The sequence below is a fragment of the Staphylococcus sp. HMSC063A07 genome (assembly GCF_001836955.1).
Classification (GTDB): Bacteria; Bacillota; Bacilli; order Staphylococcales; family Staphylococcaceae; genus Staphylococcus; species Staphylococcus lugdunensis.
Genome location: NZ_KV830929.1, coordinates 96,210 through 147,032, shown reverse-complemented (window position 1 = coordinate 147,032; position 50,823 = coordinate 96,210). Strand labels below are relative to the sequence as shown.

Annotated in this window: 45 protein-coding genes and 2 pseudogenes; 17 read left to right on the top strand and 30 right to left on the bottom strand. The window is 34.7% G+C overall.

Going from position 1 to position 50,823, the window contains the following annotated elements; all coding sequences use genetic code 11:
- From HMPREF2597_RS09065 to srtA, 3 genes and pseudogenes are all read right to left on the bottom strand, one after another.
- Positions 1–4,521, bottom strand: a 4,521-nt coding sequence (locus HMPREF2597_RS09065; protein WP_371106699.1) for a G5 domain-containing protein, incomplete at its 3' end; no start/stop codon positions are given.
- Positions 4,522–5,816: 1,295 nt separating this feature from the next.
- Positions 5,817–5,952, bottom strand: a pseudogene (locus tag HMPREF2597_RS13035) (YSIRK-type signal peptide-containing protein); the annotation flags it as partial.
- Between the two features lie 199 nt (positions 5,953–6,151).
- On the bottom strand, positions 6,152–6,757 hold the full coding sequence (srtA, locus tag HMPREF2597_RS09060; protein WP_002478617.1) for a class A sortase SrtA: 606 nt from the start codon (positions 6,755–6,757) through the stop codon (positions 6,152–6,154).
- Between the two features lie 150 nt (positions 6,758–6,907).
- Between srtA and HMPREF2597_RS09055 the strand changes: the two genes are divergently transcribed.
- A complete protein-coding gene (locus HMPREF2597_RS09055) occupies positions 6,908–7,402 on the top strand; it encodes a GNAT family N-acetyltransferase (protein WP_002478616.1) in 495 nt (164 codons plus the stop codon).
- Between the two features lie 130 nt (positions 7,403–7,532).
- Here HMPREF2597_RS09055 and HMPREF2597_RS12945 read toward each other — a convergent pair whose 3' ends face one another.
- The 10 genes from HMPREF2597_RS12945 to pgsB form a co-directional block, all read right to left on the bottom strand.
- Positions 7,533–7,709, bottom strand: coding sequence for a hypothetical protein (locus HMPREF2597_RS12945; protein ID WP_014533217.1), 177 nt, complete (start codon positions 7,707–7,709; stop codon positions 7,533–7,535).
- A gap of 195 nt (positions 7,710–7,904) precedes the next feature.
- The gene (gene sdaAA / locus HMPREF2597_RS09045; protein ID WP_002478615.1) at positions 7,905–8,801 is read right to left on the bottom strand and encodes an L-serine ammonia-lyase, iron-sulfur-dependent, subunit alpha; all 897 of its coding nucleotides are present in this window, start codon (positions 8,799–8,801) and stop codon (positions 7,905–7,907) included.
- 13 nt (positions 8,802–8,814) lie between these two features.
- Positions 8,815–9,495, bottom strand: coding sequence for an L-serine ammonia-lyase, iron-sulfur-dependent subunit beta (sdaAB, locus tag HMPREF2597_RS09040; protein WP_002460450.1), 681 nt, complete (start codon positions 9,493–9,495; stop codon positions 8,815–8,817).
- Positions 9,496–9,497: 2 nt separating this feature from the next.
- On the bottom strand, positions 9,498–10,541 hold the full coding sequence (locus HMPREF2597_RS09035; protein ID WP_002460451.1) for a PTS sugar transporter subunit IIC: 1,044 nt from the start codon (positions 10,539–10,541) through the stop codon (positions 9,498–9,500).
- Positions 10,542–11,026: 485 nt separating this feature from the next.
- Positions 11,027–12,514, bottom strand: coding sequence for a xylulokinase (gene xylB, locus HMPREF2597_RS09030; RefSeq protein ID WP_002478614.1), 1,488 nt, complete (start codon positions 12,512–12,514; stop codon positions 11,027–11,029).
- Positions 12,515–12,790: 276 nt separating this feature from the next.
- Positions 12,791–14,389, bottom strand: coding sequence for a gamma-glutamyltransferase (locus HMPREF2597_RS09025; RefSeq protein WP_002478613.1), 1,599 nt, complete (start codon positions 14,387–14,389; stop codon positions 12,791–12,793).
- Positions 14,390–14,391: 2 nt separating this feature from the next.
- Positions 14,392–14,553, bottom strand: a complete 162-nt coding sequence (locus tag HMPREF2597_RS12780; RefSeq protein ID WP_002478612.1) for a hypothetical protein — start codon at positions 14,551–14,553, stop codon at positions 14,392–14,394.
- Positions 14,546–15,610 carry a CapA family protein gene (locus HMPREF2597_RS09020; protein ID WP_002478611.1) on the bottom strand — a complete coding sequence of 355 codons (1,065 nt, stop codon included), beginning with the start codon at positions 15,608–15,610 and terminating at the stop codon, positions 14,546–14,548. The genes HMPREF2597_RS12780 and HMPREF2597_RS09020 overlap by 8 nt, the downstream gene beginning before the upstream one ends.
- A 23-nt stretch (positions 15,611–15,633) precedes the next feature.
- On the bottom strand, positions 15,634–16,086 hold the full coding sequence (gene pgsC / locus HMPREF2597_RS09015) for a poly-gamma-glutamate biosynthesis protein PgsC (protein ID WP_002460457.1): 453 nt from the start codon (positions 16,084–16,086) through the stop codon (positions 15,634–15,636).
- Between the two features lies 1 nt (position 16,087).
- Positions 16,088–17,245, bottom strand: a complete 1,158-nt coding sequence (pgsB, locus tag HMPREF2597_RS09010) for a poly-gamma-glutamate synthase PgsB (RefSeq protein WP_002478610.1) — start codon at positions 17,243–17,245, stop codon at positions 16,088–16,090.
- Positions 17,246–17,756: 511 nt separating this feature from the next.
- Between pgsB and HMPREF2597_RS09005 the strand changes: the two genes are divergently transcribed.
- Entirely contained in the window at positions 17,757–18,083 is a 327-nt protein-coding gene (locus HMPREF2597_RS09005; protein WP_002478608.1) for a hypothetical protein, read from the top strand.
- Positions 18,084–18,112: 29 nt separating this feature from the next.
- Here the strand turns inward: HMPREF2597_RS09005 and HMPREF2597_RS09000 are convergent, their stop codons facing one another.
- Complete coding sequence (locus HMPREF2597_RS09000) at positions 18,113–19,084, bottom strand: alpha/beta hydrolase fold domain-containing protein (RefSeq protein ID WP_070817276.1); 972 nt, start codon at positions 19,082–19,084, stop codon at positions 18,113–18,115.
- 298 nt (positions 19,085–19,382) lie between these two features.
- On the opposite strand from HMPREF2597_RS09000, the gene HMPREF2597_RS08995 reads away from it, so the two are divergent.
- Positions 19,383–20,348 carry an L-lactate dehydrogenase gene (locus HMPREF2597_RS08995; protein ID WP_002478606.1) on the top strand — a complete coding sequence of 322 codons (966 nt, stop codon included), beginning with the start codon at positions 19,383–19,385 and terminating at the stop codon, positions 20,346–20,348.
- 356 nt (positions 20,349–20,704) lie between these two features.
- Here HMPREF2597_RS08995 and HMPREF2597_RS08990 read toward each other — a convergent pair whose 3' ends face one another.
- Positions 20,705–21,037 (bottom strand): thioredoxin family protein, encoded by a 333-nt coding sequence (locus HMPREF2597_RS08990; RefSeq protein ID WP_002492415.1) that lies wholly within the window; start codon positions 21,035–21,037, stop codon positions 20,705–20,707.
- 35 nt (positions 21,038–21,072) lie between these two features.
- Positions 21,073–21,477, bottom strand: coding sequence for an acyl-CoA thioesterase (locus tag HMPREF2597_RS08985; protein WP_002478605.1), 405 nt, complete (start codon positions 21,475–21,477; stop codon positions 21,073–21,075).
- 212 nt (positions 21,478–21,689) lie between these two features.
- On the opposite strand from HMPREF2597_RS08985, the gene HMPREF2597_RS08980 reads away from it, so the two are divergent.
- On the top strand, positions 21,690–22,745 hold the full coding sequence (locus HMPREF2597_RS08980; protein ID WP_002478604.1) for a zinc-dependent alcohol dehydrogenase family protein: 1,056 nt from the start codon (positions 21,690–21,692) through the stop codon (positions 22,743–22,745).
- 178 nt (positions 22,746–22,923) lie between these two features.
- On the opposite strand, the gene HMPREF2597_RS08975 is transcribed toward HMPREF2597_RS08980, so the two are convergent.
- The 4 genes from HMPREF2597_RS08975 to HMPREF2597_RS08960 all read right to left on the bottom strand — a co-directional run bounded on the left by HMPREF2597_RS08975 (position 22,924) and on the right by HMPREF2597_RS08960 (position 26,889).
- Positions 22,924–24,663: a pyruvate oxidase gene (locus tag HMPREF2597_RS08975; RefSeq protein ID WP_002478603.1), complete on the bottom strand. Its 1,740-nt coding sequence runs from the start codon at positions 24,661–24,663 to the stop codon at positions 22,924–22,926.
- A 51-nt stretch (positions 24,664–24,714) separates the two neighbouring features.
- Positions 24,715–25,407 (bottom strand): LrgB family protein, encoded by a 693-nt coding sequence (locus HMPREF2597_RS08970; protein ID WP_002460467.1) that lies wholly within the window; start codon positions 25,405–25,407, stop codon positions 24,715–24,717.
- Complete coding sequence (locus HMPREF2597_RS08965; protein WP_002478601.1) at positions 25,404–25,793, bottom strand: CidA/LrgA family protein; 390 nt, start codon at positions 25,791–25,793, stop codon at positions 25,404–25,406. Before HMPREF2597_RS08965 ends, HMPREF2597_RS08970 begins: the two co-directional genes overlap by 4 nt.
- A gap of 217 nt (positions 25,794–26,010) precedes the next feature.
- Positions 26,011–26,889 carry a cidABC operon transcriptional activator CidR gene (locus tag HMPREF2597_RS08960; protein ID WP_002478600.1) on the bottom strand — a complete coding sequence of 293 codons (879 nt, stop codon included), beginning with the start codon at positions 26,887–26,889 and terminating at the stop codon, positions 26,011–26,013.
- A 171-nt stretch (positions 26,890–27,060) separates the two neighbouring features.
- Between HMPREF2597_RS08960 and HMPREF2597_RS08955 the strand changes: the two genes are divergently transcribed.
- Positions 27,061–27,276, top strand: a complete 216-nt coding sequence (locus HMPREF2597_RS08955) for a sterile alpha motif-like domain-containing protein (protein WP_002478599.1) — start codon at positions 27,061–27,063, stop codon at positions 27,274–27,276.
- Positions 27,277–27,586: 310 nt separating this feature from the next.
- The gene (locus tag HMPREF2597_RS08950) at positions 27,587–28,021 is read left to right on the top strand and encodes a CHAP domain-containing protein (protein ID WP_002460471.1); all 435 of its coding nucleotides are present in this window, start codon (positions 27,587–27,589) and stop codon (positions 28,019–28,021) included.
- Positions 28,022–28,152: 131 nt separating this feature from the next.
- Here HMPREF2597_RS08950 and HMPREF2597_RS08945 read toward each other — a convergent pair whose 3' ends face one another.
- Together HMPREF2597_RS08945 and HMPREF2597_RS08940 are read right to left on the bottom strand one after the other, a co-directional pair.
- Positions 28,153–29,442: a hydroxymethylglutaryl-CoA reductase, degradative gene (locus tag HMPREF2597_RS08945; protein ID WP_002478598.1), complete on the bottom strand. Its 1,290-nt coding sequence runs from the start codon at positions 29,440–29,442 to the stop codon at positions 28,153–28,155.
- Positions 29,443–29,444: 2 nt separating this feature from the next.
- Complete coding sequence (locus tag HMPREF2597_RS08940; protein ID WP_070817275.1) at positions 29,445–30,599, bottom strand: thiolase family protein; 1,155 nt, start codon at positions 30,597–30,599, stop codon at positions 29,445–29,447.
- Positions 30,600–30,719: 120 nt separating this feature from the next.
- Between HMPREF2597_RS08940 and HMPREF2597_RS08935 the strand changes: the two genes are divergently transcribed.
- Positions 30,720–31,889 carry a hydroxymethylglutaryl-CoA synthase gene (locus HMPREF2597_RS08935; RefSeq protein ID WP_002478597.1) on the top strand — a complete coding sequence of 390 codons (1,170 nt, stop codon included), beginning with the start codon at positions 30,720–30,722 and terminating at the stop codon, positions 31,887–31,889.
- A 206-nt stretch (positions 31,890–32,095) separates the two neighbouring features.
- Here the strand turns inward: HMPREF2597_RS08935 and HMPREF2597_RS08930 are convergent, their stop codons facing one another.
- The gene (locus tag HMPREF2597_RS08930; RefSeq protein ID WP_002460478.1) at positions 32,096–32,659 is read right to left on the bottom strand and encodes a TetR/AcrR family transcriptional regulator; all 564 of its coding nucleotides are present in this window, start codon (positions 32,657–32,659) and stop codon (positions 32,096–32,098) included.
- 140 nt (positions 32,660–32,799) lie between these two features.
- On the opposite strand from HMPREF2597_RS08930, the gene HMPREF2597_RS08925 reads away from it, so the two are divergent.
- The 5 genes from HMPREF2597_RS08925 to HMPREF2597_RS08905 all read left to right on the top strand — a co-directional run bounded on the left by HMPREF2597_RS08925 (position 32,800) and on the right by HMPREF2597_RS08905 (position 35,589).
- Positions 32,800–33,531, top strand: a complete 732-nt coding sequence (locus HMPREF2597_RS08925) for an ABC transporter ATP-binding protein (protein WP_002460479.1) — start codon at positions 32,800–32,802, stop codon at positions 33,529–33,531.
- Positions 33,528–34,613: an ABC transporter permease gene (locus HMPREF2597_RS08920; protein ID WP_002460481.1), complete on the top strand. Its 1,086-nt coding sequence runs from the start codon at positions 33,528–33,530 to the stop codon at positions 34,611–34,613. Before HMPREF2597_RS08925 ends, HMPREF2597_RS08920 begins: the two co-directional genes overlap by 4 nt.
- A 470-nt stretch (positions 34,614–35,083) precedes the next feature.
- Positions 35,084–35,215 (top strand): beta-class phenol-soluble modulin, encoded by a 132-nt coding sequence (locus HMPREF2597_RS08915; RefSeq protein WP_002460483.1) that lies wholly within the window; start codon positions 35,084–35,086, stop codon positions 35,213–35,215.
- Between the two features lie 49 nt (positions 35,216–35,264).
- Complete coding sequence (locus HMPREF2597_RS08910; protein ID WP_002478595.1) at positions 35,265–35,396, top strand: beta-class phenol-soluble modulin; 132 nt, start codon at positions 35,265–35,267, stop codon at positions 35,394–35,396.
- A gap of 61 nt (positions 35,397–35,457) precedes the next feature.
- Entirely contained in the window at positions 35,458–35,589 is a 132-nt protein-coding gene (locus HMPREF2597_RS08905) for a beta-class phenol-soluble modulin (protein ID WP_002460486.1), read from the top strand.
- Between the two features lie 79 nt (positions 35,590–35,668).
- Here HMPREF2597_RS08905 and HMPREF2597_RS08900 read toward each other — a convergent pair whose 3' ends face one another.
- From HMPREF2597_RS08900 to HMPREF2597_RS08885, 4 genes and pseudogenes are all read right to left on the bottom strand, one after another.
- Positions 35,669–36,190, bottom strand: coding sequence for a methylated-DNA--[protein]-cysteine S-methyltransferase (locus tag HMPREF2597_RS08900; protein WP_002478594.1), 522 nt, complete (start codon positions 36,188–36,190; stop codon positions 35,669–35,671).
- Positions 36,191–36,222: 32 nt separating this feature from the next.
- Positions 36,223–37,176, bottom strand: coding sequence for a CorA metal ion transporter family protein (locus tag HMPREF2597_RS08895; RefSeq protein ID WP_002478593.1), 954 nt, complete (start codon positions 37,174–37,176; stop codon positions 36,223–36,225).
- 29 nt (positions 37,177–37,205) lie between these two features.
- A complete protein-coding gene (locus HMPREF2597_RS08890) occupies positions 37,206–37,685 on the bottom strand; it encodes a hypothetical protein (protein WP_002478592.1) in 480 nt (159 codons plus the stop codon).
- A 478-nt stretch (positions 37,686–38,163) separates the two neighbouring features.
- Positions 38,164–40,318: pseudogene (locus tag HMPREF2597_RS08885) on the bottom strand (MMPL family transporter); the annotation flags it as partial.
- Between the two features lie 150 nt (positions 40,319–40,468).
- Between HMPREF2597_RS08885 and HMPREF2597_RS08880 the strand changes: the two are divergent.
- Positions 40,469–41,020 (top strand): TetR/AcrR family transcriptional regulator, encoded by a 552-nt coding sequence (locus HMPREF2597_RS08880; RefSeq protein ID WP_002478590.1) that lies wholly within the window; start codon positions 40,469–40,471, stop codon positions 41,018–41,020.
- A gap of 243 nt (positions 41,021–41,263) precedes the next feature.
- Here the strand turns inward: HMPREF2597_RS08880 and pruA are convergent, their stop codons facing one another.
- Complete coding sequence (pruA, locus tag HMPREF2597_RS08875; RefSeq protein WP_002460496.1) at positions 41,264–42,808, bottom strand: L-glutamate gamma-semialdehyde dehydrogenase; 1,545 nt, start codon at positions 42,806–42,808, stop codon at positions 41,264–41,266.
- A gap of 285 nt (positions 42,809–43,093) precedes the next feature.
- On the opposite strand from pruA, the gene HMPREF2597_RS08870 reads away from it, so the two are divergent.
- Complete coding sequence (locus tag HMPREF2597_RS08870) at positions 43,094–44,032, top strand: NAD-dependent epimerase/dehydratase family protein (RefSeq protein ID WP_002478589.1); 939 nt, start codon at positions 43,094–43,096, stop codon at positions 44,030–44,032.
- 46 nt (positions 44,033–44,078) lie between these two features.
- Here the strand turns inward: HMPREF2597_RS08870 and HMPREF2597_RS08865 are convergent, their stop codons facing one another.
- Together HMPREF2597_RS08865 and HMPREF2597_RS08860 are read right to left on the bottom strand one after the other, a co-directional pair.
- The gene (locus HMPREF2597_RS08865; RefSeq protein WP_002478588.1) at positions 44,079–46,586 is read right to left on the bottom strand and encodes a glycosyltransferase; all 2,508 of its coding nucleotides are present in this window, start codon (positions 46,584–46,586) and stop codon (positions 44,079–44,081) included.
- A gap of 269 nt (positions 46,587–46,855) precedes the next feature.
- The gene (locus tag HMPREF2597_RS08860) at positions 46,856–47,434 is read right to left on the bottom strand and encodes a sugar O-acetyltransferase (RefSeq protein WP_002478587.1); all 579 of its coding nucleotides are present in this window, start codon (positions 47,432–47,434) and stop codon (positions 46,856–46,858) included.
- 219 nt (positions 47,435–47,653) lie between these two features.
- Here HMPREF2597_RS08860 and HMPREF2597_RS08855 point away from each other — a divergent pair, with 219 nt between their 5' ends.
- The 3 genes from HMPREF2597_RS08855 (at position 47,654) to copZ (ending at position 50,729) form a co-directional block, all read left to right on the top strand.
- Positions 47,654–47,839 carry a hypothetical protein gene (locus tag HMPREF2597_RS08855; RefSeq protein ID WP_002460500.1) on the top strand — a complete coding sequence of 62 codons (186 nt, stop codon included), beginning with the start codon at positions 47,654–47,656 and terminating at the stop codon, positions 47,837–47,839.
- Positions 47,840–48,060: 221 nt separating this feature from the next.
- The gene (locus HMPREF2597_RS08850; protein ID WP_002478586.1) at positions 48,061–50,448 is read left to right on the top strand and encodes a heavy metal translocating P-type ATPase; all 2,388 of its coding nucleotides are present in this window, start codon (positions 48,061–48,063) and stop codon (positions 50,446–50,448) included.
- A gap of 74 nt (positions 50,449–50,522) precedes the next feature.
- Positions 50,523–50,729, top strand: coding sequence for a copper chaperone CopZ (gene copZ, locus HMPREF2597_RS08845; protein ID WP_002478585.1), 207 nt, complete (start codon positions 50,523–50,525; stop codon positions 50,727–50,729).
- The last annotated feature ends 94 nt before the right edge of the window (positions 50,730–50,823 follow it).

The following is a 50,823-nucleotide window of genomic DNA, read 5'->3' as shown; positions in this document are numbered from 1 at the left end:
TCGGTCACCTTTTTCGCCTTTTGGTATTGTAAGCACTTGGTTATCTGTAAAGGTTACAACTTTATCACCATTAGCTGATGTTGTAATTGATTTAATACCAATTGATGTGCCGTCTTGACCTTTTGGTACAGTTAATGTTTTACCATCACTAAAATGAACAACTTTGTTTCCTGTTGTATCAGTGTCAATAGACGTAATGCTAATTGATGTGCCATTTTCACCTTTATCACCTTTAACACCTTTTGGTATCACGACTGTTGTATTATCTGAGAATACAAGTTTACGATCTCCGTTTGGTTCTTCTGTATTACTTGTGATTGTGATTGAACGACCATCAGCACCTTTTGCACCTACGTCACCTTTATCGCCTTTAGCGCCTTTTGGTATCGTCATTGTTTTACCGTCTGTAAAGGTTACAACTGTATCTCCATTTGCTTGTGGTGTAATTGTACGGATACCTATTGACGTACCATTTTGACCTTTTGGTATTGTAACTGATTTGCCGTCACTAAAATGAACTACTGTATTTCCAGCTGTATCTGTTCCTGTAGATGTGATACTGATAGATGTTCCGTTTTGACCATTTTCTCCACGATCACCTTTGTCTCCTTTTGGTATCACAACTGTTGTGTTATCTGAGAAGACAAGTTTACGATTTCCATTTGGTTCTACTGTATTACTAGTGATTGTGATTGAATGACCATCGGCACCTTTTGCACCTACATCACCTTTATCACCTTTCGCACCTTTTGGAATGATGACAGTTGTATTATCTGAGAACACAAGCTTACGGTCACCGTTTGGTTCTTCTGTATTACTTGTGATTGTGATTGAGCGACCATCTGCACCTCGTGCACCTACGTCACCTTTATCACCCTTCGCACCTTTTGGTATCGTCATTGTTTTACCGTCTGTGAAGGTTACAACTGTATCTCCATTTGTTGCTGTGGTAATTGTTTTTACGCCAACTGATTGACCATCTTGACCTTTAGGTACTGTCATTGTTTTGCCATCTGTGAAGTGAACGACTTTATTGCCAACTGTATCAGTGTCAATTGTTGTAATTCCAATTGATGTACCATTATCACCTTTGTCGCCTTTATCCCCTTTTGCACCTTTTGGAATGATGACAGTAGTGTTATCTGAGAACACAAGTTTACGATCTCCATTTGGTTGTTCTGTATTACTTGTGATTGTGATTGAGCGACCATCTGCACCTCGTGCACCTACGTCACCTTTATCACCCTTCGCACCTTTTGGTATCGTCATTGTTTTACCATCTGTGAAGGTTACGACTATGTCACCATTTGCTTGTGGTGTAATTGTACGGATGCCTATTGATGTACCATTTTGACCTTTTGGTACTGTCATTGTTTTACCATCTGTAAAGTGAACAATATTATTACCTGCAGCATCTGTTTGAATATTTGTAATGCCTATTGATGTACCATCACGACCGTTATCACCTTTGTCGCCTTTAGCGCCTTTTGGTATCGTCATTGTTTTACCGTCTGTAAAGGTTACAACTGTGTCACCGTTTGTTTGTGGTGTAATTGTACGGATACCTATTGATGTACCATCTTGACCTTTAGGTATTGTCATTGTTTTGCCGTCTGTAAAGCGAACGACTTTATTTCCAGCTGAATCCGTGTCAATTGTTGTAATTCCAATTGATGTGCCATTTTCGCCTTTATCACCTTTTGGACCAGTCTCACCACGTTCGCCTCGGTCACCTTTTGGTCCTTTGATATTACCTTCATTAGTCCAGTTTCCACCTGATTTAACAAAGACATCACCTGTTACTGTATTGATGTATTTATCGCCATCTTTACCTTGACTTGATTGTGGATTAACTTTGCCATTCAGAATATCTTTTCCATCTCTACCGTTTTGACCATTATCGCCTTTGTCACCTTTTGCACCAGTCTCACCACGTTCACCTCGGTCACCTTTTGGCCCTTTGATGTTGCCTTCGTTAGTCCAGTTGTCACCTGATTTAACAAAGACATCACCTGTTACTGTATTGATGTATTTATCGCCATCTTTACCTTGACTAGGTTGTGGATTAACTTTGCCATTCAGAACATCTTTTCCATCTCTACCGTTTAAACCATTATCGCCTTTGTCACCTTTTGGTCCTTTGATATTGCCTTCGTTGGTCCAGTTGTCACCTGATTTAACAAAGACATCACCTGTTACTGTATTGATGTATTTATCGCCATCTTTACCTTGACTTGATTGTGGATCAACTTTGCCGTTCAGAACGTCTTTTCCATCTCTACCGTTTTGACTATTCTCACCTTTGTCACCTTTTGGTCCTTTGATATTTCCACTTGGAACCCATTTTCCGTTTTCTTTTTTATAAGTGTCGCCAGTGTTAGTGTCGATATACGTATCGCCATTTAGACCATCACTATCTGTAGGAGGTGTTATTCCACTTATTAATTCAGTACCTTGTCGTCCATTTCGACCATTTTGACCGTTTTTACCATCAGCAATGAAGCCAGATGAAATTTCTTCATCACCTTCATCAAAAATACCGTTGTTGTTATTGTCATAATAGAATTTGACTTCATGACCTTTATCAGGATTCGCGGTAGCTGTGGCAGTTCTAAATGTTGACACACCACGTAAAATTTTCTTAATATCTACCGTTGGGGTACGACCATCTTTGATAACAGCTGTGTCAACTACGATGTCTTTACTTGCATCAAAGGCTTGATCGCCATCTTGATCGTAATAGAAGGTCAATGTTGTTTCATGTTTTTGATTATCACGGCTACTTGATACTCGGATAGATTTTCCATCTACACCGTTAATGCCTTGCAGACCTCTCTCACCACGTTCACCATCAGCTACGAAAGTTTTAATTGGTGTACCACCATTTGCAGGGGTAATCGTGATTTCCACACCATCTTTTCCATCATGTTGCGTACGTGTAGCTGTCACGGTTGGACTCGCACCATCAGCACCTTTGTCGCCTTTATCACCTTTGTCACCTTTGTCACCTTTTGGAATTACCATGGTTCTATTATCAGTAAATGTTACTAATTTATCGCCATTTGCTTGTGGCGTAATAGACTTGATTCCAATTGATGTACCATCTTGACCTTTTGGTACTGTCATTGTTTTGCCATCTGTAAAATGAACGACTTTATTACCTGCTGCGTCTGTATCAATTTGGGTAATACCTATTGATGTACCATTGTCGCCTTTATCACCTTTGTCGCCTTTTGGAATTACTACGGTAGTGTGGTCTGAGAAAACAATTTTACGATCACCATTTGGTTCTACCGTATTGCTTGTAATTGTAATTGAATGACCATCGGCACCTTTTGGACCAGCTTCACCACGATCACCTTTGGCACCTTTTGGTATTGTCATTGTTTTACCATCTGTAAACGTTACAACTGTATCGCCATTTGCTTGTGGCGTAATTGTACGTATTCCTACTGAAGTACCATTACGTCCAGGCGTACCTGCTGGAATGATAATAGATGAATTATCACTAAATTGAACTGTTGTATTTCCTTGTGAATCTTTAGATATGTGTTTGACAGTAATAGATTTACCTGCTGGACCTTGGTCACCTTTATCACCTTTTGGTCCTTTAGGAATTTTAAGAGTTGTGTTATCACTAAATCTTACAATTGTATTACCATCTGCATCCACAGTTGTACTAGTAATTGTTATTGATCTACCTGCTGGACCTTGAGCACCTGTATCACCTTTGTCTCCTTTTGGTCCTTTAGGAAGACGGATTGTTCGTCCGTCACTAAATTGAACGACTCTTTCTCCAGTACTTGGATCTAAATATTCATTTGTAATAGTAATAGAACGACCATCATTACCAGGTAAACCATCTGGTACAAAGAATCGACTTACTTGTTGACCAGTTGTCGCATTCGTAATTGTTACCCAACTACCTGGTTTATTTTGATCTTGTCCACGTTGAACTGATGTAGTAAGGTTAGGTGTTCTACCATCTCGAGGAATAATAATTTTTCCAGGTTTACTTGTTTTACCTTCAACAGTTGCTACGGCTGAAATGTGGTCTCCTTCTTGCAATGTATAATTTGGCAATTGGAAATTAAATCGACCTGAATTATCAGATGTCGTTTGATAGTTTCTTCCTCCTACTGTTATTGTTACGGCAGCATTAGGGCTTGTTTCACCGCTAACAATATTTGTACCAGAAAGTTGTGGTTCAAGAATTGGAGGTAGTGGTCCACTGATATTAGAATCATTTACAGCCCCAATACCAATTTTAATAATTTTATTAACTGGTGGTATATTGTATGTTTCTTTAACAAATCGACCAATTGTTTGGTTATTAAATTTAACAATTGAATAAAGTGTACCGCGTTTACCTACTTGACCTTCTCTTTGAACTTCTTGTTGACCTACAGGTAAGTCTTTAGAAACCACGTATTCTATTTGGAAAGGAATATTTTCAACTTCTGACGTATCATCAGTAGTGATAATATGACGATCTGGATTATTATCTCCCTGGATGTTCATTTCGTCATAGAAGTAGTTATCATTTGAATTTGGGTTCATTACACCTTGACCAACAAGAGTAACGTTGTTGTCGAACATTAGAACCTTACCATTAAAGCTTAAATCACCATTCCAATCACGTACTGGAACACTAAAATGATATTCTACACGTCCACCACGTTGAACAAAATATCTCGTAATTGTTGGTCGGCTACTCAAACCATAACCAGCTGGATAACTAGGGTGTGGACTTTTAATCATATCTAAATTATTTGAGATTGTATTACCACCATATATATTAAAACGACCGTTAATACGTTCTGGCACATTATATCCTGAGCCAAAGTTAAAGCCACCTAAATCAGCGTCATGCCCAGATGCAGAAGCTGATGGATTAACTTTCCAAGTTACAGTAAAGTCCATTTTATTTGTTCTTTTATTAGGTTGAACATGTACTGTATAGTTTGCAGGAGATTGGCCTTGAGAAGTATATCCTTGACCGTTAACTGTTAAGCCTTTATTTGGATCTATATAAATACTACGCTTTAACTCTGCTACCGATCCAATTTCTGTGTTATTAACATTTACACCATCACCAGGTATAGTAGCATATGTTGTGTATAATGATGTTTGTTCTTTAGCATATTGAATACCAGCATACATTATCGCTTGAAATGCTTTTTTAGCATCTGTCTTATTAAAGTCTATATTTAAGCGATTAACAATTGCTCTAACGTCTGTTTCACTGTATGATTCAGCTAATAAATCATGCACTAATTGACTTCTATTTGTTGATTTATTGTATTTATCAATAAATTCTGCTGGTGGCTCTGCATTTTCAGCAGCACTAGCATCTGAGTCAAGACTACTAGCAAGTGGTACTGAAGTTGCAGCACGCGCACGTGTCGTATCATACACTGGAGTAGTGATATTAGAGTTTGTATCTACACTATCATCAGTTTTATTTTCATCTGTTTCTTTTGAAGTCGCTTTATCATCTGAATCTTCTGATGCTTTTTTGCTATCAGAAGCTGCTTTTTCTTCTGTTTTTGCTTGTGTTTGTGCAGTTTCTTTTTTAGATTCTGTTTGCGTAGCTGTTTGATTTTGCTCTTTCTGTGGTGCTACGTGCTTAGAATCTGTTTGATTATTGTTAGAGTTAACCTCTGTAGTAGGTGTTGCTTTATCTTGCTCAGGTGCAGTTTGAACGTTTTGAGCATTAGAAGCTGCAGTTTGTTGACTGCTATCTGCCTCTTGAGAAGTCGATGCTGACTGTTCAGTTGCTACCTTATCTGATACCTTTGCTGAACTATTGCTTTGGGCGTGTGCTTCATTACTCAAACCAAAAATCAATGTTGTCCCAACAAGAATAGAAGCAGTACCAATTGTAAATTTTCTAATCGAATAATTGTTATGTCGATTAAGAAATTGAGCTGGTTTTTTGTTTGATTTCACTTTTTGTCACGTCCTCGTTGTATAATCTTGATGTATTTATCTACACTAAGAATATCAGATAATTCAGCGTATAACAATACTATTATTTTTTTATATCATTTTTTGTACTTTGAATTTTGCTTAAAATCATATTGTGAGAGAAAATAAAAAAACACTTCAATCTATTAGTTAATAACTAACGGATCAAAGTGTTCTACAATTATTTAATCTGTTCTGCTATAAATATTTTACGCTTTTCCCAAACACCCGTCTTTTCATTATAATCATCACAAGTAATTAAAGTTAGGCGGTTTTTATCCCCTCTATGCTCATCTAGCACATCGATTTCGTCTGGATTCACATCTCGTATAGTTGTCATTTTATACTCTCTTGTTTCATTTCCCACTTTAAAATAAACCTTGCTACCTTTTTTAGCTGCTTTTAAATTTGTAAATTGATAATGTGGGCGGCCAATATATGTATGACCTGCAATTGCAATATTTTGATCATCTAAGGATTCCTGTTCTTCGGCAAAGCTAACTCCACGGTTTAATTGTTCAGGTGTTGCTGGTCCAGGGTAAACAGGTTCATTAATATCAGCATCTGGAATACGGAGATAACCAGCCATTTCTGCCTTGTCTTTAGGGATGGTTGGCTTATCATTTTTATTTGCTTTACTGACTGTTTTATCATAGTTTTCTATTTTATCGCTATTATCTTTGTCATGTAAATAACTATCAATATGAGGTTTGGCAAATAGGTAAATGGCAACTAATATAAGTATAACTCCAATAATGGTCATCAATTGGTTTGTCCATTTTCTCATGCAGTATTTCTCCTTTAAACCGTAAAATTGTTTGATAATAGTATAGCATTGATTGCTTTTTTTACCTACGACAAGTTTGTCATATTTTATTACATAAATTTGAAATCAATAGTTGAACACTATACAATAAAAAATAAAAAGGTGAGACATATGATTAGACACGCAGAACGTCAAGATTTACCGGCCATTCTATCTATTTATAATGATGCTATTATCAATACGACAGCTGTTTATAGCTATGAGTCACAAACAATAGAGGAACGTGAAGAGTGGTTTGAGAGAAAAGTTATAGCCGGAGAGCCTATTCTCGTATTTGAACAACATCAACAAGTCGTTGGGTTCGCTACTTATGGTTCATTCCGAGATTGGCCTGCTTATCTCTATTCAATAGAACATTCAATTTATGTAGATTCAGCCTATCGCGGCCATGGTATTGCTTCACAATTACTTAGTCAACTAATGCAAATTGCTAAAGATGAAGGCTATCGTACAATGGTTGCAGGTATCGATGCTTCAAATGAAGTAAGCATTCATCTACACGAAAAAATTGGTTTTATTCATGCAGGTACAATTAATAATGTTGGTTACAAATTCAATCGTTGGTTGGATTTAGCATTTTATCAAATTGATTTATTAATTAAATAATTCAAATATTAACATTTAAGTCTAATAAATTTTGTCATCACTTTGATATTAATTTATAACCGTACATAGACTCGTTACTATAGCAATAAAAGCGCTCAAGTTTCATTTCCCGAGCGCTTTTATTATTCAACTATGTCATTTTTTTAGCTTTCTTAATAAATTGGAAATAGTAAAAGAAAAATACGATTATCATACTAAGCGACATGCATTGCAATAGAAGATTCTCCCATGTACCCTCCGTTGTCAAATAGTAGGTCATCGTTGTGTTAATCGTAAAGGCTAAAAAAATCCCAAATAACCTTCGCATAACATCAACCCCTTTTGGATATTTTATAATCAAAGTTGTAAATTTGCAATATAAGATTTTAAATTTTCGGAAAATTGACTCCACTTCTATGTAATCAATTGTGGTAAATATCCATGAAAAAGGGAGCAGGACAGAATTCATTATGAATTCGTAGTCCCACTCCCTAAAATGTTATAATCTAGGTTTTCGTAGAATTTAATTATTGACTTTTTTTTCAGCGTCTCCGAAGATTTTACGTTTAATCGCTTCTCCTGTTGATGTTCCAGCTAAGCCACCAAGTCCAGTTTCTCTTAGAGATGCTGGTAAGTTTCTACCAACTTTATCCATAGCTTCAATAACTTCATCAACAGGAATTCTACTTTCAACACCTGCTAATGCTAAATCTGCTGAAATTAATGCGTTACCAGATCCTATGGCATTTCTCATTACACATGGAATTTCAACTAAGCCTGCAACTGGGTCACAAACTAATCCTAATAAGTTACTAATTGCTAATGCCATAGCATGTCCAGATGCTTCTGGTTTACCTCCAAAAATGGCTACAGCTGCCGCAGCTGCCATTGCTGATGCTGATCCTACTTCGGCTTGGCAACCACCCGTAGCACCTGCAACACTGGCGTTATTTGCAACAACACGGCCAAACAGTGCTGAAGTAAACAAGAAATCAATCATTTGATCTTCAGTTAAATCGTGTGTTTTTTCTAATTTAAAAAGTACGCCCGGAATCGTTCCGGAGGAGCCAGCTGTTGGAGTTGCACAGATGATACCCATTGCTGCGTTCACTTCATTTGTCGCAACAGCTCCTTTAACCGCTTCAATCATCTCATGCCCAGATAAAGCGTGTTGTGATTCATTGTATTTATTTAATTTGATTGCATCTTGACCTGTGTAACCTGTAACACTTTTTACGCCTTCACCAGTTGTGCCCTTTTCAACTGCTGCGCGCATTACTTCAAGATTTTGTTTCATAATTGCTCGAACGTCTTCACGTGATTTGCCTTGAAGTTCCATTTCTTCATTGATCATGATGTCAGCAAATGACATATCATTTTCTACTGCATAATCAATTGTCTCTCTAATTGAATCAAACATTATAAATCCCCCTCTAATTTATATAGGATACGTTTAAGTCACTATATTTCTCTCTTATTTGTTCTAACGCTGATTCTGACAATGCTTTAGATAAAGGTAATACTACTAAACATTGGTTGTCTTTCATTTCAGTCATTTCTTTGTCAATTGCAGCACCGGCTTCACTGGCAAAGTTAATGAAATGATTGACTGTGGATTTATCAGTATAACCATCCATCACTAAAATAGGTAATCCATGATTGAAGTTAACTTCTAGCCCTTCAACGTTAATACGTTTTAGTTTAATTGTTCCGCCACCAATTGAGTTACCAATTACTTCAATATGGCGACCATTTGCTTCAGCTTTAATATACGCACAGTTTGGATGTTCTCCCAAGCTTTCGCCTCTGTCTTCAATGATATCTACTTTGATACCTTGACTTTCAGCAATATTTAAAGCATCTTTAATACGGCTATCAAACGTGCTATAGCCCATCGCACCACCTATAACTGCGACATCTGTGCCATGACCTTGATGAGTTTCAGCAAATGATTCGTAATAACGAATTTCAATTTTCTGAGGTGTAACACCAAGTACACTTCCTGCTGAGTTACCGATTTTAACGGCACCAGCAGTATGAGAACTTGATGGTCCCATCATAACTGGCCCAATAATGTCAAATGCGCTTTGATAATCATAGGATTTTTTAGCCATTATTAAACACTCTCCTTAACTTGGTTGTTTTGTCCAGGAATCGTGATGTCTGTTTTTGTAATATTTAATTTGCTAATCAATTTACCAAAGATATACGCTAAAATAATACTTACAACTGCAACCACAATAATTGTAATAACTGATGGTAAAGGTTTATTAAAGCCAAACAATACAATGGCACCAGCGATTGGTGTTGCCATACCAGTTACATTTATCACTAGCCCTGCAAATGTAACGATACATGCGTTGACCATACCGATAATCGCATTCGTACCATAAAGTTGTAATGGATACTGTGCGATTAAGTCAATTTGGGTAAGTGGTTCAATACATACCGCAAATGCTTTTGATGGTCCACCAATTTTCAATGTTCTAAATAAGACAAAGTTAACAAATGAGCTGCCCATACAAGTTAATGCACCGATTGCCATTGGCACACCAGTGAGTCCTAATAAACTAGTTAAAACCATAGAGCTTAAAGGTGTCATTCCTGTAACTGGAATAACAAGTCCTAATATAATTGCTAATGCGTATGGGTTGTTATCTCCAACTGAAGTAACAGCGCCACCAATTTGTCTTAATACTGCCATAACCCCTGGTGAAATAATATGTGCTAAACCAAACGTAATAGCAGGTGCAACTAGAATGACAACAATTAAATCTAAACCTTCTGGAACTTTTTTCTCAATAAGCTTAATTCCAAAAGCCATAATGTACGCAGCAATAAATGCAGGTAATAATTTGTAATCATGTAAGACTAGCCCTACAATCACCGCAAAAACAGGTGATATATTTAATTTCAAACACGTTAAAATACCTACAGCTACGCCGCTAAGACCGCCGACTAAATCACCAATCTCTTTTAAAAATTCAATGTGAAATACGCCGCCAATAGCGTAACTCAGGAATGCTTGTGGTAAAAATGTAGCACAAGCAGCTCCGGATAAAGCTTGTAGTCCTTGTTTACCGTACGGTGCATACTTTAAAAACAGTGTCATCACTGCTAACACCAATACGAGTGTACCTACGCCTAGAATAATGTTCATTTCCCAAAACCTCTTTTCAATTTTTTCTAGCCATAGTCATCGTACACCCCTAAGAAAACGATTTCAATATAAAACAAAATTTTATTTAGTCTAAAATGTGAATATATTCACAATATGCAAATTTTCGCGTTTCTAAAATTGTGTTATTTAAATTATTGTAACGATTAAATTTATTTTTTAACATTTTACACCATGAAGAACTTGATTGCAACAAGTAAAATTTTATACATAATTCTTCATATATATACACTAACTTTACATATCTTTATCGTAACGTATACTTAAATATTTTTGTTTTAAAATGCTCACGATTTAATCACAAAAAAGGAACGGGAGAGAATTCATTATGAATTCGTCGTCCCGCCCCGGCAAGGTCGACTAGAATTGAAAAAACTTAGTATAAGCGTATTTTCAATCCAGTCAACTGCTACCAATATAGAGTTTAGAACATAAATCATAATGATGCCCTAGACTCTTGCTTAATTTTATATTTCTAAAGTCAATAGTTGTTGTGTAATCGTTCTTGTTTGTGCATATACCTGTTGATATATTTGATAAAATTGCTCGTATTGACGATGCCATTCTGGATTAGGATGAAATTCTGCAACGATATCTATAAATGCATCGACACAGTCTTCAATACTCTCAAACCAATTTAGACCTACTGCTGCTATCATAGCAGCTCCCATGCTAGGACCTTCTTCGTGTTTTAACTTTCTTACAGTCGTATTAAAGACATCTGCTTGAAGTTGTAACCAGAACTCACTTTTAGCACCTCCGCCAATAGAAGTGACATGCGTTATTTCTTTACCCGCCGCTCTCATTAACTGTATTGAATCATATAAAGAATACGTCACACCTTCAATAACTGCTCGAGAAAAATCCGCCTTTGTATGGCTGCCACTTAAACCAATAAAACTTCCTCTAATAAAGGCATCTCCATGTGGTGTGCGTTCACCTGCTAAATAGGGAGTATAAAGTAGACGGTTCGCACCGATAGATGATGAGGCTGCTAACTTAATCACATCATCATAACTATCCGCTGCAAAAAACGTATGTTTCAACCAAGAAAGACTGTAACCTGCTGCTAATGTTACTCCCATTGCATAATAAGTATTTGGCACACTATGATTAAAGAAGTGAATGTTGTTTTGATATTGTGTATGTTCATCCTTTTCAACATTGACAATCACGCCAGACGTCCCAATGCTACATAAAGTGTCATTATCATTAACTACACCAGCACCAATTGCACCACACGCATTGTCTCCGCCTCCAGCAAATACTTTGACATTTGATGTTAATCCTAGTTCTATGGCTAATCCTGACTTAACATTACCGACGTAACCATGCGATGGTATTAATGGTGGATAAATCTCACCTAAACCAAAGGCATCTCCAATTTCTCTTGTCCACTCATGCGTTGTTGGATTAAGTAATAATGTACTTGCTGCATCAGAGTATTCCATATGTATCTGACCGGTTAAACCGTAACGAATATAGTCTTTAGGTAATACAAACGTATCCACATGTTTCCATAGCTCTGGCTCATGTTGTTGCATCCATAACATTTTAGGTAAAGTAAAGCCTTCAAGAATTGGATTACCATTTAAACGTTGCCCATAGCGCGCGATGATTTGTTCACATTGTGCTGAATTGCGCGTGTCATTCCATAAGATTGCATGCCTCACAGGACAACCATTTTTATCCAAAGGAACCAAGCCATGCATTTGTCCAGAAAATGATATCCCTTGAATTGTATGATGCTTAAGACTGTCATGCTGTGTAACGCGCTTAATCCCTTGCTTTACGGCATCTAGCCATTCATCTGGATCTTGTTCATTATATCCCGGCTGTTGCTGAATCAATGTTAAAGGCTCGCTAACGGTTACTAATACCTGTCCTTCTTTATCTACTGCGATGATTTTCACTGCACTCGTACCTAAATCAATACCTAATACGACTTCTTGCATAAATGGCCACCTTCTCTCACAAAATTAATTGTCTATCATTCCGTGTCCTCACATAGTCATGACTGTTATCATTATATAACGACATAATAAAAATGATAATATATTTTTCACTTAAAAGATAAAATAATAATACAACTATTTTTCATCCTGACATGTGCTCATTTCTGTTATTACTTTGTATACTAATAGAAATGTAACACATGACAAATAATACAGAAAAGCTGCCGTCATTGTTTACAACAATAAACGACAGCGAATAACGATGTTATCAACATTTTAACGGTTTCCTACATCAGATCCCACTTCTACTTTTTTACTATTTTTATTGTAAATAGCTCCTTGAACACTACCAAAGTTTGGATCATTTCGTTTTTCTTCCACATTAAAGCCTAATGATTTAAACGCCTGAATGTCATCGTCACTTGTTGCATTTTCATAATAGATTGTTGAACCATCATTATAGAATCTTGGTTTATTGATTGATTCTTGCAATGTGCCATTACCTTTTAAATAATCTACGATGACCTCATTAAGCATCGTTGGAATTTTATTACCACCTGGCGTACCGATTCCCATATAAAAGTCTGGTCCTACGATGATTGAAGGTGAAGTATAAGAACGTGGTGCCTTATGCTTTTCACCGAAGTTCGGACTATTGGGATCACTTGAGAAGTTTGTTAAAGAGTTATTCATATAGAAGCCTTCTTTAACGTATTTTCCTGATCCAAAGAAACTAGACAACGTATTTGTGGTACTGACAACCTTGCCATTTTTATCTATAACAACAAAATGTGTGGTGCTCGTATTGTCCACTTGATTCTTATTAAAATTACTTGAATCAATATTAATACCATTTAATTTTTCTAGTAAATAATCTTTAGATAAGTATTGTTCATTACTGGCTTCTTGACCATTAACAATATCTCTATTGCGATACATTAAGTCTCTAGATTTAAGAATACTGCTAATATAGTCTATACGATTGTCTTCATTTTGCTGACCAGGATTGTTGCTCTCTTCAAGCACTAAGCCTTGTAACATCAGTGTTCCACCTAATGGGTTAGAGGCTGAATAAACTTTGTTATTCAAATAATTCGTACTTACAGGTTCTTTTTCTTCTGTTTTAAACGTTGAAAAGTCTTTTTCAGTCAATTTATCATCCACTTGCTTTGAAATGCTTTTACCAAGATCTTCATAAAAATAATCAGGTCCTTTGTCTTGGATACCTTTCAATGTTTTTGTCAAAGCTTCCTGTTTTACGACATCTCCTTCTCTCACCGTTTTGCTTCCTTTAAAGAATGGTGAGTCACGGTCGATATCGGAACCATAAATTTTCAAACTACGCTCTAACTCTGAATCTACTTCAAAGCCATCTTGGGCTAACGGAATGACATAATCTAATATTTTCTTTTCATCCATTTTCCCTTCTCTTTCATGCATATCATGCATGCCTCTTACAAATCCTGGTGTCCCTATCTGATCTCCTTTTTTATAATCATAAGAGGAAAGTGTTTTATATTCATACATTTTTGGAACTTCTCCATCTTTACCATTATATGTAAGCGACGCACCGCCACCGCCAAGTCCAGACGAATGTGGTTCGGTGATTGCCAAAGCATAAGATACGCCAATAGCCGCATCAACTGCATTTCCACCATCTTGCAAAATCTTTTCTCCGACCCGCTTCGCGATATAGTTGTTTGAAGCAACCCCATAGTCTTTTTTATCTTTAGGTGTTTTATGATCAGCTATTTTATTTTCATAGAGCGCATCTTTATTGGGGTTATCCTCTTTTTGAAAAAGATAAAATGTAAAGGATACTGCAATTGTTGCAATCAAAATGACAATCAAGGTCATTTTATTGTATATATTCATAGTTAGCTTGCTCCTTTTGAAAGATATTGCTCTGTGCCATTCTCTAACTCTTGCTTTTCAAATTTATCTAAACCTTCATTCGCTCTTGAAAATGTAACCATGATTAAAATAAAAAGTACAATAAGGACAACTGTTATAGCAACATAATGTTCTTTTTTATTCAAATGAATAACCCCCATCTTTTTCGGCTTTTAAATTGACATGCTCGCCTTTAATGTTGTTATAAAATTTGCGTTGTTCCATTTTACTCATTAAATCTCTAGTTATCTTACCATCGGAAGATTTAATAGGCGTCAAATGGAAACGACTTGCTTTACCGGTCCAATCTTGCTGCACAATCATACCTTTATGATTTTTTGATAGAAATTCATCTGATGTTGTATTGCCTAAACTATAGAATATGGGTTTGTTTTTGTACTTATCTATTTCTTGGATGACCGAATTATGTCCGATAATAATGTCAGCTCCTGAATTTATTAAAGCTTTCGCATATTCACGTTGTCGTTCTGTAACGTTGCGTTCGTTTGGAATACCCCAATCTACATTAACAACGACGTAGTCATTATTTTGTTTTAATTTTTTTAACAGTGGCATAAAAATATTAGGATCCAAACTAATGGATGTTGTATTTTTCAATGGCCCTGTGTAATTTGACTCGACATCTGTAAACGATACATTGGCAATTTTTTTATTTTTAATTGTTTGTTGAACCGTTTTACTATTAATAGGATTAGAGCCATTACCAGTTAAAAAGTTATATTCTGTTTGGGCCTCCACTTTTTTACTTAAATCTTGAGCTTGTACATTATCAACTTCGTTATTTATAAGATTGACACTTTTAATATTCTGATCTTTTAGAAATAAAATATTTTCTAAATTCTTTTTCAAATTCTCATCACTTTTATCTGAAAAGTGATTTACATGCAGTGATGCCGTTGAAAAATCACTTTGCTTTAATGGTTGTTTTAAACTAGCGAACACATCATTGAGATTGATATTACGTATATGTGAGTTAAGGTTAATGTTGCCTAGATAAGTCATGCGAATATTATTTCCAGATTTAGGGATACTATCTACTGGCTCAACCTTTTGCGAGCTAATTGCCACAACTAATAACACAAGCGTAATTACCAGCACAATTAATGTATATAAAAAGTTACGTCGTTTATGTCGTTTTGCTTGTTTTAACAACCACTCACTTGCTGTTAACTTCTTTTTCATGATTTTGCGCTCCTTGCTCGTAATTAATTAATAAAGCTATATAAGAACAAGATGACATAAGTGATACAAGTTAATAACATTGTCGTTGATAAGGTAATTACGACACCTTGTTTTTGAATTGTATTCGCAATTATTCCTGGTATAACAACACCTATGCCTGATACTTCTACGACTTCAAACGGGGTTATTGGATAAATTAAATCAAAGATAAATTTTAATACCATTCCCGTTAAAATCATCGCTGCAAATTTTCGTCTACCATATAAAATGACCCATTTGCTTATGCCAAATGTCACAATAAAATAAGTTAAGCAGCTAATGACGAGCACTGATAATAACATGATGGGCTCATCAAAGATAAGTGCTAGGTAGCCTGGTACAACAAGCCCTGCTGGATTAATTCCAAATTTTTCAGCAAAAATCAAACTAAGCACAATTCCTACAAATAAGGAAAAATATAATTCTGAACCTATCATTTTATTCTATCCCTTCTATAAATTCTGCTATTCTTCCACCTGGTCCATGAATGTTGCCGACACAAAATACAAGGGCATGTTGTGATTCTTTAAGAATCGTTCTTTCTATGTCTGCAAACGGGGCACCTTCTAAATTCAAATAGCGTTTATTAGGTTGTGATTGCATCTTATCTGTCACCATTTGCGTACTCTTTCCAGTGCAAATGAGTGTGTCATAATCTACTTCAGCAATAAAGTTTTCAACGAATTGTCTCGTTCTATCCACTCTGTCTGAGCGACAGTTTAAAATTACAATCTTCTTGCTGTATGGATAATCGTAACTTTCCACTTTATTTAAAATCGCTTTCGTAGATTGTGGTTCGTTAGCGGCAAATGCATTAACAAAGACGTTTGTTGTGCTATTTGCTTGGAAATATTTAATTTCTACCGCACCAGGATCAGGTGGTGCGTTAAGCATACCTTGCAGTGCTGTTTGTTGATCAATACCTAAAGCCTGCGCTACACCTAAAGTAATCGCCACATTATCTGGAAAGACAAGATAGTCAAATTTTCTCAAATAGGACTCTGGTACTTTTTCTTTATCAACAACAATTAACTCTGTTTTGCGCTTGCGTGCTTCTTTAGCAAAAAATTTAGTATACTTATCTTGCATTACGACTAATTTGCCGTTATATGGAATTGTTGCAGTGAAAGCTTGCGCCACATCTTGCAACGTTGGTCCTAAAACATCCATATGGTCTTCCATAACATTAACAATGACACCAATATTGGCCATAACTAAATCATTTTGAAACGTGATTTGATAATCTGGATTAACTGCCATACATTCATTAACAAGTGCCGTTGCACGTTGTTTTACCACTTTACGGATAATGTCTCTTTGTTCCCCAATATTAGCTCCTTGTGGCTTTCGAATGACTGGATATTCTTTATCTGTAAACCAATACAGCATTCTGGCATCCGTACCAGTTGTCTTACCTACAACTCTAATGTGATCTTCACGTAGAACACTGTAAACCATCCGTGTGATTGTTGATTTACCTCTTATACCGTTAATATTAATTCGCACTGGAATTTTATTAAGTCGGTTGGTATGACGCCGTTTTTCTTTAATTCCTAACCATAATATAAGCGAGACGCAAATTATAATGAGAATCAATATTATGTACCTCTTTCCTTGATTTTCTACTAGCTGTAATAAATAGGTAGATAAGTGAAAAGGCGGTCATAACTTCGACGATGTTTTTCACTTCGTACATTCCCGTTATGCCACCTATGCTGTTTTTAGTGTGTTGAACAAGTCACAACACTCTATCTCAATATGTATAGATCAACTTAATTTTCTTTTAAGATGAAAACATCTTGCATTAAGAACCCTCCCAATACGCCTAATATTATCAAACGGTTGTTGAGCGCGTTTTAAAAACTTTAATTTTTTGTTAAGTATAAATTAATATTTGTAAATTTTCAATCAAATAAAATCGTTTCTATTTAAATTGTTTTTAAGTAAAAACTACAAAGATAACTTTGTTTAATATAGTAATTAATCAAATAAAAAATATTTACTTAACCTTTACATTATCTTAAAGATGATATGTTACGTTAAACATGAGTTAAATGGGATTAGAATGATGACTTAAATTTAAGGATGAAATCTTAGGAGGAACAAAATGGCTAAGTCTAGAAAAATAGTGATTAGCATTTATCTAGGAACCGTTTTTATCGCATGTACAACTTATCTTGCATTAATTCTCATTGGTAGTTTACAAGGAAATGATATGAGCAATTCTGTACTTGATACCGATCATCGCTATATTAATCATTACAAAGAGGCAGCAAAATCTGATACATCTAATGGCACTTCTAATCACTCTCTAAATCACAGTAATCAAAACAATTGGCTTTCTCACACTATGATATCCCAAATCAATGATGATAATACCTTCAAATTAATTACCCAACCTAAAAAAGCAACTTCTTCTTATCTTGATAACTGATAGGTTGAAGTTGCTTTATAATTACATGTCTATTTGATAATTGTTATCACTTGTGCAAAGAATTTTTCTCGTTCAGGAATTGGAAAAATCGGATAGATATGAAATAAATTGTAACCTGGATAGAAGTCGTGAAGAATGCCTTGTTGATTTAACAATTTAGATAAACGTAGTGCATCAGGATATAAAGTTTCTTTAGTATCGATAAAGATTGAAATTTTGCCAAGCCCTTGTAACGTGCCATTAATTGGAGATATTTTATAATCTTTAATAGCTGTTTTTCCTGCCCACAATTTAATAAAATATTTTGTTCCATCAATGGCAACCATTGGATCTACTTTTTCATATTTTTGAGTATCTGGGTTGCTAAATGTGCCATCCAATACTGGTGATATCAAAATAATATGTCCTGGTTGCGCATACGTCGTCTCTTCTTTTAAATATTGTGCAAATGATAAGGCAATTTGTCCTCCTGCCGAATCTCCCATAAGAATGAGTTGTTCTGGATTCTTAACCGTAGTCAATAACTTATCATAAAGTCGATACAATAAACTAAATGTCGTACGATAATCACGGTGTGGCACTTTCGGATAAACGGGCATCACAACTTTAGCATTTAAACAGCCTGCTAAGGTATCGATAAAGTCAAAATGTTGTTCAAGTGGATCTTGAAACCATGCACCACCGTGAATATAAAGAATCGTTTGTTGTGTAATATCTTGATGATCATTAATGATATATACAATTGAGCCACTGTCATCTTTAATAGTAACTGAATGTTTAAATTCATACCTCGTTCCACTATATTTTCCTGCCGTTATATCTTTCATTTCTTCTATAGCTTCTTTGGCGTTTTCCACTGATTCAAAAGGTTTTCTCACTCTAGTTAAGCGCAAATATTGTTCAAATAAAAAGCTTCGATAACTTCTTTTTTCTCTAAATTTAGCAAAAACCAGTGTTCCAAGCACTGTGGAACATAATATGCTAATCAATTGTTTTTTCATTAAGAAGCTCCTTCCTATATGTTACATTTCTAGTTTAATACATTTTTGACGATTATTTTAATGAATTTCATTAGTACATGGTTTTAAGATGATAATGTGAAGTAAATAGTAGCATATTGGCGACCTTTAAAGAGATGATTCATTAATTTCAGATGTCTACCACCGTAACATGTAGTTATTGCACGATACAATAAACCAAAGTTAGTAGTATCATATTTTATTTTTATAAAATTAATGATAAAATCGAACTAATTAACTTTATGTTATAACCATTTCAATAATGAGGAGGCTTAATTTGATGAAAAGAAATAAAATTGTCTTAATTGGTAGCGGACATGTAGGTTCTTCCTTCGCTTACGCCCTAGTATCACATGGATCAGCCGATGAACTTGCTATTATCGACATTGACACTGAAAAGGCTGAGGCTGACGTTTGGGATTTAAATCATACTACCCCTTTCAGTCACAAACCCGTCAACGTTTATATTGGTGATTATAGTGACTGTCAAGATGCAGATATTATCGTTATCTGTGCGAGCGCATCTTTACCAAAAGGAGAAACACGTCTCAAATTATTAGAGGATAATGTAGAAATCTTTGTGCCAATGGTGCAAAAGATTGTAGATCAAGGGTTTGATGGCCATATTATATTACCGTCAAATCCTGTTGATATTATGAGCTATGTCGTGAAAAAAGTATCTGGATTTCCCAAATCAAAAGTTATTGGAACTGGAACATTGCTTGATTCGTCACGATTCCAATATTATATTGGTCAAGCACTAAATGTTGCACCTCAAAGTGTTTATGCGCCTGTTGTAGGTGAACATGGTGATTCTCAAATTGCTGTATGGTCTCATGCACGCGTTGCTGGAGAACCAGTTTTACCGATGTTACAACAACGCTACGGTAATAACGTTGATGCTGAAGTACACCGAATTACTGAAATCACTAAAAACGTTGGCTATGATATCTATGTACGTAAAGGCACAACTTGCTTTGGCGTAGCACTCGGCATTTTACGTGTTGTTGAAGCAATTTTAAATAATCAAAATATCATTTTAAACGTCTCTAGCTATGTTGAAGGAGAATATGGTCTCACTGATTTATATATAGGTACACCAACACGCATCAATGGTGCAGGTGCACAACAAGTTATTGAACTCAAACTCACAGAAGAAGAACAATATCAGCTACAACAATCGGCAGCTGTTATTCATGACTATCAACAACGTGCAGATGCATTAATAGAAAAATTCAAGAAATAAGGAAAGATAAATATACTGGAATATATCCCCAAATAATAGGGCGCGTGACAGCATTCATTATGAATTCGTAATCCCGCCCTGGCAAGGTTGGCTAGGATTGAAAAAAGCTTGCTATCATCCTATTTCCAATCCAGTCAACGACTGCCAATATAGTGTTTATAGCCTAAAACATAATGATGTTACAGACTATATAACTATAAAAAATAGCTATGAATAAATCAATCGTCTCAGATTTATTCATAGCTCATCTTAGTATGTTTATAAATCAATACGCCGTATGATATGGCGAAAGCCATACCTGAGAAAAAGATTTTAGCGCTGCAATTTAGTCCATTACATTTATGTAATAAACTGTTTTATTTATACTCTATATTATCATTTAATTCTACCAGTTGACGCTCAAATCTTTGCATGTCTATGAAACGTGCTTGTCTATGCACTTCCTTACCTTGGAAGAAGATTAGATCTACCGGCACTGTGAATATAGATAACTGCCTAGTGATATCTTCAACTTTGTTCTGATTAATCACCCCTAATTTAACACGGGGGAATTGTTGTATTAAGTCATCTAATTGTGGCAGTACAGCATAACAGACGCTGCAACCTGACTTCATTACATGTAAGACGCATAGTTGATTAGCGTCAACAAATTTTCGGTATTCATAAATATTTGTTAAGTTTTCATACACGATGTTCACCCCATGTTTATGATGCACACAGTTACTTATTTTAATATTTTTTGAAAAACTGTGGGCATTTTAGTGATTTTCTGTTTATCTAAATCATAAAAACATCCAGTTTGGTATCCTACACAATGAACACGATCCGCAGACGCAATTTCAAATTTAAAAATCCATTTTGTGCGACCACTTTTCATAAACCAACATCGTCCTACTGGTTTATCATGAATAGTAATAGGCACTTTATATTCCACTTCTGTCTTCATTAATATTGGTGAAATACCCTGTTTCATCATTTCTGAATAATTCATGTATTGATTAATAAATATCGTACGTAAATCTTCAAACCATCTTATATAAACAATGTTACTTACAATGCCCATCGCATCAATATCGTAACCATTAACTTCAATATCATTTTCAACTACTAATAAACCTTCTTCAGTCATTACACACACTCCTTAAATAATAATATATCTCTATTTTAAGTCGTCGGCACTTAAATTTCATCTACTTGAGTTTTAGTTCCAAAAAACAGCTCACAACATATCGCAAAAGTATATATAATTTATTATATTTCACTACAAATAAATACATTTATAATGGAAAAGATGGTATAATAATTGTGAGAATTTTCACATTTTGATTGGAGGTTTTATTTATGAAAGCTTATAATTATGAAAAACCTGGTGTAGCTAAACTTATTGACAAAGAAAAGCCTGTAGTTACAGAAAGTACAGATGCGATTATTAGAATGGTCAAAACGACGATTTGTGGCACAGATTTGCATATCATAAAAGGCGATACACCTGAAGTTCCTAAAAATACAACATTAGGCCACGAAGGTATCGGTATTGTTGAATCTGTTGGTTCAAATGTTAACAACTTTAAAGTCGGCGACAAAGTTATTGTGTCTTGTATATCATCATGTGGTAAATGTTATTACTGTAAAAAAGGAATCTATGCCCATTGTGAAAATGACGGTGGTTGGATTTTAGGCCATTTAATTAATGGTACACAAGCAGAATATGTCAGAGTACCTTTCGCAGACAATTCACTATATCATGCACCTGAGTCGTTACCAGATGAAGCATTGGTGATGCTTTCAGATATTTTACCAACTGGTTACGAAATTGGTGTATTAAAAGGTAAAGTTAAACCAGGCAGCACCGTTGCTATTGTTGGAGCCGGACCTGTTGGTTTAGCAGCTTTACTAACCGCTCAGTTCTTCTCTCCTTCAAAAATCATCATGCTCGACTTAGATGACAACCGTTTAGCTACAGCTAAATCACTTGGTGCGACGCATACAATTAATTCAACGCATACTGAAGAAGCGATTAAAAAAGTGAAAGAATTAAATCGTCGTGGTGTAGATGTTGCTATTGAAGCTGTAGGTATCCCTCAAACATTTGATTTATGTCAAAAATTGATTGGTGTGGATGGCACAATCGCTAACGTTGGTGTCCATGGCTTGCCAGTTCAATTTGATATCGATAAATTATGGATTAAAAATATAAACGTTACAACTGGTTTAGTATCAGCTAATACAACTGAAGAGTTATTAGAAGCATTAACAACTAAAGTCATCGAACCAGAAAAGCTTGTCACTCATTATAGTAAATTAAGTGAAATAGAAAATGCTTATGATTTATTTAGAAATGCAACGGATCACAAAGCAATTAAATTACTGATTGAAAATGATATCACTCAACCATAAATAAAAAGGGCGCGCGACTGGGATTGAAAAAGCTTGCTATCAGCCTATTTTCAATCCAGTCAACTACTGCCTATATATAATAAGAGCCTAGAACAAAATGATGACTTGCTGCCTTCAATATCTACTTTGAAAGCAACATATCAGTTCATAATGTCCTAGGCTTCTTTATCTTTACTTATTACAAGAATCGTTTCACAGCTACTGAAATAGGCGGAATTTGATCTAAATCAAGATGTTTATCTTCTGTAACTGAACGATATGCCCATTTACCATAACCAAGTGCTTCATCATTAACGATTTTACCTGGTAGTGGTGCAGCGTTAGGATCTACATGCACATCAACAATTGTTGGTTGATTTTCTGCTAACGCAGCTTGGACCACATCATCAATTAGGTTTGGATCTTTTAAGACATAACCTTTACCACCAGCAGCCTCAGCAAACTTAGCATGATTCATATCTGAGAAATCAATCGCATATTCTAATTCTCCTGCAGCTTGTTGTTCATATTTAATAAATGATAATTGTTTGTTGTTCATTACAAAAATAGTCATCGGCAAATCATATTGAACAGCTGTAGCAAAGTCTTGCATTACCATTTGGAATGCACCATCACCCACGATAGCTATCGCTTGACGTTTTGGATATGCAATTTTTGCAGCAATTGCACCTGGTAAACCACAACCCATTGTGCCGAGCCAACTTGAAATAATAAATTTATTATTTACAGAAAGATTTAAATAACGTGTTGACCATACTGTTGAAGTACCAACATCAATAGAAAAAATGGCATCGTCATTTTTATATTCACTAATCGAACGCATTAAACGTTCAGGACGGATAGGGCTGCTCTCATTACGCATATCTTGATCCATCCATTTATCCCATACGGCTTTACGTTCTAATGTTTTATCTAAAAATGCACGTTTTGGCACATGTTTAATTGTTTCAGTTAGTTGATGTAGCGCAACTTTACTGTCCCCAACAATACCTACATTGATGTCAAAACGATGTCCAATAATTTCAGGATTAGTATCAATTTGAATCGCTTTGATATTTTTCTTCGGTAAATAATCTACATATGGATAGTTTGTCCCTACCATAATCAATAAATCCGCATCTTGCATCGTTTGATATGATGTTTTCGTACCAATTTTACCTAAATTACCAATACTATATGGATGATCATCAGGAATAACTGTTTTCGCAGGTAGAGTGTGGATAACTGGTATTTTGGCTGCTTCCACAAACTCACGTAATTCTTCACGCGCATTTTGTGCACCTACACCAACAAGCATGACTGGTTTCTTACTTTTATTAATAAGTTTAGCTGCTTTTTTAACTGCACGAGGTTTTGGAGATGGTGCTTTTGGACGCATTGTATCAACAGCTTTATGTGTCGTATCTTTGATTTTGTCATTTAATAAATCATTAGGACAAATAACAACCGCTACGCCTTTTTTCTCATATGCCGTACGAATTGCTTCATTAACAACTTCAAAGACATTGTCTCCTTTTTGGATTTGATGACTGTAAACAGATACATCTGATACCATGTCAGTAATATTTGTTTCTTGGAATGCTTTCGTGCCTAACAAACTACTGTTTGTTTGACCTGCTAAAATTAATTGCGGTACTCCATCTAATTTCGCATCATACATTCCGTTTAGTAAGTGAACAACACCTGGACCACCAATACTTAAGGCAACCCCAATTTTACCTGTCATTTTAGTGTAAGAAGCCGCCGCTAAACTTGCAACCTCTTCGTGACGGACATGATAGAATTTAAAAGCATCTCTCACTGTACGTAAATTATCTACAACAGCATCGATTGAATCACCTGGAATCCCATATAAATGGTCAATATCCCAAGCTTGTAATGCTCTCACTAATGCTTCATTTGCTTTAATTTTCGCCATTTTTCAAAATAGCCCCTTTCTTAACTAGTATGAATAAATGTTATATTCCCTTTAATAAAACAAAATAATCATTACTGGTATTAAAATCGAACTGATAACAGCCGTTAATATCATTCCAATGGAGCTAAAAGCGCCAGATTCATGGTCTAGCTCAAGGGCTTTGGCGGTACCAAAAGCATGTGATGCATTCCCATATGTTAAGCCTTTGGCAATAGAGGTTTGAAATCCGCCAAACTTAAGCAGCATAGAACCTAAAATACTACCAATTAACCCAGTAGTTATAATAAACATAACTGTAACTGTATCAACACCGCCTAATTCTTGTGAAACTTCGATGCCTACTGCTGCAGTGATAGATCTTGGTAGTAATGTCACTATAGCTTCTTTAGAAAAGCCCAGTAATTTCAACGAAACAAAGACTAACACAAAATTTAATATGACGCCAGCCATCACGCTTGAAAATATAATTGATAAATACTGTTTAATTTTATGTCTATTTTCATATAGGGGATATGCGAGACAAACAACTGTAGCATTTAATAGATGATTAATCCATTGACCACCGATCATGTAAGACTTATAATTCATTCCTAAAATTAATAAGATAGCAATAACTCCAATTGAGCCAATAAGTGCTGGATTTAAAAACGGATTATTATTAAACCGATGTTGTACCCATTTAGCTCCTAAGTACATAATAATTGTAATTAAAATCATTGCAGTTGCTTGAAAAAATGTTGTCATTTACTATTTCCTTTCCCGGTCATGGGCTTTTTGACCATGGTCTCTGCAATATAGCCTGAGATTAACGCAACCAAACTTGTTCCTATTATAATAACGAAGAAAAAGATGACATAATTAAAGTTAATATTAGACACGATATCCATAATACCGACTACAGAGGGTATAAAGAAAAAGACCATTGATTTAAGAAAGAAGTCTGACCCGTCTTTCACCCATTGTAATTTAATAATTTTGAACTGAAGTAAAAAATAAAATAAAATGAGGCCTACAATACTGCCTGCTAAAGGAATATGAAATAGTTGTTGAAGAACATTACCTAAATAACTGACTCCCATTATAATAGCTATTTGAAGCAATAACTTGGCCGTAAAATATGCATAATTCACTTTCATCATTCCTTTCTATAAATTTGTCTAAATTGTTACAGCAATTTTTGCTCATATAATTAATTTTAATTCAATTTTACCTATTATAAAAATATTGTTTTTATATGTTATGTATTACTTTTTTCTATGGAAGCGCTCTCTATATACTGTTTATTTAGTTACAATAAAAAACGCACAGAGCCCACTTTAGCTCCAATGCGTTTCGTAAGTTTTCATATTATTTTAAATGTGCTTGCATAAAATCTACCCAGCGTTTAGTTGCATGACTAAGTGTCTTATCTTTCATCCAAATTACACCCAATTCCCAAATCATGGTAGGATTTTTAATATTAACGCTGCTAATGCGATCACTCAACATATTTACAATACTTTTCGGTAAAATACTTACTCCCAGATGTGCAATTAATAAATCTTCAATAAACTTCCATTGCGAAATGTTAGATATTGCATGTGGAATAAAACCATTATTTTTAGCCGCTTCAATAATTTTATCATTCAAATAAAAATCCTCATTAAATAAGATAAAATCTTCATCCTTTAAATCACTCATCAAAACAGACTCCTGTTGTGCAAAGGGATGATCTTTACTAACAACTAGAACGAGTTCTTCTTTATACAGTGCCAATGAATTGAATCTATGTGCATCTACAGGGAGGGTGGTAATGCCGATATCCAAAGTACCTTTATCTAAATTTTCTTCAATGTATTTGCCACCATGTTCATTTAAATTGTATGTTACGTTCGGATAGAGTTGATGAAACTCTCCTAAAATACGAATAAAATGGTTAACGTTCATTACAGCAGACATGCCTATATTAATATGTCCAGAATCTAGTTGCGATAACCCTTTCATCTCCGCGGGAATTGTACTATATAAATTAAGAATTTCTTCACTTTTTTTATAGAAAATTTGCCCAGCATCAGTCAAAATAAGCTGCCTATTTTTACGATCAAACAATGGCATTTCTAATTCTGATTCAATATCTTTAATGGCCTTACTAATTGTTGGCTGTGCAATAAAAAGCGCTTTAGAGGCGTTAGTCATCCCACCTTGCTTCACTACTTCAACAAAATATTTCATATGCTTAATATCCACTATGCAACCTCCCACTATCATTTAAGCCTATTATACATGAAACAACATTCTAAAATAAATGCAACTTTATATAGTAGTCAGTCATAATTTTTCAATTTAAAATTGTTGTGTTTCAGTTTGATAAATCATGTTATACTCAAAAAGGCTCAATTTGAAAATCGAGGTGATGTATTGAGCTTTTACGAATTTATGCAAAATTTTGTTGGTGATGACACACCATTAGGTGAATTGGTTGCTTGGATGAATCAAGATACCGAATTTCCTAGAGACGTGAAGAGCCAATTAGTAATTATGTCATATTTTCGTGAAAATCCGTGTCCTGAAAACATACCTGTGACAAGTATAAAACGGGCATTATCTGTTTTTAACCAATTCACTAATGTATGATTTCTATATAACATGGAAATATTCATCTCACCATGCAAAGCTGGGATCTCAATCCCAGAATAATAGCACAAAGATGGTTTGACCTAAATCATCTTTGTGCTTATTTTATAAGCTAAGTACACACATTATTTGTAAATCTTAAATGAAGTATGAAGTTAATTTATTAATACGATTACAGGATGAAATATAATATTGCAGAGACATTACATTTAGTTATATAAATGGTTTCTTATATTGTCTTATACCTTTTAAAATAATATGATAATTACGGTTAATAAAAACTATTGTATATTAGGAGACGCAAATAAAAATGAATTTCAAAAAATTATTCACAAGTATTGTCTTATCTACAAGCATTTTATTTGTTGGTACTTTCACGTACCAAAGCGTTGAACAAACTCACGTTTCACATGCTGCATCATATAATTATTACAATAAACATCAATGTACATGGTGGGCTTTCAAACGTCGTGCGCAAGTTGGTAAACCGGTTTCTAATCGTTGGGGGAATGCGAAAACTTGGTACAAAAACGCAAAACGTTCTGGATATGCTACAGGTCATAAACCACGTCGATACGCAGTCATGCAATCAACTGCAGGCTATTATGGGCATGTTGCCATCGTAGAACGTGTTAATCGCAACGGAAGCATCGTTATTTCTGAATATAACTACAATCGTCCACTAGCATATGGCACTCGAACTATTAGTAAAGGGTCAGCACGTCATTATAACTACATCTATTAATACGTGAATACAAGCTTATTAAGGACACAACTACAGTTACCATAATAAGAACGGTAATTTCTATTGAAATCACTTAGAAATTGCCGTTCTTATTTTATCTATTATGATATTTTACAACATCATGTGCCCATCTATTTCAATTCATCGTTACGACGTAATTGCTTTAATATTTGTGTTGCAACAGTTGTATTAGCACGATCTGTCTTTTTTAGTTCATTTGCAACTTGCTGAATTTCATCACCTTTAGCTCCTACAACAATAGCCAATGATTTATATTGCAAGCTCATGTGACCTTGTTGAATACCTTCTGATACTAATGCGCGACATGCCGAAAAGTTTTGCGCTAATCCTACTGCAGCAACCACATGTCCTAATTCTTGAGCCGAGCCAACATTCAATAATTCCAATGATGCCTTAGCAATAGGTAGTACTTTGGTGCCACCGCCTACCGTTGCCAATGTCATAGGTACTTCTATTGTTCCAATTAGCTTTTGACGTTGTCGATGATATTGCCAAGTCGCAACACCTCTATACTGTCCGGCACGACTTGCGTATGCGTGAACACTTGCCTCTGCGCCACGAGTATCATTACCAGTCGCTAATACAACAGCATGTATGCCATTCATGACGCCTTTATTATGTGTTGCAGCACGATGTATATCTACTTGTGCCAAGACTGAAGCACGTTCCATACGCTTAGCAACTTCTTCACCACGATAATCACCACGATTTAAATCTTCAACATCAATTTCACCCTGTACCTTTACAACAGATGCTGTCGCATGATTAGATAAAATGCTCATCAAGATATCATGTTCTGGAAATTCATGTTTTAAATAATTCGTGATACCTTCTAATATCGTATTCAACATATTAGCACCCATAGCATCCTTAGTATCGACAAATATTTTTAAAGACAAGAATCCATCTTGAGGGAAAGTATCAATATCAAGTCGGCGATAGCCACCCCCTCGAGCAATCATTGAAGGATAGGATTCATCTGCAATCGCTTTAATCTGAGATTCTAGCTGTTTAATCAAAGTGGCTAAAGAAGCGGTATCTTTAACGTTATCGAAGACAATTTGACCAATCATCAATCGTTCACTGATTATCGTTTTAAATCCTCCTGTTCGATTGATGAGTTTAGCGCCATAGCTTGCTGCTGCAACAACAGATGGTTCTTCTACCATCATAGGCACAACATATTCCTTATCATCCACAATAATCTTAGGCAAAAGACCTACAGGTAAAGTTCCCTGTCCTATCACATTTTCTATTAAACTATTTGCTATATCCTCATCGATAAGTGGATGATTAAGCAGAATATCATGTGTTTCTGATGTTATCCAACCATGTGTTTCTAACTGATTTAACTTCTGTGATCGCGTTAAATGTCGAAAATCTTTACTTAAGCTCGTCATGCTTATGATTCCCCTTTTTCAATCATTAGCGCAATACCTAGGCCGCCACCAATACAAGCAGTAGCTACACCCGTTTGCTTTTCTTCTTGCGCCAATGCGTTTACCAATGTTGTCACTAACCTTGCACCACTTGCGCCAATCGGATGACCAAGTGCAATTGCACCACCATATATATTTAATTTATCATCCGGAATATGCAAATTATCTTTAACTGGAATACTTTGTGCTGCAAACGCCTCTGTCATTTCTACAATATCTACTTGATCAATATGACGCTGAGTTTTTTCTAATAATTTTTCAACAGCATAGAATGGAGCATAGCCCATATATTGTGGATCGCAACCAACTTCAGCGTAGTCACCTATCAAGCCAAGTATCTCGAATCCATGTGCTTTAGCATAACTTTCTTCCATCAAGATAAGTGCAGACGATCCATCATTTATACTAGAAGCATTGCCACCTGTGACCGTACCTTGCTCTTTAAATATTGTTTTTAACGTAGCTAATTTCTCAACACTACTATTAGCACGAATACCTTCATCTGAAGTCATTTCATTACCTTCAGCATCGATTAGAGGCACTATTTCATTATTAAATTTTCCATTTATTGTAGCCTGATGCGCCTTTTGTTGTGATTGATTAGCGAACGCATCTTGCATTTCTCGACTAATATGATATTTTTCTGCAATGTTTTCAGCAGTCACACCCATTGGAACATAATGGAAAGCATCGGTTAAACCATCATGCATAAAACTTTCTACAGGGTCTTGTCCTTCTTTTAAAATCAACTGTGGTGCATTTGTCATACTTTCAACACCACCAACTGCCACAACTTTTGCTTCGCCTAATTGTATTAATTGCTTGCCTAAAATAATTGCTTTAAGGCCTGAACCACATACCTCGTTTATTGTCATTGCCGGTGGCGTGTTAGGTAACCCAGCTTTAATAGCAATTTGACGTGCTGGATTTTGACCAACCCCACTTTGAAGAACGTTACCAAAAATGACTTGTTGAATTGTACTTGGATCAATATCAATAGCTTCTACTGCTGCTTTTAAAGCTGCTGTTCCTAGTTCAACTGCTGAATAGTCTCGTAACTTACCTTTGTATCTTCCAATTGGTGTGCGTTTAGCACTAACGATTGCAATATTTCTCATGTTATTTTTCTCCTTATATGTAGATATATATCTTTGCCATTCAAATCGTCAATTTGGTATGATAATGATTAAATATGGCTACCATTTTAATTAAATTAATCGAAAGGATGTAATGCCCATATGAATATAGGTATCGATAAAATTAACTTTTATATTCCTAATTATTTTATAGACATGGTTAAGCTTGCACAAGCACGCCAAGTTGATCCTAATAAGTATTTAATTGGTATTGGACAAACACACATGGCGGTAAGTCCAGTTAACCAAGATATTGTATCAATGGGAGCTAATGCTGCTAAAGATATTATAACAGATGATGACAAAAATCATATTGGAATGGTCATTGTAGCAACAGAGTCCGCTATCGATTCAGCAAAAGCGGCTGCCGTTCAAATACACCATCTTCTTGGGATTCAACCCTATGCACGTTGCTTTGAAATGAAAGAAGCTTGTTATGCTGCCACACCAGCGATTCAACTTGCTAAAGATTACTTAGCAACACGTCCTAATGAAAAAGTATTGGTTATTGCTAGTGATACGGCACGATATGGTCTTAACACAGGCGGTGAGCCAACTCAAGGTGCTGGAGCTGTAGCAATGCTCATTTCACATAACCCACGTATTTTAACATTAAATGATGACGCTTTAGCATATACTGAAGACGTTTATGACTTCTGGAGACCAAGCGGTCATCATTACCCACTTGTCGATGGTGCTCTATCTAAAGATGCCTATATTCGTTCTTTCCAACAAGCATGGAAGACTTATGCATCTCGCCAACATAAATCATTAGCTGATTTTGCTGCGTTATGTTTCCATGTTCCTTTTACTAAAATGGGTAAAAAAGCATTGGATTCTATTTTAACTGATACTGATGAAGCTACAGCTGAACGCTTAGAAACTGGTTATCAAGCAGCTACACATTATAATCGCTATGTAGGTAACATCTATACAGGTTCGTTATATTTAAGCTTAATTTCATTGTTAGAGCATCATGACTTACACGCCGGGCAAACAATTGGTTTATTCAGTTATGGTTCCGGTTCTGTTGGAGAATTTTTCAGTGCTACTTTAGTTGAAGATTTTGAACAACATCTGAGTCATAAAGCGCATCAAAATAGTCTTGATCAACGTATCGAACTTTCTATAGAACAATACGAAGATTTCTTTAATCGCTTTGACCAATTACAGTTTGATCATTCAAAAGAAGCTGCGAGTCAACAAAATCAAATATTCTATCTTGAACGTATTTCTGATAATATTAGACATTACCACACGCCACAACAGTGACCTATAAAATGGGGAGCGGAACAGAACTCATAATGGATTCGTAGTCCCGCTCCGGCAAGGTTGACTAGGATTGAAAAAAGCTTGGTATCCAGCTTATTTTTCAATCCAGTCAACTACTGCCAATACATATAGTTTATAGCCCAAAACATACTTATATCTCAAACTGTTTTTCCATATAAAATGTTAAAAATTTCTCCATGGCTAACTCAATCAAATACTGTAGTCAAAATATGATTCATAATCATAGCGACTTCTTTCGGCTTTTCTTTTCTTCCTCTCTGCACCCAATCTTGTAATACACCGAAAATAGCATTACTCATAAAAATAATTAAAAAATATTTTTCTTTATGTGTTAAGGTCTGTGTCTTTAAAAATGGAATTAAACGCACTTCAATATTCTGTTGCAAATTGCGTTTAATATCTTGATGAATCATATGCGCACCTTTATCCTCAATCAGTTTTAAAAAAATACTCCCCTCTTGTTCCCAAAAGTTTAAGACATTTTCAAAGAATTGTATTTTATTATCGAATTGAACCTTTAAAATACGCTTTTTAATGCTTTTGATAACCTCTTGCTGGTATGTCATAATAAAATCTTCTTTATCTTTATAATGCAAATAGAAAGTAGCACGACTTACACCACTTGCTTCACAAATATCTTTAACCGATATATCATTATAATGTTGTTCTTCTAGTAGCTGTAACATCGATTCACGTAAACGTTTTTGAGTACGCAATACGCGCTTATCCATCAACTGTTCTTGTTTCATATGGCACCGCCTCTTTAATTTTTTCTATACAAAACATAATAGTGTGTCTAATAAATCAACAATTATTGTTCTACCTTATATCAATTGGTTTATATTTAATATATAGAAATTAGACACTGTGTCAATAAGGAGGAGAAATTATGACAAAAACACCTATTGCACAACTATCACGAGCTGAAAAATCATTCAATAAAGAGCCTGTACTTAATCAAATTAGTCTCACTATCAACCAAGGTGAACTATTAGGCTTAATCGGACCTAGTGGTTGTGGTAAAACTACAACAATTAAATGTTTACTTGGTATGGAAAAGCTTAACTCTGGTTCAGCAACTATCTTTAATCAAGCAATGCCTAATCGTAAAGTATTAAGTCGTATAGGTTATATGGGACAAACAGATGCACTATATGAAAGCTTAACAGCACGTGAAAATTTATTATTTTTTGGGCGTTTGGCTGGCTTAAAAGGCGAAAGCCTAACTGATAATATGTTGGAAGCCATGGACTTAGTAGATTTAATGCATGCCATTGATAAACCTGTTCACACTTTTTCTGGAGGAATGAAGCGACGATTATCATTGGCTATCACCCTACTTTCTAAACCTGAGTTGATTATTTTAGATGAACCTACAGTCGGTATTGACCCAAAATTGCGACAACATGTTTGGCAACAGCTTAAAGACTTAACTCGTAAAGGACAAAGTGTAGTAGTTACAACACATGTCATGGATGAAGCCGAACGTTGTGATAAAGTAGGACTAATTATTGACGGACAATTAGTTGCGCTCGATACGCCATCAGCATTAAAGCAACAATTTAACGCGCAATCTATTGAAGATGTTTTTATTAAAGCTGAAGAGGGGCAAGACATATGAAACTTATCGCAATCATCCAACGTGTAATTAAAGAGCTTTTACGTGATAAACGTACGCTCGCATTGATGTTTCTAGCACCACTGCTTATCCTAACACTTATGTATTTTATTTTTAATGGCAATGATGATGATACGTTAAAAATTGGCGTGGCAGATTCTGTGACGTCAAACATCACGAGCCAACTCGAAACCAAACATACTGACATTCAACGCTTTAGCACGAATAAAGATATAAAAAATAAGATTGAACACCATGATTTAGATGCTTTTGTTTATCAGACCCATCACAAACTTCAAGTTATCTATAAGAATGAAGATCCAAGTAAATCATCGGCAGTAAAGCAAATGATTGGCAAAGCTATTCAACATAATAAAATGTCAGAAGTAACTACAATGATGCATAAGCTGCCACAATCTCAATTGCAGAAAACGAGTAATACATTAACAGTTGATGCCCATTATTTATATGGTTCAGCAGATAGTACCTATTTTGATAAAATGTTCCCAATCCTCATGGGCTTCTTTGTTTTTTTATTTGTATTTTTGATTTCAGGCATTGCTTTGCTACGAGAACGTACAACAGGAACATTAGAACGCTTGTTGGCAACATCTATTCGACGCAGTGAAATCGTCTTTGGTTATCTTATTGGATATGGTGCATTTGCTATTGTACAAACTTTAATTATTGTACTGTTCTCAATTTATTTATTACAAATAAATTTAGCTGGACATCTTGGGTATGTCTTGCTGATTAATATATTATTAGCTTTTACAGCTTTAGCTATGGGTATTTTCATTTCCACATTTGCAAATTCTGAATTTCAAATGATTCAATTTATTCCTATTGTCGCTGTACCACAAGTATTCTTTTCAGGTATTTTCCCACTAGAAAATATGCCTCAGTGGTTAAGTAGCCTTGGATACTTATTCCCACTGCGCTATGCTGGCAATGCATTAACCAATGTCATGATTAAAGGCTTGGGTTGGCAAGATATTTGGTTAGACTTGACTATTATAGTTATCTTTATGCTTGCCTTTATATTGCTAAATATAATTGGTTTAAAACGTTATCGCAAAGTTTAACAATGTGACATCTCGTTACACTAGGTTATAAATAAACATATGTAGCACAAAATTCATTATCTATATTTATTTTTAATTATAATTGCTTGCAACTCTTTTCGTCTTTGCACACACATTTCCAAAGTGTTGCATTTTTGTGCTTTTTCGTTATTTACACTAGATTTACAATCACGCTAAACCTTTGATATTGAGATAATTACAGCGATTTTTACTATATTCCTAACTGTTATAAGGTTGACACTTTTGTACTGATAAACATAACTTAGGCACAATTTCACTAAATCTACAAAATCTACTCTATAATTCTAGATAGTAAGAGGCACACAATAAAGGAGGTAACTACAATGATGATTGCAGATATTATTGGCGGTATCATTAAGTTGATCAAAACTTTAGTTGATACATTCCGCAAAAAATAGTTTTTAAATAAGGGAGATTAGGACTAATACTATATAAAGGAGTGGATTTACATGTCAGGTATCGTAGATGCAATTTCAAAAGCAGTTCAAGCTGGTTTAGATAAAGATTGGGCTACAATGGCTACAAGCATTGCTGATGCAATCGCTAAAGGTGTAGACTTTATCGCTGGTTTCTTTAACTAAAATATAAATTGAGACTTTAACAATAATCGTAAAAAGGAGCGTTTACAATATGTCAGGTATCATTGAAGCAATTACTAAAGCAGTACAAGCAGGTTTAGATAAAGATTGGGCTACAATGGGCACTAGCATTGCAGAAGCACTTGCTAAAGGCATTGACGCAATTTCAGGCTTATTTGGTTAATCTCAAATATAATAAATAATACTATTTAAAATAAAAATATTTTTAAAGGAGCGAACATATCATGGACGGAATTTTTGAAGCAATTTCTAAAGCAGTACAAGCAGGTTTAGACAAAGACTGGGCTACAATGGGTACTAGCATTGCAGAAGCACTTGCTAAAGGTGTAGACTTTATTATTGGATTATTCCACTAATATAATGTTCTAAATCTTTGAAAGACCATTCAACAAGCACTTTAACTTGTTGGATGGTCTTTTTATGCCTTTGAGATAGTTAAGGCTTTGTGCTGTACTTAGGTCGGTAAAGTGCCGACATGTTGACGCCTTCAAGTTGTAATAATTTTATTTTATTATCAATCGTGCCGCCAAAGCCAGTTAAGCTTCCATCTTTACCAACTACACGATGACATGGCACAATAATAGAAATGGGATTCCTTCCTACTGCACCACCGACTGCTTGTGCTGACATATGTGACTTCCCAAGCTGTTTCGCTATCTTTGTTGCCAGTTCTCCATAGGTTACAACGTGGCCATATGGAATTTCACTTAACAATTGCCAAACCTTTTGCTGAAATGGTGTCCCTTCTGGTTTTAATTTCAGTGAAGACTGTGGCTTTTCCCCTGAAAAATAACAATCTAACCATGCTTCAGCTTGTTGCAAGATAGGAACGTTGCCAGTCTGTATCATTTCATCAGAGCAAGCTTGATTAGCAAATAAAACTTGGGTTATTGATTCACCGTCTGATAGAATTGTTAACGGCCCTACTGGTGCATCATATTTCATAGCGTATGTCATCAGCATACCTCCTTCTCACTAGCATCACTGCGTCATAGCCAATCTTTCTTTTTAAAAAATAAAATTAACGTTATAGTTACTATAAGCGAAATACCGATAAAAGCAAAGTAACTATAATGCCAGTTGAGTTCGGGCATATATTTAAAGTTCATCCCATACCAACCTGTTAAAAACGATAACGGGAAGAAAATCGAAGAAATGATAGTTAAGACGTTCATCACACGATTAATTCGATTAGAACGATAAGATTCATTATTATCTTTAATATCGTCCGTAATTTGTTCGCATGAAATTAACGTATCACGTTGATGTTGTAACCGACTGTGAATATGTTTAAATAACCAGCGCTGTTGTTGTGCAATCGTATACATATCCTCGTCAACAACTTGTGCTAATAGTTGTTCCATAGGAATTAGCACTCGTTTTAGCTTTATAATTTCAGAACGGATATCATAAACATCATCCATCAACTTCTTATTGTTAGTACGGTCAACATTTTGATTTTCAAATGAAAAAACGCGATCCTCTACTTCATCAATAAATCGAAAATAATTTTTAGTAATAATATCTATGAGCTGAAGCGCCAAATCATCTGTTGACTTAATATCCAACTGCTGTTGTTGCCATGCATTTTGTAACTGGTTAATCGCATCCAGCTCCGTACGATGAATGGTAATCATCCACTGTTTATTGACATGAATACTCATTGGATGCGCTGAAAAGTTATGATCATCAATCGCATGCAATAATACATATGTACTTTGCTGTTGCTCATTTAAAATAAATTTCGGCCGACTCATTAAATATACGGATTCTTCAATATGACGCTCAATTAATGCAAAACGTTCTGTGATTAGCTTTTTTTCTTCTGCTGTTGGATTTACTACATCCATCCATTTTAACGATGCTGCAGATGGGACATTTTCCCAATTCGTCGTGCTCACGCATTGCTGCTGATCATTTTTATAATGTATTGTTATAGTCATAATTTTGTTCCTCTGTATATTATTCTGTGCTAATCTAGATTAATATCATAATAATTGATTAAATGATAGCCTTTATTCTTGGCATACTCTATTGCTAAAAATTCTAAAATATTAATGAATGCGGGTTCATTTTTAACATTAATATATTGAAATTTAAGATTAAGCGCTTCGGCTGTAATTAGCGACGTGTCAGTAACATCTAATGTTTTAGTTGCAGCAAGTCCTTTTTTAAATTTAGCTGTACCAACACCAGATTTTAAGTTAAACTGTCCTAGTTTATAAGCTAAATCTCGTGTAATAGGTTGGTATCCTGTAGAATAGCCACCTGATTGTCCAACAAAGATTGGTGTTTTATTATCAAATATGACAAATACTCCATATTTATCCGCTACTTCCTCACGATCTTCCTTTGAAAATGTGAGTGCCTTCTTTTTATCATATTTAAATAACTTTGAAAGTTGTTTATCATTGTCTTGCAACATTTTGTCTATTTGTTTTGTGCCTTTCATCATGCGTCCCCCTATTATTTGACTACTTATATTCTGATACCCTTTATCATTACCATCAAACGCTCTGTGCTTCTCGCATAATAGAAACCCTTCAAATCTGCATATGATTTGAAGGGTTAAAATTGCTATTTTTTATTTTGTTTTAGTTGTTGTGCTATAAGTTCGTTTAATTGTTTTATATTATCACTTTGTGTCTGTAACAATTGTGTTATCTCTAATTCACTTTGATTATACCGACTGTCATCAAAATGATCTGTTTGCTGTTGTTGATAATTTTTTAGCGCACGATATAAGAAATGTGTATCATGTGTACGTTGCTGAATTGCGTGATACAACTCATACGTCGGCTGGTCTACTTGAATCATACGCATGGATGATTGATTTAATTCTTGTGATGATGCATTTGGAGTAGACGTAATATTAAATGACTGTGTATAGTTTTCTGTATGGCGATGTTGTTGATAACTATCACCACTTGGTGTCTTCATACTTTCTAGTGCATGACCTTCAATGTCTATGTGTGGAATAATGCGGCTTAACCAACCTGGTAAATACCATGATGCCTTACCAAATAATTGAGTTAGTGCTGGAATAATCATCATACGCACAACAAACGCATCAAAGAGCACACCAAATGATAGTGCCATACCCATTGATTTAATCATTACATCTTCTTGGAATACAAATGCAAAGAATACACTAAACATAATGAGTGCTGCTGCAATGATTACAGGTCCGCTTTCTTTTAATCCCACTTTAATGGAATAGGCATTATCACGTGTTTTACTATATTCTTCATGAATGCGAGACATTAAGAAGACCTCATAATCCATTGCTAGACCGAATAAAATACCTATTGTGATAACCGGTAAGAATGCTAACATTGGCCCCGTTGTTTCAACACCGAAAAGACCTTTCATAAAGCCGTCTTGCATAACGAGTGTCGTAAATCCTAAAGTGGCCATTAAGGATAGTACAAATCCAAGAACTGCTTTTAATGGGATAATGATAGATCTAAAGACAATCATTAACAGTACAAATGCTAGAATAACAATCACACCTGCAAAGAGTGGAATAGCTTCGTTTAATTTCTTAGACATGTCTATATTAATGACACTTTGTCCTGAAATTTCTGTTTTAAAACCATACTTATCTTTGGCGTCTTTATTATAATCGCGCAAATCTTGTACTAAATCATTCGTTGCTTCAGTATTTGGACCTTTTTTAGGAATCACTGCCATAAGTGCATAATCATTGTTTTTACTCATTTGAGGTTGTGATACAACATCAACGTTTTTCATGTCACTAACGTCTTTATACAATGATTTTAAGTCTTTCTGTAATTGTTGAGGATTATCTTTTTGATCTTTTACATTGATCAACATTGGTATTTGGCCATTGAAACCTTCACCAAATTTATCTGAAATAATATCATATGCTTTTTTCTGTGTCGTGTCACTTGGTTTCACACCATCATCAGGTATCGCTAACCGCATATGACTCACAGGTATCGCTGCTGCCACTAAAATAATTAAACCTAATAATACAGCAGCTAATGAATTGCCAACTACAAACTTAGACCATGGTGTATCAACATGATTCTTAAATTCTGATTTGGTTGTTTTTGGCTTGATTTGATTATGAAAAATACTAATCAACGCTGGCAATAAAGTCAATGCGCTAAACACAGCAAACGCGACACTTATTGCAGACGCAAATCCCATGACAGATAAGAAATCAATGCCTACTAACGATAAGCCACAGACCGCAATTATAACTGTCACACCAGCAAAGATAACTGCACTACCCGCCGTGCCAACTGCTAAACCAACACCTTTGATATAATCTGTTTCCGTCTTCATCACTTGACGATATCGGAAAAGAATAAATAGCGCATAATCAATACCCACTGCTAATCCAATCATTACCGCCAGCGTCAACGTTACATTAGGTATATCAAATGCAAATGTTAATAAACTAATAATACCTACACCACTACCTAGACCAATTAATGCACTGACAATAGGTAGACCTGCTGCTATAAAAGAACCAAATGTGATTAATAAGACAACGAAAGCCACAATCACACCTACAAGTTCAGACGAACCGCCAACTTCATTTGTTTGCATGCCATTACCAGTGAGTTCTGTTTGTACATTATGGTCATCTCGTAAATCTTTTAAATGATCTTTCACGTTATCGCGTGATTTATCCGATAAAGATGTTGCTGATTTGTCATAAGTAATTTCGGCAATTGCCGTCGATTTATCTTTACTAATTTGTTTTGTTTGATATGGATCTGATATTTTATCCACATGTTTATCGTCATTCTTAATATCTTTCAGTGTTTTTTTTATATCTTTTGTCATACTTTTTGAGACGATACCATTATCACTTGAAGATTTTAAAACTACACGTATGGATGCCTTTTCACTATCTTGGTTAAAATGTTTTTCAATTTTATCATTAGTATCTAGTGATTTTAGACCACTCATTTTAATATCATTATCAAATTTAGGTGCGTTAAACGATAATGGAATCATAATTGCCGCCAAGATAACAACCCAAGCTATCAAACTTGACCACTTGTGCTTCGCTACAAATGTGCCTAATTTATATAAAAATTTTGCCAAAGTATTGCCCCCTTCTAAAATCAACGTTATAGTTTAACTATACATTGTAGATTATTTAACATGCCAATATGTTACATTCTTTTGCTCTGTATTTAAAGTCATAATTAATGATATATGTATAGATAAACTACGGTTTGGAGTGAATTGTATATGAACCATAATGATTTGAGAGTTATAAAAACGAAAAAAGCATTATCTCAGAGCTTATATGAATTATTAGAAAAGCATATGTTTACAACGATTTCAGTCAACCAAATTTGTGATAACGCTATGGTACATCGCACAACGTTTTACAAGCATTTTTATGATAAATATGATTTACTAATCTACTTAATCAAATTATTAACTAAAGATTATCTTGCAACGGATATTAAAGAACGGCTCAACAATCCTTTTAAAACCATTTACACAACTTTTCAAAATAAAGCCGAATTGCAACGTATTCAACAAAAGCAACAAGATGATAAAGAATTTGAAAAAGTTGTGTCGAAATTTATCATTGATACTTTAAAAAATGATATTAAAGAAAATCAACATCGCATTATCGTCGATCGTGCTGTTCCAGAAAGTTTAATTTTTTATATTTATGACTCGACGTTAGCAGGTTTTGTAGAATGGGCTAGATGTGAAAATCCCAATATGGATGCGGATAAGATGGACAAAATATTTCATAAAGTCGTCAATTTAAAAATCCGTGATTAAAATTGAAGCTTCTATTAATAATGTATGTTGCGTCATGTTATCGTTATTATACATAAGGCACCTCGTTCATTTAGTTTAGTAGTATTTATTAAATGATACGAAACTGCCTTATTTTTTAAACATTTAAAGGTGAAATTACATGTTAATACGTAGTATTGAATAAAAAAGAAGCGCTCAGATGAGTTGAATTCAATTCATTTGAGCGCTATTTTTCTGGGATTTATATCCCAGCCTGTTTAAGTTTTAAAACATTTCTGAAACAACTTTTTGTTCTAAGAAGTTTAATAAGTAATCTGGACTACCAGTTTTAGCATCCGTACCTGACATTTTGAAACCACCAAATGGATGATAGCCTACTACCGCTGCAGTACAACCTCTGTTGAGATATAAATTACCTACGTCAAATTCATTAACTGCTTTCATCCAATGTTCACGGTTATTCGTAATCACAGCACCTGTTAAACCGTAATCTGTATCATTGGCAATGTCTATCGCTTCATCAAAGGTATCAAACTTTGTAAAGCCAACAACTGGACCAAAGATCTCTTCTTGCATAATTTGATCTGAAGATTTCAACCCTGAAATAATGGTAGGTTTAATGAAGTAACCTGTTGAATCATCTGTGTCGCCACCGATTTCAATTTTTCCTTCTTTACTACCTATTTCGATATAATTTTTAATTTTATCGAATTGCTTTTTATTAATCACAGGACCCATAAATGTGTTATCTACAGTATTACCTACTGTTAACTCTTTTGTTAATTCAATCGCTTTCTCTAATACTTCATCGTAAACAGAACTGTGTACGATGGCACGTGAGCATGCGGAACATTTTTGACCAGAAAAGCCGAATGCTGAAGTGACAATTGCTTCTGCAGCCAAGTCAGTATCAATATTCTCATCTACTACAATGGCGTCTTTACCGCCCATCTCTGCAATCACACGTTTCAAGAATGTTTGGCCTTCATGAACGACTGCACTGCGTTCGTAAATTCGTGTACCTGTTGCACGTGAACCTGTAAATGTGATGAAATGCGTGTGAACAGAGTCTACTAAATCATCACCAATTTCTTTCGGATCACCAGGTACAAAGTTTACGACGCCTTTAGGTAAACCTGCTTCTTCTAAAATTTCGATTAATTTATAAGCCGTTAGGACAGTGTCTTCCGCTGGTTTTAACAGTACTGTGTTACCGGCAATCACTGGCGCTAATGTCGTACCTGCCATAATTGCAAATGGGAAATTCCAAGGTGGGATTGTAACGCCTGTACCGATTGGTTTATAGAAGTATCTATTATGTTCACCTTCACGGTCTAATACTGGTTTACCGTCAGCTAAATCCATCATTGAACGCGCATAATATTCGATAAAATCGATACCTTCAGCAGCATCACCTACCGCTTCGTCCCATGGTTTACCTGCTTCATAGACCATTACTGCTGAGATTTCTTCCTTACGTCGACGAATGATTGCAGCTACACGTAATAATAATTCAGCACGATCTCTATGTGACCACTTGCTCCATGATTTATAAGCTTTATTTGAAGATTCGAATGCTTTTTCTACATCATCTTTAGTTGCTTTGGATACTTTTGCAATTAATTCTGATGTATTAGCAGGATTGATTGAATCAAATGTATCATCTTTAGTGATATGCTTCCCATCAATAACGATTGGAAGTGTTTGACCAAGTTCACGCTTTACCTTTTCTAATGTTTTTTGAAATCTTTCAACATTTTCTTGCACTGAAAAGTCAATTCCAGGTTCATTTTTGAAAGGTACTACCATTCTTAATTACCCCCTAAGTTTATAAAAGCTTTAAATTAAATCGTATTTTGTCTTACATAAAATGATATTTCATATCATTAAGTTCATTTTACTATTACATCCCCCATTTTTGCAATCGCTTACACAATGTTATCTGAAAAGTCTTACCTTTCTTTAAGTAACCTACATTTAATCATTCTAAGCAGCGCGACACAAATGTTATATAGAGGATTAATTTTATAATAGAAATAAAGTATAATATAATTATCATATTTTTAACGACATCATGAGTAAGGACGTGGTACTATGAAAGCACTTATTACGGGTGGAGCTGGATTTATCGGTTCTCACGTAGCAGAAAAATTTTCAAAAGAAGGTATCGAAGTATTTGTAATAGATAATTTAAGTTCAGGATTTCTCGACAATATCCCTTTTATTGATAAAGAACATATTTTTATTAAAGATGTCACTGATTTTAACTTTGTAACTGAATTAATAAAAGTATATCAATTTGATTATGTTATTCATTTAGCAGCTATGGTTAGCGTAGTTGAAACCGTTGAAAAACCAATAGAATCTAACCAAGTGAACATAGATTCTACGATTAATTTATTAGAGGCTTGTCGAAAATGGAATTCCAATTTGAAGAAATTTATCTTTGCTTCATCGGCTGCCGTTTATGGTGATTTACCTGAATTACCAAAATCAGTTTCGCAGTCTTATATTTGTCCATTGTCTCCATATGCTATTCAAAAATTTTCTGGTGAACAATATGTCAAAATTTATAATAGCCTCTATAATGTGCCAACGTCTTGTTTAAGATTTTTTAATATATATGGCCCTAAACAAAATCCAACTTCAGATTATTCTGGTGTATTGTCTATTTTAAATAATAAATTTTCACATAATCAAACTTTTACATTCTATGGTGATGGTAAACAGACCCGCGATTTTGTCTATATTGATGATTTAGTGGCAGCGTTATGGATGGTATTAAATCATTCATGTACGAATGGTTTAATCTATAATGTAGGAACTGGCCATCAAACAACTTTAAATGATGTATTTAAAGCTTTTGAGAATAGTTATGGCTATAGCATTCCTGTTCGATATGAACCACCGAGAGTTGGCGATATAAAACATTCATTAGCTGACATAAAGCCGCTTCAGCAACTTGGTTACACACCCCAATATACTATTTCAACAGGTATCGCAGCTTATTTAGATTATAATAAACAACATTAAATAGAGAGATCTGAGACATTTATTTTCATCTCAGATCTCTCTTCAACTATTTAAGTAGCTTATAAAATTCATTAATTGCTTGCTTATTATATGAAAGATAATCAAATGTTTCATATACGTCATTTTCTTTTTTGATAAAATGTTCAATCGCCTTAGCTATATCTTTAATATCGTGACTAACAAGTTTACCAAACTTGCCATCATTTAAGACATATCGATTTGCCTCAATATCAGACGCTAAAATGTTCATACCTAATGTTAAAGCTTCTAATAATACCATTGATTGACCTTCATAGTAAGAAGTCAAAGCTAATAAATCAGAATGTTTCATGATATAAAATGGATTGCTACGTTGTCCTAATAAAAATACATTGTCTTCTAATTTTAATTGCTTAATTTGCTTTTGTAATTGATTTCTAAGTGCGCCTTCTCCTATAATATAAAGCTTTACTTTAGGATAGTGTCCCACTAATTCAAATACTGCTTCAATCAATAAATCAAAGCCTTTTTCAGGTGACAATCTACCTACTGTAACTATTTTAAAATCTTCATCACTAAATCGAACAGAGTGAACTTTATTATCTCTCACATTAACTAATAAAGATTCACCATGCTTTTCATATTTATCAGAATCATCATTTTTCAGCTGATTAATTTTAGTAATATTAATTGTATTTCTAGCAGTAGCAAATTTCTTATTTAAGTTCTTTTGATTAATCTTCTCTTTATTTAATTGTTTCGTCGCATCGGATACACTGATTAGTTTATCAAAATACTGATATGTCGAAATAGCACCTTTCACATTTAAATAATGCGGTCTTTTACCATTAATTGTGCGCTTCATATCTGCTTTCATATCACTATGTAAAAAGATGAATTTGCGTTTCGCATGACTTGCTAAAATAAGATTAGCCCAAAACATAGAATACCCGCTAAAATCGATAGCGTAATCAAATTTACTATTACCAAATACTTTACGGAAATCACGTTCGTAAACTTTTTTAGGATAAAGCCATTTTTCAAACGCTTTATTCAAACCTCTTTGCCTAATAAAATTGACAATATACATTTCTTTTAATGACGCAAATAAAGGTCCTCTTCTCAAGATAATTCTGACATTTTCATTTACATTATTTAAATTATTTAAAACTTCTGCATTATTAGTACGATTAAGAAATATTGTTACATCAAAACGGCTATAATCAAGATTCTCTAATAAGTTGATGGCCGAAGAAGTAATCCCGTTATTCTTCATGCCACCCGGATAAATGAGGATTTTCTTTTTATTTACAACATTTGTTACTGGATCTATCACTTTTTTACCTTTAAATACATAATCAATGAGCGTTTGGGTAACGCTACCATTATCTAAATTGACATAGGTTTGTTTGAAATGTTGATAATTCTTTAGATATTTATCTGAAAAGTAGCTTTGTTGTTGAATAGCATCGATAACTTCTTCGATGTGGTGACAAACTGGTCCGGGTAAATCATCTATTCCTATATACATGCCTCTTGATGTTTCATATTCTTCATAATCTGGTGTATAAAATATGATGGGTTTATCTGTAACTAAAAAGTCAAAAAAGATACTTGAATAGTCCGTGATCATTAAATCTATCGCTGATAATAGCTCATTTGTATCAAAATAATCTGGTATTAAATACGGGAGTAACGCTTCATTTTCTAATGCTTCTTGATATGCATATGGATGAACTTTAACTAATACTTGATAGTTAATATGCTTTTCCAACTGTTTAATTTCATCTAGAATGTTGTTCAGACTTTCAGTTGGATTGTTAACATCCGATCCTCTCCATGTTGGACAATACAATGCTATTTCTCTGCCATCTAAATTAATATGTGTACTGATTTTACTTAATATGGATGGTTTACTTGTATTAAATGTTAAATCGATTCGAGGATATCCTATTTCAAGTATTTGTCCTCCATATATCGTTTCAAGTGCAAAAGCCCTCTTGAATATTTCTGTAGTGTGCTGATTGGGACTAATTAAATAATCACTTTGTAAAAAGTTTTTGATAATGTTTTGGGAACCTCGAAGACTATCTTCAATATCTAAGCCCATACATTTGAGAGGTGTACCATGCCAGGTATTCACGTAGATTTGATCAACTTTTTTAGTATAATAAGCTGGAAAAGTTGAGTTATTAAATAAATATTTGCATTCTGCTAAAGCTTTTAAATAATCATCAGATTCTTTAATAATAAATTCAATATTCTTAAATTTAGAGAATTTTTGTTTATAGAAATTGAGCGTAGCTTCATTGTCTACTACCCATTTATGGGTATACTTTCTATATTTTTTATTGTTTAATAAACTTTTAAAAATAGCATAGGGGCTATCTGTAATACTTTTTCCATCTCTCACTTGATATAAAATCAAGTTATTCTTTACTTTCAATCTATCGTAATATTTAGCATATGTCATAACTTTACTAGTATATGCCGATTTTTTCTTATTCTTAAGAGGAGTTGATATAAATTTGAACTTCCTTTGAATTTGATTAATTATAAATTTCTTTAATGCCATATTAATTTTTCCTTTCTAAGTTGTACTATTTAACATTATTTCTAGTTGCTTAAAAATTAATTCTATTACTACCACTATAGCTAAAAGGTTCAATTGGCAATAAAACAGAAAGTAATATAAGATCACTTCATTATATCATTTTTTTATTATATCGTGTATATTATGCGTGATAAAGTTACGTAGCTCATTGAAATGTTTCTCAACAAAAAACCTTTAATGACTTTTCTTATTTAAAGCCATTAAAGATTTGTTATTTCTGTTAACAGTATTTATATTTTCGGTGAATCACTATCATCAATGACTCTTACTACCTTGGCAGGAATACCTGCCACTAAACTATTGGGTGGAACATCTTTCGTAACTACAGCTCCAGCTGCTATAACTGAACCGTCTCCAATTGTTACCCCTGGTGTTACTACTACATTACCACCTATCCATATATTATTTCCAATTGTAATTGGAAGTGCTAATTCTAATCCTATATTACGTTCTTGATGCGTCAATGGATGGTGCGCTGTATAAAATCCACACGATGGTCCTATAAAGACATTATTACCTATAGTTATACCTCCACCATCCATAAAGTAACAATTACTATTCACAAAAATATTTTTCCCCAATTTAACGTTCCAACCATAATCCATATCGAGAGGACTATTAATAACTACATTTTCAGTTTCATAACCTAACAACTCACTTAGAATCTGAATACGTTTTTTTGAATCACTTGGTCGCGTTTGATTGTAGTCATAACATAAATCCTTTGCACGTAATAAATCTTGATGTAATTGTGTATCATAATTAGCATCATACCATTGATGAGCAAGCATTTTTTCTTTTTCTGTCATTACAATCTCCTCCACAACATCATTATTAGTTTCATTTTAATGACTAATATTCACTTTAACAACCGTTATTGTTGTCGGCTATATTCCACCCTTAATATCTCTATTATTTTTTCACTCATTACTACTTTAGAACCAGATAAAATCACTGCTCAAGTCTCATGAAATTGCTATTTATTTTTACTATACTTATACCATGACATAGCAAAGGAGATTACAATTATGAAAGGAATTTTAAAAGGTGTCTTTATTATATTAGTCATATTGGGCCTTGTTCGAACGTTTGAAAACTATGCAATTATAGATGACGTATCTAATTATTATCACGAAAACTTTGCTGAAAAGGTTAATCAATTTCAACATCATTCTAAGCAAACTGAATCGTTGTCCCCTTCTGATTTCTTCTAAACCTATGTTAACTTTTGACACTTCTTTTAACTGAACCTATAAAAGTTGCGAAAATGAACTACACATATGCTATATCGTACTTTATAAGTCCGTTAAAACATTAAAGGATTGAAATTTCTACCACTACGGTTGATTTCAGTCTTTTTTTATATGCAAACAGAATGATTGACCTATATACCTAGTAGGGGTATATTAGTAAGTAATATAAGGGAGGTTTGCATATGTCCCATACCAAATCTACTACATTAACTGTTACAGGTATGACTTGTGCTGCGTGTTCAAATCGCATTGAAAAAAAGCTTAATCGCTTAGATCATGTCACTGCCCAAGTTAATTTAACAACTGAACAAGCACATATTGAATACGATCCAAACCAATATTCGCTGCAAGCTTTCATCACTCAAATTCAACAATTGGGTTACGATGTTGCCACAGATAACTTGGAACTCGATATTACAGGAATGACTTGTGCTGCGTGCTCAAATCGCATTGAAAAGGTTCTAAGTAAACAACCTGGTGTTAATCAAGCCAACGTTAATTTAACGACTGAACAAGCATCAGTTGATTATTATCCAGGACAAACCGACGCAGATACACTTATCCAACGAATTAAACAATTAGGGTATGGTGCCCAGCTAAAGCAAAATGATGAAACACAGCACAAGCGCAAAGCGCAAGCACTCGCACATAAAAGAAATAAACTCATCGTATCAGCTATACTGTCTGTTCCTTTAGTATTAACCATGTTGATTCATCTGTTTCATATGAACTTGCCTCATATTTTAATGAATCCATGGTTCCAATTTCTGCTCGCCACGCCTATCCAATTTATGATTGGTTGGCAATTTTATGTAGGTGCTTATAAAAATTTACGCCATGGCGGTGCCAATATGGATGTACTCGTTGCTCTAGGTACTAGTGCTGCATATTTTTATAGTCTTTACGAAATGATAAAGTGGTTGTCTAAGAATACGTATCAACCACATCTTTACTTCGAAACGAGCGCGGTTCTTATCACGTTAATTCTATTTGGAAAATATTTAGAGGCACGCGCCAAATCACAAACCACATCCGCTTTAAGTGAATTGTTAAATCTGCAAGCTAAGTCTGCACGTCTCGTTCAACAAGATGGCACTGAAACGATGATCCCTCTTGCTAAAGTACAAGTCGGTCAACATTTCGTTGTTAAACCCGGAGAAAAGATTCCTGTTGATGGCGTCATCACTTCAGGGCAAACCGCAATTGATGAATCCATGCTAACTGGTGAATCATTACCTATAGATAAAACAATTGATGATGAAGTCATCGGTTCAACAATGAATCAGCAAGGTGTTATTACAATGAAAGCAACAAAAGTTGGTGAAGATACTGCCTTAGCTAATATCATTAAAGTTGTAGAAGATGCACAAGGTTCTAAAGCCCCTATTCAACGACTTGCTGACATCATTTCAGGTTATTTTGTACCTACTGTCATTGCTATAGCAATTCTAACATTCAGTATTTGGTTACTATGGATCCATCCTGGCTCCTTTGAAGATGCTTTAGTTGCAGCCATTTCCGTCTTAGTTATTGCATGTCCATGTGCACTCGGATTAGCCACACCAACTTCTATCATGGTAGGTACAGGTAAAGCAGCAGAAAACGGCATTTTATTTAAAGGCGGTGCGTTTGTTGAAACTACCCATAATATTGATACGATTGTCTTTGATAAAACAGGAACTATCACACATGGCAAACCACAAGTTACAGACTATATCGGCGATTCACGCACCTTGCAATTAGCCATGAGTGCTGAGCATAGTTCAGAACATCCACTTGCTACTGCCATCGTGACATATGGTCAAGCGCAAAAACAGACATTAACAACTGTACAATCATTCACTAATCTGCCCGGCCATGGTATTCAAGCTACCGTAGATCATGAGCACGTGCTCATCGGTAATCGTAAATTGTTATCTGACCATAATATAGCTATAGATAAATTTGATGCGCAACGTCGTCAATTAGAGTCTGAAGGTAAAACCGTTATGTTTATCGCAGTGAAAAATCAACTAACTGGCATGATCGCAGTTGCAGACACAGTGAAAGCTACTGCAAAGCAAGCGATTCACCAGCTGCATGATATGAATATTCAAACTGTTATGCTTACCGGTGACAATGAACACACTGCGAAAGCCATTGCTCAACAAGTTGGTATCGATAAAGTCATCGCACATGTTTTACCTGAAGACAAAGCGTCACATGTTGCAGATTTACAACGAGAACAGCATCAAGTTGCAATGGTGGGTGATGGTATCAATGACGCACCAGCACTAGTACAAGCAGATGTTGGCATTGCCATGGGCACAGGTACAGAAGTTGCCATTGAATCAAGTGACATCACTATTTTAGGTGGCGATCTTTCCTTATTACCAAAAGCGATTATCGCCAGCGAAAAAACAATTCATAATATTAAACAAAACCTATTCTGGGCTTTTGGTTATAATATTGCTGGTATTCCAATTGCCGCATGCGGTTTACTTGCGCCATGGGTGGCAGGTGCAGCAATGGCATTGAGTTCAGTTAGTGTTGTTACCAATGCGTTACGTTTAAAACGTATGAAACTATAAAAACTTCTCTTTATATGGTAAAAAATATTATAATACGGGTAAATACTAAATATAAAAAATGTGGAGGTTTAAATATGAAAATAGATACTTTAAATGTAGAAGGTATGAGTTGTGAACATTGTCGTAATGCAGTAGAGTCTGCTCTTGCAAAACTAAATGGTGTTTCATCTGCTGAAGTTGACTTAGATAAAGGTCAAGTAAGAGTAGGTTATAGTGAAGATAAAGTTACAATAGCCCAAATGAAAGATGCTATTGAAGACCAAGGTTACGATGTAAAATAAATCGTTGTGTTAAGAATCTGAGATATAAATCCCAACATAATGCAGTTTGGGACATAATTCCTAGAAAAATAGGGAGCGGGACAGCATTCATTAT

Bases quoted from the DNA above. Each gene is read 5' to 3' on its own strand.
- HMPREF2597_RS08975 (WP_002478603.1), bottom strand. From the start codon at position 24,663: ATGGCGAAAATTAAAGCAAATGAAGCATTAGTGAGAGCATTACAAGCT.
- HMPREF2597_RS08930 (WP_002460478.1), bottom strand. From the start codon at position 32,659: ATGAAACAAGAACAGTTGATGGATAAGCGCGTATTGCGTACTCAAAAA.
- HMPREF2597_RS08950 (WP_002460471.1), top strand. From the start codon at position 27,587: ATGAATTTCAAAAAATTATTCACAAGTATTGTCTTATCTACAAGCATT.
- HMPREF2597_RS08905 (WP_002460486.1), top strand. From the start codon at position 35,458: ATGGACGGAATTTTTGAAGCAATTTCTAAAGCAGTACAAGCAGGTTTA.
- HMPREF2597_RS09000 (WP_070817276.1), bottom strand. From the start codon at position 19,084: ATGAAAAAACAATTGATTAGCATATTATGTTCCACAGTGCTTGGAACA.
- sdaAB (WP_002460450.1), bottom strand. From the start codon at position 9,495: ATGGCTAAAAAATCCTATGATTATCAAAGCGCATTTGACATTATTGGG.
- xylB (WP_002478614.1), bottom strand. From the start codon at position 12,514: ATGCAAGAAGTCGTATTAGGTATTGATTTAGGTACGAGTGCAGTGAAA.
- HMPREF2597_RS08935 (WP_002478597.1), top strand. From the start codon at position 30,720: ATGAATATAGGTATCGATAAAATTAACTTTTATATTCCTAATTATTTT.
- srtA (WP_002478617.1), bottom strand. From the start codon at position 6,757: ATGAGAAAATGGACAAACCAATTGATGACCATTATTGGAGTTATACTT.
- HMPREF2597_RS08870 (WP_002478589.1), top strand. From the start codon at position 43,094: ATGAAAGCACTTATTACGGGTGGAGCTGGATTTATCGGTTCTCACGTA.
- HMPREF2597_RS08880 (WP_002478590.1), top strand. From the start codon at position 40,469: ATGAACCATAATGATTTGAGAGTTATAAAAACGAAAAAAGCATTATCT.
- HMPREF2597_RS08890 (WP_002478592.1), bottom strand. From the start codon at position 37,685: ATGAAAGGCACAAAACAAATAGACAAAATGTTGCAAGACAATGATAAA.
- HMPREF2597_RS08980 (WP_002478604.1), top strand. From the start codon at position 21,690: ATGAAAGCTTATAATTATGAAAAACCTGGTGTAGCTAAACTTATTGAC.
- HMPREF2597_RS08985 (WP_002478605.1), bottom strand. From the start codon at position 21,477: ATGACTGAAGAAGGTTTATTAGTAGTTGAAAATGATATTGAAGTTAAT.
- pgsC (WP_002460457.1), bottom strand. From the start codon at position 16,086: ATGATAGGTTCAGAATTATATTTTTCCTTATTTGTAGGAATTGTGCTT.
- HMPREF2597_RS08860 (WP_002478587.1), bottom strand. From the start codon at position 47,434: ATGACAGAAAAAGAAAAAATGCTTGCTCATCAATGGTATGATGCTAAT.
- HMPREF2597_RS09025 (WP_002478613.1), bottom strand. From the start codon at position 14,389: ATGAATATATACAATAAAATGACCTTGATTGTCATTTTGATTGCAACA.
- HMPREF2597_RS09055 (WP_002478616.1), top strand. From the start codon at position 6,908: ATGATTAGACACGCAGAACGTCAAGATTTACCGGCCATTCTATCTATT.
- HMPREF2597_RS08945 (WP_002478598.1), bottom strand. From the start codon at position 29,442: ATGACGAGCTTAAGTAAAGATTTTCGACATTTAACGCGATCACAGAAG.
- HMPREF2597_RS09020 (WP_002478611.1), bottom strand. From the start codon at position 15,610: ATGAAAAAGAAGTTAACAGCAAGTGAGTGGTTGTTAAAACAAGCAAAA.
- copZ (WP_002478585.1), top strand. From the start codon at position 50,523: ATGAAAATAGATACTTTAAATGTAGAAGGTATGAGTTGTGAACATTGT.
- HMPREF2597_RS09035 (WP_002460451.1), bottom strand. From the start codon at position 10,541: ATGAACATTATTCTAGGCGTAGGTACACTCGTATTGGTGTTAGCAGTG.
- HMPREF2597_RS09005 (WP_002478608.1), top strand. From the start codon at position 17,757: ATGGCTAAGTCTAGAAAAATAGTGATTAGCATTTATCTAGGAACCGTT.
- HMPREF2597_RS08865 (WP_002478588.1), bottom strand. From the start codon at position 46,586: ATGGCATTAAAGAAATTTATAATTAATCAAATTCAAAGGAAGTTCAAA.
- HMPREF2597_RS08995 (WP_002478606.1), top strand. From the start codon at position 19,383: ATGAAAAGAAATAAAATTGTCTTAATTGGTAGCGGACATGTAGGTTCT.
- HMPREF2597_RS08915 (WP_002460483.1), top strand. From the start codon at position 35,084: ATGTCAGGTATCGTAGATGCAATTTCAAAAGCAGTTCAAGCTGGTTTA.
- HMPREF2597_RS08895 (WP_002478593.1), bottom strand. From the start codon at position 37,176: ATGACTATAACAATACATTATAAAAATGATCAGCAGCAATGCGTGAGC.
- pruA (WP_002460496.1), bottom strand. From the start codon at position 42,808: ATGGTAGTACCTTTCAAAAATGAACCTGGAATTGACTTTTCAGTGCAA.
- sdaAA (WP_002478615.1), bottom strand. From the start codon at position 8,801: ATGTTTGATTCAATTAGAGAGACAATTGATTATGCAGTAGAAAATGAT.
- HMPREF2597_RS08910 (WP_002478595.1), top strand. From the start codon at position 35,265: ATGTCAGGTATCATTGAAGCAATTACTAAAGCAGTACAAGCAGGTTTA.
- HMPREF2597_RS08920 (WP_002460481.1), top strand. From the start codon at position 33,528: ATGAAACTTATCGCAATCATCCAACGTGTAATTAAAGAGCTTTTACGT.
- HMPREF2597_RS12945 (WP_014533217.1), bottom strand. From the start codon at position 7,709: ATGCGAAGGTTATTTGGGATTTTTTTAGCCTTTACGATTAACACAACG.
- HMPREF2597_RS08970 (WP_002460467.1), bottom strand. From the start codon at position 25,407: ATGACAACATTTTTTCAAGCAACTGCAATGATTTTAATTACAATTATT.
- HMPREF2597_RS08850 (WP_002478586.1), top strand. From the start codon at position 48,061: ATGTCCCATACCAAATCTACTACATTAACTGTTACAGGTATGACTTGT.
- HMPREF2597_RS08925 (WP_002460479.1), top strand. From the start codon at position 32,800: ATGACAAAAACACCTATTGCACAACTATCACGAGCTGAAAAATCATTC.
- HMPREF2597_RS08855 (WP_002460500.1), top strand. From the start codon at position 47,654: ATGAAAGGAATTTTAAAAGGTGTCTTTATTATATTAGTCATATTGGGC.
- HMPREF2597_RS08900 (WP_002478594.1), bottom strand. From the start codon at position 36,190: ATGACATACGCTATGAAATATGATGCACCAGTAGGGCCGTTAACAATT.
- HMPREF2597_RS08940 (WP_070817275.1), bottom strand. From the start codon at position 30,599: ATGAGAAATATTGCAATCGTTAGTGCTAAACGCACACCAATTGGAAGA.